The organism is Streptomyces sp. NPDC021080, from assembly GCF_044333225.1.
Classification (GTDB): domain Bacteria; phylum Actinomycetota; class Actinomycetes; order Streptomycetales; family Streptomycetaceae; genus Streptomyces.
Map to the genome: position 1 here is coordinate 1 of NZ_JBIRQM010000006.1, position 57,156 is coordinate 57,156.

Consider the following 57,156-nt stretch of genomic DNA (forward strand, 5'->3'; position numbering starts at 1 on the left):
CGCATGATCGAGATCCGCAAACAGAACAAGGCCTTCGGACTCGGCTCCTACACCGAACTCCCCTCCTCCAACCCCGCCGTCCTCGCCTTCCTGCGCGAAGCACCCACGACCGAGGGCGAAGGGGACGACGACCTCGTGCTGTGCGTGCACAACTTCTCCCGCTTCGCCCAGCCCACCGAACTCGACCTGCGCGAGTTCAACGGCAGGCACCCGGTCGAACTCATCGGCGGCGTCCGGTTCCCGGCCATCGGCGAACTGCCGTACCTGCTGACCCTGGCCGGCCACGGCTTCTACTGGTTCCGCCTGCGCAGGGACGCCGCCTGACGCGCCGCCCGGGACATCGTCCGGAACCCGACCGGGTTCCGGACGCGGTCACGTTTCGACAACGCGGCCTCCACACTTCGTTCACATGCTTCCCAGAACGATCACACCCACCTAGTCTGATCTTGGCCACCTCCACGGAGGCCACTCCCTGGGGGGGAGTTCACGGCATGTGCGCAGCACGGGAACGGATGGGATCGCCCAGGCCAGGCACCGTTTCATGACGGATCCCCTTCTCGGCGGACCGGCGCCCCGCACCGGCGGGCGGCCTCGCGGCCGGCCGGCCACCGACCCGACGTCGTGCACGTCCTGTGAAGACCGTGGCGACGGGACGAACCCGGGAACCCGCTCTGTATCCCGGGTGACGGCCCGCCCTGTCGCCGCCCTCGGTCCGACCCGCACTCGGACACGGAAATCCCGCGGACTCCGCGGCTCTTCCCCCTGGCCGGCGCGGGGGATTCGCAAGCCCCGAGCGAACATCCCCCGCGCCTCTCCCCGGTGGCCCGGCGGCGCGGCGGCGCGGCGGCGCGGGCGGCGCGGCGGCGCGGGCGGCGCGGCGGCGCGGGCGGCGCGGGCGGGAGTGAACGTCGCAAGGGTGTCCAGGTCTGGTATCACACACCGGAATTGGACACCCTTGTGCCGGGTCCGCAGGAAATCTCCCGGACCCGCTCGACCGAAAAGGCCCCCGGGCGGGGCGGTTTCCACGGCTTCGCCCGGGGCACGCATGCAGGAACACCCCGACTCCGGGGAAAGGACGCGACCCATGTCGGAAGCCGTCACACGCACCGCACCCCCAGGTCCCGGCCTTCTGGCGTCCCTGGACCCGCTCCTGCGCACCTGGCTGCCGCGGCAGCGCTGGTTCGCCGGCAAGGGACGGCCCGTCACCGGGCTCTCGCTGGTCACTGCCACCGAGTTACTGCCGGCGAACGGCCCGCTCGGCCTCTACCACCTGCTGGCGCGCGCCCACCAGCCGCCCGCCCCGGGCGCCCCGGCCGTCCCCGGCGACTGCTACCAGTTGCTGATCGGCGTGCGCGAGGCGCTGCCGCCGCGGCTGGCGCCGGCGCTGATCGGGCATCTGACCGAGGGGCCGCTCGCCGGACGCACGGTGTACGAGGCCCTCCACGACCCCCAGCCCGCCGATGTGCTCCTGGAGGCCCTGCGCTCCCGGGCCCGCATCGGCGGGCTGCGTTTCGAGCGGGACGCCGGGCAGGAGATACGGCCCGGGCTCGTGCCGCGGATGATGACCGCCGAGCAGTCCAATTCGTCGGTGGTCTACGGCGACACCTTCATCCTGAAGTTACTGCGGCGGATCGTGCCCGGCATCAATCCCGACCTCGAACTGCCGCTGGCCCTGGCCCGCGAGGGCTGCGCGCGGGTGCCGGCGCCCACCGCCTGGCTGCGCGCCGAACTGTCCGGGCAGTCGTACGTCCTGGGCGTGCTCCAGCCGTTCGTGCAGGGCGCCTCGGACGGCTGGGAGCTGGCGCTGCGCGAGCTCGCCAAGGGCGAGGACTTCGCCGCCGAGGCACGGGAGCTGGGGCGCGCCACCGCCGAGGTGCACGCGGCACTCGCCCGCGCGCTGCCCGTGGTGTCCCTCGGCCACGACCGGCTGCGGCCCCTGGCCGACGCCATGGCCGAACGGCTGGAGGCCGCGGCGCGGGCGGTGCCGGTGCTCCGGCCCCACGCGCCCGGTCTGCGGACCGCGTTCGAGGCGCTGGCCGATCTGTCCGCCGAGGGCCACACGTGGACGGCCCAGCGCATCCACGGCGATCTGCACCTCGGCCAGTGTCTGCGCTCCCCGGACGGGCGGTGGTCGCTCATCGACTTCGAGGGCGAACCCTCGAAACCGCTCGCCGAGCGCCGTCTGCCCCAGCCCCCGGCACGCGACATCGCGGGCATGCTCCGCTCCTTCGACTACGCGGCCCACTCCCTGCCCCGGGTGCCCGGCACCACCGGGACACCGCCGGCGACCGACTGGGCCGACGTCTGCCGGGCCGCCTACTGCACCGGATACGCCGAGGCCAGCGGTCTCGATCCGCGCACGGATCCCGTACTGCTGCGCGCCTTCGAGACCGACAAGGCGGTGTACGAGGTCGTGTACGAGGCCCGGCACCGCCCGGACTGGCTGCCGGTTCCGATGGCGGCGGTGCGGCGGCTGGCCGCGTCGCCCTGATCCCCCTGTGCCCTGCCCCCAGCTCACCCGCCCGAGGAGGCCCTGCCCGTGACGCCCCGCCCCCGGTCCGACAACACTCCGAAGAAGAACAGAGCGAAGAAACCGGCCGCCGAGGACACGAAACCCGCCGGGCGGCCGACGGCCGGGAAACCGGCCGGAAGCAGCCCCGTGCCGTCCGCGGGCGGTTCCGTGTCCGCCGGGGTCGGTCCGGCGGACCGGCAGCGGCTGCTCGACGGTACGCATCACGATCCGCACGGAGTGCTGGGGGCCCATCCGATGCCGGACGGCGTCGCCTTCCGGGTCTTCCGCCCGTACGCGCTCGGGGTCACCGTCGTGACGGACGGCCTGCGCGCGGAACTGGGCGACGACGGGGACGGCTTCTTCTCGGGGCTGCTGCCGCTGCGCGCGGTCCCGGACGCGTACCGGCTGCTCGTGGCCTACGAGGGGACGGTGCTGGAGACCGAGGACGCGTACCGGTTCCTGCCCGCGCTGGGCGAGCTGGACCTGCACCTGATCGGCGAGGGCCGGCACGAGGAGCTGTGGCAGGCGCTCGGCGCCGAGCCGATGGAGCATCAGGGCGTCGCCGGCACGCGTTTCACCGTGTGGGCCCCGAACGCGCGCGGCGTCCGGGTGGCCGGCGGCTTCAACTTCTGGGACGGCACGGGGCATCCGATGCGGTCGCTGGGCTCCTCCGGGGTGTGGGAGCTGTTCGTTCCGGCCGTCGGCGAGGGCGAGTTGTACAAGTTCGACATCGCCCGCCCCGACGGTTCCCGCACGCTGCGCGCGGACCCGATGGCCCGCCGTACGGAGGCACCGCCCGCCACGTCGTCGATCGTCCACGCCTCCCACCACGAGTGGCGCGACACGGAGTGGATGGCGAAGAGGGCCGGCCGGCCGGCCCACGAGGCGCCGTTCTCGGTGTACGAGATACATCTGCCTTCCTGGCGACCGGGCCTGACCTACCGTCAGCTCGCCGACCAGCTCCCCGCCTACGTCACCGACCTCGGCTTCACCCATGTCGAGCTGATGCCCGTCGCCGAGCACCCCTTCGGCGGCTCCTGGGGCTACCAGGTCACCGGGTTCTACGCGCCCACCGCACGCCTGGGCACCCCCGACGACTTCAAGCACCTCGTCGACGCCCTGCACCGCGCCGGCATCGGCGTTCTCATGGACTGGGTCCCCGCCCACTTCCCGCGCGACGACTGGGCCCTCGCCGAGTTCGACGGCCGCCCCCTGTACGAGCACGCCGACCCGCTCCGCGCCGCCCATCCCGACTGGGGCACCCTGGAGTTCGACTACGGCCGCCGCGAGGTCCGCAACTTCCTCGTCGCCAACGCCACCTACTGGTGCGAGGAGTTCCACATCGACGGCCTGCGCGTCGACGCCGTCGCCTCCATGCTCTACCTCGACTACTCCCGTGAACCCGGCCAGTGGACGCCCAACGAGCACGGCGGCCGCGAGAACCTGGACGCGGTCGCCTTCCTCCAGGAGATGAACGCCACCGTCTACCGCCGCAACCCCGGTGTCGTCACGATCGCCGAGGAGTCCACCGCCTGGGACGGCGTCACCCGGGCCACCCACCACACCGGCCCCGGCGGCTTCGGCGGCCTGGGGTTCGGGCTGAAGTGGAACATGGGCTGGATGCACGACTCGCTGGAGTACATGCGGCACGAGCCGGTCCACCGCAAGTACCACCACGACGAGATGACCTTCTCGATGGTGTACGCCTACAGCGAGAACTACGTCCTGCCGATCTCCCACGACGAGGTCGTGCACGGCAAACGCTCGCTCGTCTCCAAGATGCCCGGCGACTGGTGGCAGCAGCGCGCGAACCTCCGCGCCTACCTCGCCTTCATGTGGGCCCATCCCGGCAAGCAACTCCTCTTCATGGGACAGGAGTTCGCCCAGGGTGCCGAGTGGTCCGAGGCCCACGGCCCCGACTGGTGGCTCCTCGACCCCTCCTACGGCGCCGAGGCCGACCACCGCGGGGTCCGCGACCTGGTCCGCGACCTCAACACCGTCTACCGGCACGAGCCCGCGCTGTGGGAACGCGACACCGCCCCGTCCGGCTTCTCCTGGATCACCGGTGACGCCGCCGACGACAACGTCTTCGCGTTCCTGCGCCACGCCGCCGACGGCACCCCCCTGCTCGCCGTCTCCCACTTCTCCCCCGCCGTCCGCCACGGCTACCGCCTCGGCGTCCCCGAGGACATCCCCGCCTGGCGCGAGGTCCTCAACACCGACGACCTGCGCTACGGCGGCAGCGACGTCACCAACCCCGACCCCGTCAAACCGGAACCCACCGGCCGGCACGGCCGCGCGGCCGGCATCCAGCTGACCCTGCCGCCGCTGGCGACGGTGTGGCTGCGGCCGGCCTAGCCGGGCAGCGCCTGCCCGGTCCCCGGCGGCACCACCGCCGGGGACCGGGCAGGGCCGTCACCGCAGGCCGGTGCCCCGCAGCGACGCGGGCAGTTCGCCGGTGTACAGGACGCCCAGCGCCTGGGTGGCCCGGGTCAGTGCCACGTACAGGTCGCTCGTCCCGTACGCCGAAGGCTCGACCACCAGCACCGAGTCGAATTCCAGCCCCTTGGCCTGCCGGGGGTCGAGGAGCACCACCGTGCGGGTGAGGTCGGGCTCCGCGCCCGCCGTCACCCCGTCCAGCCGGCCGGCGAGCGCCGCGTGCAGGGACTTCGGCGCGATCACCGCGAGCCGCCCCTCGGCGGGGGTCAGTTCCGCGACGGCCTCGGCGACCGCGCCGGGCAGGTCGGCCCCGGCCTCCCGGGCCCAGGGCCGTACCCCGGTGGACCGGACGGAGCGCGGCGGCTCGAACCCGGGGCGCTCGGCCCGCACCACACCGGCGGCCACGTCCATGATCTCGGACGGGGTGCGGTAGTTGACGCCGAGCCGGGTGTGCTCCCAGCGGTCCTGCACGTACGGGGCGAGGATCTCCTCCCACGAGCCGACCCCCGCCGCCTCCGCGGTCTGCGCGGGATCGCCGACGAGCGTCATCGACCGGGTGGGGCTGCGGCGCATCAGCAGCCGCCAGGCCATCGGCGACAGCTCCTGCGCCTCGTCCACGATGATGTGGCCGAAGGCCCAGGTCCGGTCGGCGGCGGCGCGCTCGGCGGCGCTGCGGTGGTCGTCCTCCTCGTGCCGCTCGGCCATCCGCTCGGCGTCGATGATGTCGTGCGCGGACAGGATCTCGGAGTCCTCCTCGTCCTTGTCCTCGAACTCGTAGGTCCGCGAGGCGTAGGAGACGTCCAGCACGCCCTGCGCGTAGGCGATCTGCGTACGGCGTTCCCGGTCGGCCAGTGCCCGTGTGAGACGGTCGTCCTCGCCGAGGAGTTCGGCGGCCTCGTCGAGAAGGGGCACGTCCGCGGCGGTCCAGTCGGCAGGGCCGGTCGACGGGCGGTGGATCGCCGCCGCGTCCTCGTCCGGGACATGGCCGTACGGGTCGGCCAGGAAGTCGGCGACCAGCCGCCGCGGGGTCAGTCTCGGCCACAACCGGTCGACGGCCGACCAGACTTCGGGGTTCTCGGCGAGTTCGTCGCGGATCTGGGTGATGTCGCCCGGGTCGAGGAGGTTGGAGCCGTCGAAGGGATCCGTGCCGATGCGTTCGGCGAGCATGTCGGTGAGCGTGTTGAGGATGTGGCCCTCGAAGTGCTCACGGGCCGCGTTGTGGGGCAGACCGGCCGCGCGGGTGCGGTCCCTGGCGACCTGGACGAGGCCCGCGTCGAGCATGAGGACGTCCCGGTCGTGCTCGATGGCGATCACCGGGTCGGGCAGGGCCTGCCGTTCCCGGACGACCCCGGCGAGGACGTCGGCCATGTCGGCGCGGCCCTTCACGGCGGCGGCCCCGGGTGTGTCGACGGCCGTCGCGTGGACGCCGGGGAAGAGTTCGCCGACGGTCGAGAGCAGCACGCCGGTCTCCCCGAGCGAGGGCAGCACCTCGCCGATGTAGCCGAGGAAGGCCGGATTGGGGCCGACGATCAGGACGGCGCGCTTGGCAAGCAGTTCCCTGTGTTCGTAGAGCAGGTACGCGGCGCGGTGCAGGGCCACGGCCGTCTTGCCCGTGCCGGGGCCGCCCTCGACGACCATGACGCCCCGGTGCGGCGCGCGGATGATCCGGTCCTGCTCGGCCTGGATGGTCTGCACGATGTCGCTCATCCGGCCGGTGCGGGCCGAGTTGAGCGCGGCGAGCAGCACGGCGTCGCCGGTCGGGTCCTCGTGGCCGGTGCGTTCGCGGTCGCCGAGGTCGAGGATCTCGTCGTGCAGGTCGGTGACGTGCCGGCCCGCGGTGCCGATGTGCCGGCGGCGGCGCAGGCCCATCGGGGTGTGCCCGGTGGCCAGGTAGAAGGGGCGGGCGACCGGGGCCCGCCAGTCGATCAGGACCGGGGTGCGTTCGATGTCGTCGGCGCGGATGCCGATGCGGCCGATGTGGTGGCTGACGCCGGCGGCGGGCCCGCCCTCCACGGGGGACAGATCGATGCGGCCGAAGCAGAGCGAACCGTCCACGGCGTTGAGCGCGGCCAGCAGACCCGAGCGTTCGGCGACCAGGACGTCCCGTTCGAGCCGCGCCTGCATGGGTGTGTTGCCCTGGGCGAGGGCGTCCCCGACGGAGGTCTCGGCGGCACCGCGCAGGGCGTCCACGCGCGCGTACAGCCCGTCGATGAATTCCTGCTCACTTCGCAGTTCATCGTCGGGGAATTCTGTGTGCGTTCCCTTGTTTGACAATTCTGCTCCCACCCAGATATACTGCGGCTACTGAACTTCTTCACGTCTTCATTCCTCGAAGTCGTGAATCATCGAATATACGCAGAGAAATCCCCCGGGCGCAATTGCCCAGGGGATTTTTTGTGTACCGGCTCATGCGCCGGTGCCCGTGCCGGTTCGCCGGGAGGCCCGCCTGCCGGGGGGAATCAGAGCACGTCGTCCAGCTCCTGCAGCAACCGCCGCTTGGCCCGGGCGCCCACCATCGACTTCACGGGCTCGCCGTCGCGGAAGACCATGAACGTCGGCATCGAGAGCACGCCGTAGGCCAGCGTCGTCTCGGGATTGGTGTCGACGTCCAGCTGGACGACCTTGAACCGGTCGGCCTCCTCGAAGGCCAGCTCGCCGAGCACCGGCCCCATCTGCCGGCACGGCGGACACCAGTCGGCCGTGAACTCCACCAGCACGGGCAGATCCGAGCCGATCACCTCCGCCCCGAAGTCCGCGTCCGTCACCTCGGCCACGCCTGCCGCCCTGATCATCGCGTCCGCCCTCCCAGTTCGCACACGGGTTCCGGACCACCCGGAACCTCGGCGTCGGCGGCCAGCGCGTCCCGCGCCCGCTCCGCCCGCGCCAGTTGCTCGCCGACCTGTGCGCGCACCGACCGCAGCTCGCCGATCAGCGCGTCGAGCTCGCCGAGCTTGCGCCGGTAGACGTCCAGGGACGCCGGGCACGCGTCGCCCTCGGGGTGCCCGGCCCGCAGACACTCGACGAAGGGCCGCGTCTCCTCCAGGTCGAACCCGAAGTCCTGCAGCGTCCTGATCTGCCGCAGCAGCCGCAGATCGTCCTCGTCGTACGTCCGGTACCCGTTCTCGCCCCGCCGCGCGGACAGCAGCCCCCGCGACTCGTAGTAGCGCAGGGTCCGCGTGGTCGTCCCGGCCCGTGCGGCCAGCTCGCCGATTCGCATGACCCCGACGGTAGTCCTTGACGCCGACGTCAAGGCAAGCGTGCTCGGGCCCGTCGGACGGGTCAGCGTGAGGCGCGCGGGAGCAGCGGCTTGCGGTCCACCGGGGACGACAGCACGATCGAGGTCGTCGTCCGCCCGAGCGCGGAGGTCTGTTCCAGGACGTCCTCCAGGTGGATCGTGTCCTCGACGGCGACCTTGAGGATCCAGCAGTCCTCGCCGACGACGTGGTGGACCTCGGTGACCTCGGGGCGGGCGAGCAGTTCCAGGGTCCGCGGGTGCTTGAGCGTGTAGCCGCCGTGCGGATTGACGCGGATGAAGGCCTGGATGCCGTAGCCGAGACGGGACGCCGACACCTGGGCGCCGTACCCGGTGATCGCGCCCGTCGCCTCCAGTCGGCGCACCCGCTCCGCGACCGCGGCGGGACTCAGCCGGACGCGGCGGCCCAGCTCGCTGAGCTTGATGCGGCCCTCGCTCTGGAGCAGTTCCAGGATCTGCCGGTCGAGCGCGTCGAAGCCCACCGGCGTTTCGCCGGAGACGGCGCGCGGATGCCGTGTTTCTTTCGGTGCTACAGCCGGATCTCCCATGTCTCCCCCTTCGGAACCGACCTCTGCGACGGGAGAATTATGACCACAGGCCGACGCACCGTGAACGACCGGAGAACGGTGGCCGGCACGGGGAGCGGGACGCATGGGTGCATGGGGCACGGGTGCGGGGAAAAGGGGAGGGCGACATGCGGGAGATCTGCGTCATCGGCGGAAACCGGTATTTCGGAAAACGTCTCATAGCCCGGCTGATCGCGGCGGGAGACCGGGTCACCGTCGTCAACCGCGGCTCGTCCGCGCCGCCCGCCGGGACGGTCCATCTGATCGCCGACCGCGACGACGAGAAGTCCCTGGAGGAGGCGCTGGGCTCACGGGTCTTCGATGTCGTCGTCGACCAGGTCTGCTACACCCCGCGGCAGGCGGAGATCGCCCGCCGGGTCTTCGCGGGGCGCACCCGCCGGTACGTGATGACGTCCACCGTCGAGGTGTACGAGTACGAGGACTCGGCGGACCCGGTCGGCGAGGACGCCGTGGATCCGCGCACGGTCGCCGTGGACACCGAACTCCCCTGGGACGACCAGGAGTTCCTCGAGGCGCACTACGGCGAGGGCAAACGGCAGGCCGAGGCGGTGTTCGCGGCCGCCCCCGCCTTCCCGTACGTGGCCGTGCGCGTCGCCCATGTGCTGGGCGGGGACGACGACTTCACCGGTCGGCTGGAGCACTACGCCGACCGGATCCGCACCGGGAAACCGGTCGCCGTGCCCGCCGTGAACCACCCGGCGACCTACATCCACGTCGAGGAGATCGCCGGCTTCCTGTTCTGGACGGTGGGCGAGGACTTCACCGGCCCGGTCAACGCGGCCTCCCACGGGCCCCTGACCACACGGGAGTTGTGCGAGGCGATCGGCGCGCACCTCCCGGACGGCCGGACGGTCCTGGAGCCCGTCGAGGTGGGCGAGGTCTCCCCCTTCTCCTTCCGCCGTTCCTACGGCATGGACAACTCCCGGGCGACACGGCTCGGTTTCCGCTTCGGTGACGCGCGGACCTGGCTGCCGCGTGCCGTGGCCGAGACGCTCGGAAAGGACCGCTGACATGCGCCACCGCACTCTGGGCGGACTCCGGGTGAGCGCCGTGGGGCTCGGCGTGATGCCGCTGTCGATCGAGGGAGCGCCGGACGAGGCGCGGGCCCTGGCCACGGTGCACGCGGCCCTCGACGCGGGTGTCACGCTCCTCGACACGGCGGACTCCTATCACCTGCCCGGCGCCGGACCCGGCCACAACGAACGGCTCGTGGCCCGCGCCCTGGCGACGTACGGCGGCGACACCGCGGACGTCCTGGTGGCCACGAAGGGCGGGCGGGGCAGACCGGCCGACGGCACCTGGACGGTGAACGGCTCCCCGCGCCATCTGAAGGCGGCGGCCGAGGCCTCCCTGAAGCGGCTGGGCCTGGAGGCGATCGGCCTCTACCAGCTGCACAAGCCCGATCCCGCCGTCCCGTTCGAGGACTCGGTGGGCGCGCTGCGCGACCTGCTCGACGCGGGCACGATCCGGCTGGCCGGCGTCTCCAACACCACCGCCGACCAGATCCGCCGGGCCCACGCGATCCTCGGCGACCGGCTGGTCTCCGTCCAGAACCGGTACTCTCCCGCGGTACGCGACAGCGGCCCCGAACTGCTTCTGTGCGCCGAGCTGGGACTCGCCTTCCTGCCCTGGAGCCCGCTGGGCGGCATCTCCCGCAGTTCCCTGGACGGTCCGTCCGACGGCGGGAGAGACGCTCCGCAGGACCGGTTCGGGGCCTTCCACGCGGTGGCCCGGGAACACGGGGTGAGCCCGCAACAGGTGGCTCTCGCCTGGCTGTCGGCCCTCTCCCCCACGGTGATCCCGATCCCGGGCGCCAGCCGCCCGGGGACCGCCCGGGACTCCGCGGGCGCCGCGGACCTGGTCCTGGGCGCGGAGGACCTGGCCCGCCTGGACGCGGCCGGCCGGGTCAGACCATGACCCCGGCGGACTCCTCCACCTCCAGGAGCGAGGCGCTCCGCCGCTCCGCCTCGAACGCCCTGCGTCCGCCGCGCAGGCCGAACAGCCGTTTCGCGAGGGCGATGTAGAGGACGGCGAGGACGTTCAGGACCAGCGTCGCGATCTTCAGCCAGCTGATGTGCTCGGTGAGTTCGTAGATCTCCAGCGGGAGGAACGCGGCGGTGGCGACGACCGTGAGGTACTCCGCCCAGCGCTTGGCGTACCAGAGCCCGACCGCCTCGACGATCTCGATCAGCGCGTACGCCAGCAGCAGGCCCGCGACCAGCAGCAGCGTGGAGTGCTTGTAGCCGAAGGTCTTCTGGATGGTGCCGACCACGGGCGAGTGGTCCAGGTCGTAGTGGAAGTGCCGGAAGACCGGTCTGAGGACGTCGAGGTACTCGTCGAAGAGCCTGCGCACCGCGTCCTGGCTGTTGCTGAACTTCCACACGGCGGCGGCGACCAGCACGATGAACACCCCGCGCACGGCCCGCTCGATCGCGAGGAAGCGCAGGATGAACAGGTCACGGAGCACCTTGCCGCGCGGGACCAGGGGCGCCTCGGCGGCGGGGCCCGAGCCGTGCGGGGCGCCGAGCGCGAAGTCGCCGCAGCGCAGGCAGCGCCAGATCTCACCGAGCGCGGTCTCGGCGCGCAGCCGCACCCGCAGGCGCGGGTCGTCCGGCGCGTAGGTGACGTGCCCCTTGCGCGCACAGGTACGCCGGTCCCAGTCGATCTTCATGCTCGGTGTCCTCCGCAGAACGTTCCGTGCCGTGCCGGACGGTCCGGCACGGCACGGTAGTGCATGTTCTACGAGACGGCGGCCCGGGGGGTCACGGTTCCGCCCTCGGACTCCCCCTCGCTCCCCCCGCCGCTGCCGCCCTCGTTCTCGACCGGCTGCTCGACCTGGCTCTCGCTCTGGTTCTCGCTCTGGCTCTCGGCCCGGCTCTCGGCCTCGGCGCCGGTCGCACCCTCGACCTCGACCTCGTCCTCGACCGGGACTTCGGCATCGGTCGCCTCCTCGGCGCCGGTCCCAGCCTCCCCCTCCGTACGTGCCTTGCGCGGCAGCAGCACCGCGACCAGCACCGTGCCGACACCCAGGATCACCGCTCCGACGAGGCTGGTGTGGGCCACCGCGTCCGAGAAGGACGAGCCGACCGCGTCCGCCATCTGCCGCGCCCCGTCGGCGAGTTGACCGGCCTGGGCCTTCAACTGGGCCGCCTGTTCGGCGTTCGCCGACTGCGCGGCCTGCTCGCCGAGCTGCCGGGCCTTGTCGCCGATGCCCTGGGCGACGGCGTACCCGGCGCCCACCGAGTCCTGCGCGGTGGCCAGGGCGCCCGCCGGGAGCTTGCTGCCCGCGGTCGCGTCGGCGAGGTGCGAGGAGTACGAACTCGCCAGCACCGAACCGAGGATGGCGATGCCGAGCGAACCGCCGAGTTCGAGCGAGGTGTCGTTGACCGCGCCGCCGACGCCCAGTTCGGCCTCGGGGAACGCGCCCATGATGGCGTCCGTGCAGGGCGAGAGCGCCAGTCCGATGGCGAGGCCGAGCATGACGAGGGGCAGCACGAGGTCGCCGTACGCCGAGGAGGCGTCCACCCGGGTGAGCAGCGCCAGCGCCGCCGTGCCGCCGACCATGCCCGCGGTGACCGTGAACTTCATGCCGATGCGCGGAGTGAGGTAGCCGGTGAGCGCCGAGCCCACGAAGACGGCGCCGGCGAGCGGCAGCATCCGTACGCCGGTGTCCAGCGCGTCGTAGCCGAGGACGAACTGGAGGTGCTGGGTGAGGTAGTAGAAGGCGCCGAAGACGGCCAGGAAGAAGAGGGCGACGGCGAGGTTCGAGCCGGCGAAGCGACGGTGGGCGAAGCGCCGTACGTCGATGACCGGGCGCGGGTGGCGCAGCTCCCACAGCACGAACAGGACCAGTCCGGCCCCGGCGACCACGGCCGCGGTCACGGCCTTCACGCCCCACCCGAAGTGCGGCCCTTCGATGATCATGTAGACGAGGGAGCCGATCCAGACGACCGAGAGCAGCCCGCCGACGTAGTCGATGCGGTTGTGGTGCGCGGCCCTGGACGGCGGCACCAGGACCAGCGCGCCGACGACGGCGAGCGCGGCGATCGGCACGTTGATCAGGAACGTGGACGACCAGCCGTGGTGCTCCAGCAGGGCACCCGCGACGAGCGGACCTGCGGCGATGGCGAGTCCGGCGGTGGCGGTCCACAGGACGATCGCCTTGGCCCGTTCGGCGCGCGGGAAGGTCGCGGCGAGCAGGGACAGGGTGGCCGGCATGATCAGCGCGGCGCCGACGCCCATGACGGCACGGGCCGCGATGACTCCGGTGGCACTGCCGACGAGCGAGCCGGCGACCGCGCCGCCGCCGAAGACGACGAGCCCGAGGACGAGGGCGCCGCGGCGGCTGTACTTGTCCCCGATGGCGCCGAGCAGCAGCATCAGGGCGGCGTACGGGACGGTGTAGCCGTCGATGACCCACTGCAGGTCGGCGCTGGACAGGCCGAGGTCCCGGGTCATGTCGGGAGCCGCGACCGTGAGGGCGGTGTTCGCCATCACGATGATCAGCAGACTCAGGCAGAGGACCAGCAGCGCCCACCACCGCCTGGCGTAGGGCCGGTCCATCTGCTCGACCGGTTCGTTCATGACGAGGCGCATGGCCACGGTCGCCCTTCCTTCGTCGACGGGCGCGGAGATCGTCCGCACCAGAACTTGCACAGTGGAGTGCAACTGCACAACAGTGTGCAAGATACGAGATTGCACAGCGCTGTGCAAATGAAGGAGGTCGAGAGCCGTGATCACAGGACAGGCCACCGCCCGGCGGCGGGCGGGCAGAATGGCAGCCATGACCACGGGTAACCCGAGCCGCGCCGATGTGAACCGCCGCCGCATCCTGGACGTCGCACTCGCCGAACTGCTGCGTGACCCCGACGCGTCCATGGACCAGATCGCGCGGGCGGCGGGGGTCGTACGGCGTACGGTCTACGGGCACTTCCCCAGCCGCGAGGCGCTGGTCGGCACCCTGACCGACGAGGCCGTGGCGGCGGTCGCGGCGGCGCACGCGGCGGGCCGCGAAGGGGTCGCGGACCCGGCCGAGTCGCTGGCCCGCTCGACCCTGGCCGTCTGGGAGATCGCCGACCGCTACCGGCTGCTGGTCGCCCTCGCCCAGCGCAGCGTCACCATGCAGGGCATCCGCGAACGTCTGACGCCGGTCCGCGAGGCCTGCGCGGAGATTCTCCGACGCGGCCTGGACCAGGGCGTGTTCGCCTCGCCGCTGCCTCCGTACGCGCTGGCGTACGTGCACGAGCAGACCCTGTTCGCCCTCATGGAGGCGGTGAACGACGGGCTCCTGGCGGCGGAGGAGGCGGGCGGCTCCGCCACGGTCACCATGCTGACCGCGGCGGGCGTACCCGCCTCACGCGCCACCGAACTCGTGGCGAAGCTGAGCGGCTGAGGCCCCGGAGGAGTCAGGTGCCCCGGGGCCCCAGCCGTGACCGGGCGGCCGGGCCCGTGGGGGGATGCCCGGCCGCCCGGCGTCCCGGGGCCCCTCGGGCGGGGAGTGCCGGACGGGCCCCGGGAGCTACTGCGCCGTGGCCGGCTCCTTCTCGCCGCCCTGCTCCGGCACGTCCGCGTGGGTGTCGGGGGAGGCGTCGGCGTCGGCCGCCAGGGTCTTCTCGTCGAAGGGGATCTCTCCGGCGAGGACCCGGGACACCCGCTCCCTGTCGATCTCCTTCGTCCAGGTGCCGATCAGGACCGTGGCCACGGCGTTGCCGGCGAAGTTCGTCAGCGCGCGCGCCTCGCTCATGAAGCGGTCGATGCCGACGATGAGGCCGACGCCGTCGACCAGGGCGGGCTTGTGCGACTGGAGGCCTCCGGCCAGCGTGGCCAGGCCCGCCCCGCTGACCCCGGCCGCGCCCTTGGACGCGACGAGGAGGAAGAGCAGGAGCGGGATCTGCTCCCCGACCGCCATCGGCGTGCCCATCGCGTCGGCGATGTAGAGCGAGGCCATGGTCATGTAGATCATCGTGCCGTCGAGGTTGAACGAGTAGCCGGTCGGGACGGTGATGCCGACCACCGACTTGCCGACGCCCAGGTGCTCCATCTTCGCGATCAGCCGCGGCAGGGCGGACTCGGAGGACGAGGTGGACAGGATCAGCAGGAACTCCCGGCCCAGGTACCTCAGGAACGTGAGGATGTTCAGGCCCGTCACCACGCGCAGCAGCGCCCCGAGCACGACGAAGACGAAGAGGAAGCAGGTGACGTAGAAGCCGAGCATCAGCACGGCGAGGCTCTTGAGCGCGTCCAGGCCCGCGGAACCGGTGACGGCGGCGATGGCGCCGAAGGCGCCGAGCGGGGCCGCCCACATCACCATGGCGAGGATCCGGAACACGAGCCGCTGGATGTGCTCCACCCCGCGCAGGACCGGCTGCCCCGCCGCTCCCATGGCCTGGAGGGCGAACCCGGTCAGGAGCGCCACGAGGAGGGTCTGCAGGACCTGGCCCTCGGTGAACGCCGAGACCATCGTGGTCGGGATGATCGAGAGCACGAAGTCGACCGGCGGCAGTGCCTCCGCCGACACCTGGCCCTGGCCGGCCTGCTTGACCGCGTCGGTCATCGCCAGGCTGCTGCCCGGCTCCAGGATGTTGCCGACGACCAGACCGATGGCGAGCGCGACCAGCGACATGACCAGGAAGTAGCCGAGCGCGATGCCGCCGACGGCACCGACCTTGGCCGCCTTGCGGACTGAACCGATGCCGAGCACGATCGTGCAGAAGATGATCGGGGAGATCATCATCTTGATCAGGTTCACGAAGCCCGTACCGACGGGCTTGAGCTCGACGGCGAAGCCGGGAGCGATCAGACCCACCGCGATCCCGAGGATCACGGCGCCGATCACGGCGATGTAGAGATAGTGCGTGCGGTCCCGCCCGGCGGCGGGTGCGGCAGGTGCGGTCCGCTGTGCGCTGGCCACGGCTGCCCTCCTTGACGACGTCATCGGCATCATCCGGCGTGCGGCTCACGACCGGCGGAACCCGGCGTGCGGCTCACGTCCGGGGAAACCCGGCGTGCGGCTCACGTCCGGGAGGTCCGGGAGGCGTGGGCTCCCGGAGGGGATGAGGGGACTATCTCCCGGCATGTGAGGGCGGTCACGGTTGCGTTCATTGAGTTCACACACCCCGGACATCCGCGTCGTCACCCCCCGGGAAATCCACCTCGCCACACACCCCGGAGCACCTCCTCGGTCGCGCACTCCGGCAGCACCCGCTTCGTCACGCCCACCCGGGGCGCCCACGCCGGGGCGAGGCGTGGCCATCGGGTCGGCGGCCAGGACGCACGGGCTGGGGCGCCCGCGCCGGGGGAAGGCACACTGAACGGCATGCGTCTCCCCCGTGTCCCGCGCCCCCGCAGCCTGGCCGGCCAGCTCTTCGGCATGCAGGCCGTACTCATCGCGGTCGTCGTCGCGGGCTACGCGCTGTTCACCTACGTCGGCGACCGCAGCCAGGCCGAGGAGGCCGCGGGCCGCCAGGCGATGGCGGTCGCCCGCTCGGTCGCGGACGCCCCCTCCGTCCACGCGGCCATCGGCACGGCGAACCCCACCGAGGACCTCCAGCCGTACTCCCTGCGCGTCCAGCGGGACACCGACGTCGACTTCGTGACGATCATGAATCCGCGGGGCATCCGCTGGACGCACCCCAAGGAGAAGCTGATAGGCAAGCACTTCCTCGGGCACATCGGACCGGCGCTGGCGGGCACGTCCTTCACCGAGACGTACACGGGCAGTCTCGGCGCCTCCGTGCGCGCCGTCACCCCGATCGAGGACGGCGGGCGGACCATCGGCCTGGTCAGCGCGGGCATCAAGGTCGAGGCGATCACGGAGCGCGTCCAGGACCAGGTGACGGCCCTGATCGGGGTCGCGGCGGGCGCGCTGCTGCTGGGCGCGGTCGGCACGTACGTCGTCAACGCCCGGCTGCGCCGCTCCACCCACGGCATGAACGCGGCCGAGCTGAGCCGGATGCACGACTACCACCAGGCCGCACTGCACGCCGTGCGCGAGGGGCTGCTGATGCTGGACGGGCAGTTCCGGGTGGCGCTGATGAACGACGGCGGGCGGGAGCTGCTCGGCGTCACGGGCGACGTGGTCGGCCGTTCGCCGGCCGAACTCGGGCTGCCCGCGCCGCTGACGGGCGCGCTGCTGTCGGCCGGGCCCCGCGTGGACGAGGTCCATCTGACGGACGCGCGCGTGCTGGTCGTGAACACCTCCCCGGTGTCCGGCGGCGAGCGCCGCGGCACGGTGGTCACCCTGCGCGACGTGACCGAACTCCAGTCGCTGACGGGCGAACTGGACTCGGAGCGCGGCTTCACCCAGGCGCTGCGCTCGCAGGCGCACGAGGCGGCGAACCGGCTGCACACGGTGGTCTCCCTCATCGAACTGGGCCGCGCGGAGGAGGCCGTCGACTTCGCCACCGCCGAACTGGAGCTGGCGCAGGCCCTCACCGACGAGGTGATCTCCGCGGTCAGTGAACCGGTCCTCGCCGCGCTGCTGCTGGGCAAGGCGGCGCAGGCCAACGAGCGCGGGGTGGAGCTCGTGGTCTCCGAGGACAGCGGCATCGACGACGGACTGCTCCCGGCCTCGCTCACCCCGCGCGACCTGGTCACCGTGCTCGGCAACCTGATCGACAACGCGATGGACGCGGCGCAGGGCACGGTGGGCGCCCGGGTCACGGTGACGGCGTTCACACAGGGAGCGGCCCTGGTGCTGCGGGTCGCCGACACCGGCTCCGGGGTGGACCCCGCCCACGCCGAGCAGGTCTTCCGGTCCGGCTGGTCCACGAAACCGGCGGGCCCCGGCGGCCGTGGACTCGGCCTGGCCCTCGCCCGGCAGACGGTGAACCGGCACGCGGGCACGCTGGAGGTGCGCGAAGGGCCCGCCGGCGGAGCGGAGTTCGAAGCGCGCCTGCCGCTCCCCGCCCCGCCCGCCGACGCGGATCCGGCCGGGGACGGCACCCCTGCCGCCCCGGACACCGGGGCCGCCCCGGGCTCGGCCCCGGGCACCGGCCCGGTCCCGGGCACGCGGTCCGCCCTGCAGTCCGAGTCCGTTCTGCAGGGAGGCGGCGCATGACCGATCCGATCCGTGTGCTCGTCGTCGAGGACGATCCCGTGGCCGCCGACGCGCACGTCATGTACGTCGGCCGGGTACCCGGCTTCACCGCGGTGGGCAAGGCCCACACGGGTGCGCAGGCGCGCCGCGCGCTGGACCGTACGCCCGTCGACCTGCTGCTGCTCGACCTGCACCTGCCGGACACGCACGGCCTCCTGCTCGCGCGCTCACTGCGCGCCGCCGGCTATCACGCCGATGTCATAGCGGTGACCTCGGCACGGGATCTGGCGGTCGTGCGGGAGGGGGTGGCGCTCGGGGTCGTCCAGTACGTGCTCAAGCCGTTCACCTTCGCCACCCTGCGCGACCGGCTGATCCGGTACGCGGAGTTCCGCGCGGCGGCCGGTGAGGCGAGCGGACAGGACGAGGTGGACCGAGCGCTCGCCGCCCTGCGCGCGCCCGCTCCGGCCTCGCTGCCCAAGGGCCTGAGCGCGCCGACCCTGGAACGCGTGACCGTCGCCCTCAGGGACCATGCCGACGGGCTGACGGCGGCCAAGGTCGCCGAGGCCGTCGGCATCTCCCGGATCACGGCCCGGCGCTATCTGGAACACCTGGTGGAGGCGGGCCGGGCGGGACGCGCTCCTCAGTACGGCACGGTCGGGCGGCCGGAGCTGCAGTACCGCTGGGTGAAGGGCTGACCGGCCCGGCCCCCGGGGCGACACACCCGGTCCGCCGTCCGGTCGACTCCGTTGCGGCTCAGGCCGCTCGTGCCCCTCGGCGGGCCGCCGGAGAGCGAACACCCGCCGTGTCGGGGCACGTTCCGGACCACGACCGAAACCGTATGTTCCTACAATCTGTAATTGTGGCCGAACAGACCGTAGTCACCACCGCCCCCGGCCCATACTTTGTGCGCGTGCACCGACCGCAAGCCCAACAGCCCAACCCGCCCTTCAACGCCCCCGCCGCCCGAAGACTGCGGGCAGCGCTCGGAATGGGGCCCGAACACGTCGCGTACGGCCTGAGAGCCTCGTACGGGCTGCCGTACGCCACACCCGATCTGGTCATCGCCTGGGAACGCGGCATCACCGCGCCGAGCAGCCCCGAACTCACCGCTCTCGCAGGCGTGTTGTGGTGCTCCACGAATGAACTCATAGGCGCTCCGCGCACGTTGCGCGAACACCGCGTCGCCCGCGATCTCGCCCCGGAGGACGTGGCGCACGCTGTCGGGATCGACCTCCTCGCCTACGAGCGGATGGAGGAGTCCGGCAACTGGCGCGGCAACGAACGGCAGTCGACCGCGCTCGGCAAGGTGCTCGACCTCTCGCTGCCCGACTTCATCACCGTGACGGGCCGCGACGGCCGGCTCGCCGACCTGCTGCGCAGTGCCGTGACGACACGCTGGCAGGCCTACGTGCGCCCGGTCTGCAAGACGGTGCCGCTGGAACGCGGCCTGCTGGAGGTCGTCCTGGAGGAGCTGCACGGCGACTACCAGGGGCAGATGGCCGCCACGCTGAACTGGGGCGGCGGTCCGGCCGCCACCGGCTCGGGCGAGTCCGGCCGGGACTTCCTCGACCGGGTCGTCGAGCATTTCTGGACGGCCGTCCGCGCGAACACCTACTGAGGTCCCGGGGGCCGCGCGGGACGCCGGCCCCGGGCAGGGGCTGCTGCCGCTGCTGCCGGAACCATGGTCCGACGCCCGGACGGGCGTCGGACCTCCTCCGGCCTCCGGGGCCGGAACTTCGGCTTCCGGGACTCCGGTCCCGCGGGTCCGGGACTCCGGAGCGCCGGGAGCGGGACTAGAACACCGACTCCGCCTCGTCCATGCGGTCCTTCGGCACGGTCTTCAGTTCGGTGGTCGCGTCCGCGAGCGGCACCATCTCGATGTCCGTGCCGCGCAGGGCGGTCATCTTGCCGAAGTCGCCGCGGTGCGCGGCCTCGACGGCGTGCCAGCCGAAGCGGGTGGCCAGCACGCGGTCGTACGCGGTCGGCGAGCCGCCGCGCTGGACGTGGCCGAGGATGACCGGCTTGGCCTCCTTGCCGAGACGGCGCTCCAGCTCGTAGGCGAGGGCCGTACCGATGCCCTGGAAGCGCTCGTGGCCGAACTGGTCGATCTCGCCGTGGCCGTAGTCCATGGTGCCCTCGGCGGGGTGGGCGCCCTCGGCGACGCAGACGACGGCGAACCGCTTGCCGCGCGCGAAGCGCTCCTCGACCATCGCGACCAGGTCGGACGGGTCGAAGGGCCGCTCGGGCAGGCAGATGCCGTGGGCGCCGGCCGCCATGCCGGACTCCAGGGCGATCCAGCCCGCGTGCCGGCCCATGACCTCGACGACCATCACACGCTGGTGCGACTCGGCCGTCGTCTTCAGCCGGTCCATGGCCTCCGTGGCGACGCCGACGGCGGTGTCGAAGCCGAAGGTGCGGTCCGTCGCGGAGATGTCGTTGTCGATGGTCTTCGGCACGCCGACCACCGGCAGACCCGCGTCCGACAGCATCCGGGCGGCCGTGAGGGTGCCCTCGCCGCCGATCGGGATGAGCGCGTCGATACCGAACTCGCGGGCCATGTCCTGGGCGTTGTCGCAGGCCTCGCGGAGCCGGTCGCGCTGCAGCCGGGAGGAGCCGAGGATGGTGCCGCCGCGGGCGAGGATGCCGCTGACGGCGTTGAGGTCGAGGGTGCGGTAGTGGCCGTCGAGGAGCCCGGCGTAGCCGTCCTCGAAGCCGATGACCTCGTCCCCGAAGTTGGTGACCGCTCGGTGCACGACCGACCGGATCACTGCGTTCAGGCCAGGACAGTCGCCGCCTGCCGTGAGAACTCCGATGCGCATCGTGCTGTGTCTCCTGCTCCCTGCCGGTTCGTGTGAGCCGCTTCGATTGTTTCACGGCCCGGGGTGCCCCGCCGATTCCGTCCGGCGCGCACCCCCGACCCGGACGCTGACCGGCGCGTTTCCCCTGCCGGGCGGCTACGGGCCGCCCCACCGGGGATCGCGGGACAGCCTGTAGCCAGCGCCGGAGGTATTGTCAAGAGGGTTCTGCTCACGTTGGTGGGCCCTTTTTCCGAGCCCAGAAATCAGCCTGGCGACGAAACGGATGGAGAGCACGCGTGACGCGCAGCGTGTACGTGACCGGGATCGACCGAGGCGACGGCCGTCAGGTCGTCGAACTGGGGGTCATGGAACTCCTGACCCGCCAGGTCGACCGGGTGGGGGTGTTCCGCCCGCTCGTGCACGACGGTCCCGACCGGCTCTTCGAGCTGCTGCGGGCCCGCTACCGGCTCACGCAGGACCCGGCGACCGTGTACGGCATGGACTACCACGAGGCGTCCGCGCTCCAGGCCGAGCAGGGCACCGACGAGCTGGTGTCCACCCTCGTCGACCGGTTCCACCTGGTCGCCCGCGAGTACGACGTCGTCCTCGTCCTCGGCACCGACTTCGCCGGCACCCAGGTCCCCGACGAACTGGCGCTCAACGCCCGGCTGGCGAACGAGTTCGCCGCCTCCGTGCTCCCGGTCGTCGGCGGCCGGGGCCAGAGCGCCGAGTCGGTGCGCGCCGAGACCCGCAACGCCTACCGGGCGTACGACGGGCTGGGGTGCGACGTCCTGGCCATGGTGGTGAACCGGGTGGCCCCGGAGGACCGGGCCGAGATCGCGGAGCGGCTCGACTCCCGGCTGCCGGTGCCCTGTTACGCCCTTCCCGACGAGCCCGCGCTCTCGGCTCCCACGGTCGCGCAGATCACCCACGCGCTCGGCGGCAAGGTGCTCCTCGGCGACGACGCGGGGCTCGCCCGTGACGCGCTGGACTTCGTCTTCGGCGGCGCGATGCTGCCGAACTTCCTGGCGGCGCTGACCCCGGGATGTCTCGTGGTCACCCCCGGGGACCGGGCCGACCTGGTGATCGGCTCGCTCGCCGCGCACAGCGCCGGCACCCCGCCGATAGCCGGCATCCTGCTCACCCTGGACGAGAGGCCGAGCGACGAGATCCTCACGCTCGCGGCCCGCCTCGCGCCCGGCACCCCGGTCGTCTCGGTGGCCGGGAACTCCTTCCCCACCGCGGAGGCGCTCTTCGCCCTGGAGGGCAAGCTGAACGCGGCCACGCCCCGCAAGGCCGAGACCGCGCTCGGCCTGTTCGAGCGCCATGTGGACACCGTCGACCTGCTGAAGCGGGTCTCCGCGCCCAGCAGCGACCGGCTCACCCCGATGATGTTCGAGCACCAGCTGCTGGAGCAGGCCCGCTCCGACAGGCGCCGCGTCGTGCTGCCCGAGGGCACCGAGGAGCGCGTCCTGCACGCCGCCGAGGTGCTGCTGCGCCGGGGGGTCTGCGATCTGACCCTGCTCGGCCCGGTCGACCAGATCCGCAAGAAGGCCGCCGACCTCGGCATCGACATCAGCTCCACCCAGATCATCGACCCGCAGACGTCACCGCTGCGGGACTCCTTCGCCGAGAAGTACGCCGAACTGCGCGCCCACAAGGGCGTCACGGTCGAGCTGGCCTACGACGTCGTCGCGGACGTCAACTACTTCGGCACGCTGATGGTGGAGGAGGGCCTGGCCGACGGGATGGTGTCGGGGGCCGTGCACTCGACGGCGGCCACGATCCGGCCCGCGTTCGAGATCATCAAGACCCGGCCGGAGTCGAGGATCGTCTCGTCCGTCTTCTTCATGTGCCTGGCCGACAAGGTCCTGGTCTACGGCGACTGCGCGGTGAACCCCGACCCGAACGCCGAGCAGCTCTGCGACATCGCCATCTCCTCGGCCGCCACCGCACAGCAGTTCGGCGTCGAACCGCGGATCGCGATGCTGTCGTACTCCACGGGAACCTCGGGTTCGGGCGCCGACGTCGACAAGGTGCGCGAGGCGACCGAGCTGGTGCGCGCGCGCCGCGGCGACCTGCGGATCGAGGGGCCGATCCAGTACGACGCCGCCGTCGAGCCGTCGGTCGCGGCGACCAAGCTGCCGGAATCGAAGGTCGCCGGACAGGCGTCCGTGCTGATCTTCCCCGACCTGAACACCGGCAACAACACCTACAAGGCCGTGCAGCGTTCGGCCGGCGCGATCGCCGTCGGCCCGGTGCTCCAGGGTCTGCGCAAGCCCGTCAACGACCTGTCCCGCGGCGCGCTCGTCCAGGACATCGTCAACACGGTCGCCATCACGGCGATCCAGTCCCAGACCCCCGACCGGAAGGCTGGCCGTCCGTGAGCGACCGTCCGTCCCCCTCGGCCCCCGCGCCCGAGGAGCCCGCCGCCCCGCCGGCCGTGCGGGTCCTCGTCCTCAACTCCGGCTCGTCGTCGGTGAAGTACCAGTTGCTCGACATGCGCGACGGCACCCGGCTCGCCGTCGGCCTGGTGGAGCGCATCGGCGAGGGGACCTCGCTGCTGCGGCACACCACGCGGACGACGGGCGAGACCCGCGAGCGGGCCGACACGTTCGCCGACCACGATGCCGCGCTGAAGGCGATGGCCGAGGAACTGGCCGTCGACGGACTCGGTCTCGACTCCCCCGAACTGGCCGCCATCGGCCACCGGGTGGTGCACGGCGGGCGGACGTTCACGCAGCCGACGGTCATCGACGCGGAGGTCCTCGCGGAGATCGAGCGGCTGATCCCGGTCGCCCCCCTGCACAACCCGGCGAACCTCACCGGCATCCGCACCGCGATGGCGCTGCGCCCCGACCTCCCCCAGGTCGCGATCTTCGACACCGCGTTCCACACGACGATGCCGGAGGCGGCCGCGCGCTACGCGATCGACGTGGCGACGGCGGACGAGCACCGCATCCGCCGGTACGGCTTCCACGGCACCTCGCACGCCTACGTCTCCCGGACGACCGCCGAACTCCTCGGCAAGGCGCCCGAGGAGGTCAACGTCATCGTGCTGCACCTGGGCAACGGGGCCTCGGCGTCCGCGGTCAGGGGCGGGCGGTGCGTGGACACCTCGATGGGGCTCACCCCGCTGGAGGGGCTGGTGATGGGAACGCGCTCCGGCGACGTGGACCCGGCCGTCATCTTCCATTTGGAGCGCGTTGGCAACATGTCCACGGACGAGATCGACACTCTTCTCAACAAGAAGAGCGGGCTGATCGGTCTGTGCGGCGACAACGACATGCGGGAGATCCGCCGTCGCGTCGACGAGGGGGACGAACAGGCCCGGCTCGCCTTCGACATCTACATCCACCGGCTGAAGAAATACATCGGCGCCTACTACGCGGTCCTGGGCCGGGTGGACGCCGTCGCCTTCACCGCCGGGGTGGGCGAGAACGCCGCCCCGGTGCGCGAGGCCGCGATCAGGGGCCTGGAGGAACTGGGGCTCGCGGTCGACGGCGAACTGAACGCCGTGCGCGGCGGTGAGCCCCGGCTCATCTCGCCGCCGTACGCGCGCGTCGCGGTCGCCGTCGTGCCGACGGACGAGGAACTGGAGATTGCCACACAGACGTACGCGCTGGTCGGAAAAGGCGGCGCCTGAGCGGGGCGGAGAGCCACGCCTGAGCACCCGCCCGCCCATTTGTATCTTCCGCCAGACGGAATATTCCGTTGCGAAACAAACCGATAGGATCGCCCCATGCGCCGTTCGAAAATCGTCTGTACTCTCGGCCCCGCGGTCGACTCCCACGAAAAGCTGGTCGCGCTGATCCAGGCCGGCATGAACGTGGCCCGTTTCAATTTCAGCCACGGCTCGCACTCCGAGCACCAGGGCCGGTACGACCGTGTCCGGGCCGCCTCGGCCGAGACCGGCATCGCCATCGGTGTCCTGGCCGACCTGCAGGGCCCCAAGATCCGCCTGGAGACCTTCGCCGAAGGCCCCGTCGAGCTGGAGCGTGGCGACGAGTTCGTCATCACGGCCGAGGACGTGCCGGGCGACAAGCACATCTGCGGCACGACCTACAAGGGTCTGCCCGGTGACGTCTCCAAGGGCGACCAGATCCTCATCAACGACGGCAACGTCGAGCTGCGGGTCGTCGAGGTCGACGGCCCGCGGGTCAAGACGGTCGTCATCGAGGGCGGCGTGATCTCCGACCACAAGGGCATCAACCTGCCCGGCGCGGCCGTGAACGTGCCCGCGCTGTCGGAGAAGGACGTCGAGGACCTGCGCTTCGCGCTGCGGATGGGCTGCGACATGGTCGCCCTGTCCTTCGTGCGCGACGCCAACGACGTGAACGACGTCCACAAGGTGATGGACGAGGAGGGCCGCCGCGTCCCCGTCATCGCCAAGGTGGAGAAGCCGCAGGCGGTCGACAACATGGAGGGCGTCGTCGCGGCGTTCGACGCCGTCATGGTGGCCCGTGGCGACCTGGCCGTCGAGTACCCGCTGGAGCGGGTCCCGATGGTGCAGAAGCGCCTCGTGGAGCTGTGCCGCCGCAACGCCAAGCCGGTGATCGTGGCGACCCAGATGATGGAGTCGATGATCACCAACTCCCGTCCGACGCGCGCCGAGGCCTCCGACGTGGCCAACGCGATCCTGGACGGCGCGGACGCGGTCATGCTGTCGGCCGAGTCCAGCGTGGGCGCGTACCCGGTCGAGACCGTGAAGACGATGTCGAAGATCGTCGCCGCGGCCGAGGAGGAGCTGCTCTCCAAGGGCCTGCAGCCGCTGGTCCCGGGCAAGAAGCCGCGCACGCAGGGTGGTTCGGTCGCCCGCGCCGCCTGCGAGATCGCCGACTTCCTCGGCGGCAAGGGCCTGGTGGCGTTCACCAAGTCCGGTGACACCGCCCGCCGCCTCTCGCGCTACCGCGCCGCCCAGCCGATCCTGGCCTTCACCACGGACGAGGGCACCCGCAACCAGCTCACGCTGAGCTGGGGCGTCGAGTCGCACGTCGTGCCGTTCGTGAACAGCACCGACGAGATGGTCGAACTCGTCGACCACGAGCTGCAGAAGCTCAAGCGGTTCAACGAGGGCGACGTCGTCGTGATGACCGCCGGTTCGCCTCCCGGCGTCCCCGGCACCACCAACATGGTCCGGGTGCACCACCTGGGCGAGGGCGACCGCGTCTGACCGACGCCCGCCGAACGACGCCGAGGGCGCCCCCTGTTCGCAGGGGGCGCCCTCGGCGTCTGTGCGGCTCCCGGACGGGCTCTGGACGACTCAGCCGGTCGTGTACTGGTGGAGTCCGGGAACGTGCAGCGTTCCGCCGAACTGGCCGGCCTGAACGACCTTCACCTTGGTGAAGTAGATCAGCGGGATGTTCAGCGGCGGAGGGTTGTCCGGGTCGAACGTGACCGGGATGAGCCCGAGCAGGTTCCCGGAGATGCTCTCCGTGTACATGATCGTCTTGCCGTCACGGATGGTGGACGTCGAACCCGCCGCGGCCTGCACGTGGTAGGTCTTGCCGGACTGCTTGTCCTCCACCGTCTGGTGCAGGTCCCCGATGTCGGTGCCGTCGGATATGACGTACTTCAGGACCTTCTTGACCTTGCCGTCGGCGGTCTTCACCTTGACTATGCCCTGGTAGTCGGCGCCCTTGAGGAGCAGCGAACTGGCGTTGAGGTACCAGGGGTCGGACGGCAGGGCGACCGCGTTGTCCACGCCGCCCTCGTCGTCGGTGGCGGCCGGGCAGTCCGCGGCGTCCGTAGTGGCGCTCGCCGAGGGGCTGGGCGACTCGGTGACCGTGGCGGCCGTGTCCTCGGCGGTGTCGGTGGCGTCCGAGGCCGCCTTCGACGCCGTGTCGGTGACCTTGTCGGTGGTGTCCTCGACCGTCTTGGTGACCTTGTCGGCCGTGTCCTTGACGGTGTCGGTGGCGCCCTTGCCGTCCGACGTGTCCGAGCCGGTGGTCGCGCTCGCGCTCGGCGAGGCGGACGGCTCCGGGGTGGAGCTCGCCGTCTCGTCGGGCGTGAGAATGTCCTTGATCGCGTCGCCGACACCCAGCGGGTCGAGCGGGTTCTTGCTGCTCTCGGACGCCGAGGGGGTCGGCGTGGCCGCGCTGCTGTCCGCCGCCTTCTCCTGCGTGCTCGCGGAGGGCGACGGGGTCGCGGTGGGCTCGGCCTTGTCGTCGGAACCTGAATCCGACGAAGAGGTCGTGTCCTTGGCGGTGGTGTCCGCCGACGCGGAGGGGCTCGGCGTGGCCTCGTCGGAGGAGGACGCGCTCGGGCTCGGCGTGGCGGAGGGCGACGCCGTGTCCGACGCGTCCTCGCCGGTGACGGCCTCGACGCACGCCTGGTACTCCTCGGCCGTGAGGCTCTTGGAGGTGGAGTGGTCGTCGGCCTGCGCGAGCGTCGGGGTGAAGCCCATGCCCATGAGGACCGCCGTCGGCATCGCCGCTATGGCTATCGCCTTGCCGGCGGGCATCTGGAACCTGGTGAGCAGCGGCTTCCTCGGGGCCGCGTGGCGCGGCCCGGTTCTCACACGGGACTCCTCCACATCAGTCCCATGGGTCACCTCGTCAGCCGGCACTGTGCCTCCCGTTCGCCCCGTTGTTCGGGCTCGTTCCTGACAGATCGTTCGGGTCGTCCGCACCGTCCGCCGCCTCGGGCTCGACAAGCTCCGCGGGCTCGGCCGCCGAAGCGTCCGGCGCGGCCTGCTTGCCGAAGGAACTCGACGCGGTGTAGCCCTCCTCGGGCTCGCCGGGCACCCAGGAGACCGCCATGGCGCCTCCGAGCAGGGCGAACAGGAAGCCGATCAGGAAACCGCCCAGGTTGGCCACCGGGATGGACACCAGGGCGAGGAGGATCGCGGCGACACCCGCGAACGTCCGCACGTGCTTCTGGAACCAGAGGCTGATCCCGAGCACGACGAGGAGTACGCCGATGATCAGGGAACCGGCACCGGCGGTGGTGGACATCGCCAGCGTCAGGTGACCGAGGTGCAGGTGCGCGTACGGGAAGTAGGCGATGGGGAAGCCGCCGAACACGATGTACAGACCGGCCCAGAACGGGCGATCGCCCCTCCAGCTACGGAAGTTCCGCCGGAACACCTGGAGGTAGTGCTCATCGTTCTGGCCGGGCGCGGCAGGAGTCTCGGCGCTCATGGAAACAGCTCCCTGGAACGGCATTGCTGTGAGAAGTACGCGTTGGCGCTCCGCGTACGACGGGCGGAGCGGGCGGGGCGGGCGAAGCGGCCTGAGCCTCCTCGCCCACCCCTGGGGTGCTCAGTAGCACTCGTGGGTGCCCGCGGACACCGACATCTTCAGACCGCTGAGCTTGAACGTGCCGGCGGTGGTCGCCCACGCCGTCTGCTTCACGTCGGTCAGCGTGGCCGACTCGGCCTGCTGGGCGAACCCGTAGGGGTTGGCCGCCTCGCCGCCGCCCTTCATGCCCGGACCCTTGGTGGCGTCCTTGGCGGCAACACCGATGTCGATGTTCTTGAACGTCGCGTCGGCGCCGAGGTCCTCGACATCGATGTAGAGGTTGTCGGCGTGAACCGGCGTACCGCCGCCGCCGGCCTTCAGCACGAGGCTGACGGAACCGAGCAGCGGGATGTTCGGAGTGACGACGGACTGGCACATGCCGGTGATGTCGGCACTCTTGAACGCCGACACCGCGACGGGGTGCAGCGCCGACTTGCCGTCAAGGCCGGTGCCCTGGTCGAGGGCGCCGTACTGCGAGAAGCCCTGACCGTCAAGCTTGTCCGCGGACACCTTGAAGGACTGGCCGGAGACACTGAACGATGCGGCGAGAGCACCCTGCGCGAGGGCGACACCTATCGCTGCCGTGGCTGCCACGCTGGGCACCATGACGACGGCGAACCGCTTCCATCTGGTCCCGCCACGCACCTGGGACATATTTTTTCCTCCTTCTCGGACGTACATCTCCTGACCCTGACTGCCACATTGCGGCGGCTCAGCCGGGCAGGGATGGGAGAAGTGCTACGTCCTCGGGAAGGAGAGCGCCCGTACCCGTTGGTGCTACTGCACCCGAATCACCGGCGATCACCCCCGAGCGACAACCACTGGTCGCGCCTGACACACATCACGCACAACCTGCTGGACAGGCTCCGCCGGACGGCGAAGACCCCCCTGCCCAAGAGCCGATCGCACTGCTGTCGGCCCTACTCGGTGGGGACCCAGAAAGTCCGCGGGCCCGATTGGCTGTCGGGGTGCGGGAATGGACCGAGCGTCGCCGATCGTGGTGCATTCTCGCCGCGCGCACAAGGGGGTTCGTTACTGGCTAGTAACGGCGGGATAACCGAAGAACGGCCCGTCGGTATCGGGCGGCGACGCAGGGTGGCACCACGGGGGGTGACACACCGGTCAAATCCCGGACGGAACCAGACAGTTCAACGCCCTCGACTTACTACCAGTAACAGCGGCCGCGTTTACCAAGTTTTGGTAAAGCGCGGCCACGCCCGTCCCTCTCGGCCAATCTTTCACCCGGGCATCACAGGCCCTGGCGTTTACGGACTGGTCAGAACAGCGCCCTGGCGAGCGCCCGGCGCGCCGCGACCACACGCGGGTCGTCGGCACCGACCACCTCGAAGAGCTCCAGCAGCCGCACGCGTACGGCGTCCCGGTCGTCGCCCGCCGTGCGCCGCACCGTGTCGATGAGCCGCCCGAAGGCGTCCTCCACATGGCCGCCGACGAGGTCCAGGTCGGCCCCCGCGATCTGCGCCGCCACGTCACCGGGCTTCTCCGCGGCGTCGCGGCGCACCTTCTGCGGGTCCAGACCCTGCACTCGCTGGAGCAACTCGGCCTGCGCCAGGCCCAGTTTGGCCTCCATGTTGCCCGGGTCGTCGGCCAGCACGTTCTTGTACGCCTGGACGGCACCGCCGAAGTCGCCCGCGTCCAGCGCCTGTACGGCGGCCTCCAGCAGCGCGTCGTACGGTCCGGCCGGCGCCTCCTGCGGAGCCGGGGACCCGCCCGGGGCGGCGTCCGCGTCGACCGTCAGGCCGGTCAGCCCGAAGCGCTGTTCGGCGACCTGGACGAGCTGGTCGAGGGTCCCGCGGATCTGCGCCTCGGCGGCGGCCCCCTGGAAGAGCGGCAGGGCCTGTCCGGCCACCACCGCGAAAACGGCCGGGATCCCCTGGACCCCGAACTGCTGCATCAGCATCTGGTTGGCGTCGACGTCGATCTTGGCGAGGACGAAGCGCCCGTTGTACTCGACGGCCAGCCGCTCCAGGAGCGGGCTCAGCTGCTTGCAGGGCTCGCACCACTCGGCCCAGAAGTCGATGACGACGGGCACCTCGGTGGAGCGCTGCAGGACATCCTGCTCGAATCCGGCCTCGTCGACGTCGATGACGAGACTCGCGGGAGTCACGGCCCCGCCTCCGCCCTGCCTGGCCGCTTCGGCGCGCGCCTGCTCCGCCTTCGCCTTGGCCTCCTGGGCCGCCTTCACCGCGGCGAGGTCGACGACTCCGCTCATGGACATGTTCCGTGGCTGCATGAGTACATCCTCCCCCTTCCTCGCGCACGTGTGAAAAGCGTCGTGAAAGCCAGGCTGTGTCAGGCCTGTTCGGCGCCGGGTCCCCACCTGGCGCCCGTGCGGTTGTCGCCGCGGTCGAGCTTTCGCTACGAGTCGTAGCGTAACTGTACGGAGACCTGCCCGTGCACCGTCTCCCGGTGATCTCCCTCACGGCTTCACACAACCGCCGGATATCGGCCGATGATGCGGCCGGATATGGTCAACGACATGCAATGTCGCTCCCAGGCCGCCCGTACGGGCCGCCCCCGCAGCGCCGCCGCGGACGCCGCGATCCTGGAGGCGACGCGCACGGCCCTGGTCGAACTGGGCTGGTCCAAACTGACGTTGGGGTACGTGGCGACCCTCGCCGGAGTCGCCAAGACGACCCTCTACCGTCGCTGGGCGGGCAAGAACGAACTGGTCGTCGACGCGGTGGCCGAGCTGTTCGACGAGCTGGAGCTCCCCGACCGGGGCAGTCTGGCCGCCGACATCGAGGGCGTGGTGCTGCAGTTCGCGGCGATCCTGGACCGTCCGGAGGCCAAGACGGCGCTGATGGCCGTGGTCGCGGAGTCCACCCGTGACGAACCGCTGCGCGAGCGCATCCGCACGTCCATCGTCGACCGGCAGAAGCGCCTGGTGATGGAGGGCCGGGCCCGGGCCCAGACGCGCGGCGAACTCCCCCCGGAGCCGGACCCGGCCGCCGCCGACCGCACCGCCGCCCTGATCTTCGACGTGGTCGCCGGAGCGGTCGTCCACCGCACCCTGGTCAGCGCGGAGCCCGCGGACGAGGAGTGGGTGCGCTCGTTCACCCGGGTCCTGCTGGTCGGCCTGACCGGCGCGGCAGCAGACGGCGCGACACCCCCGGAGACGGCCGGGGGCCTCTGACGGTCGCGTGTTCGGTCCGGTGGGTGGGTCGGGGCCGTGCCGGTGCATCAGCCCGTCGCCGTCGGGTGAGGAGTGGCCGTCGGTGGCGACGGGCATCGATGTACCGGCACGGCCCCTCACGCCGGATCCCGACTGCGGGTGTGCGGTGGTACCGGCCCGCATTCCGGCCCCGGCCGGTCCACTTCTCAGCTCCGGCCGGTCCATTTCTCAGCTCCGGCCGGCGAAAGTTCAGCCCCTCCGGCGCTTGAGGAGCGGGGTCCGGGGCGGAGCCCCGGGGACGGGAAGGGCAGGGGCGGAGGGGGCGAAAGAAGGCCCGCTCGGCGCGGGCGGGCCCTCGCCGGTGCCGCGGGGGCCCGGAGCCCCGGGCTCGGCCCGGAACGCCGGGCAACGGGGCAGCCGGGGACGCGCCGACCGCCCCGGGGGCTCAGAAGCCCGCCGGCTCCGTGTAGATGCCCCACTCGTCGCGCAGGACTCCGCAGATCTCGCCCAGCGTCGCCTCGGCGCGCACCGCCTCCAGCATGGGGGCGATCATGTTCGAGCCGTCGCGCGCGGCGGCGAGCATGGCGTCCAGCGCGCCGCGCACCGCGGCCTCGTCACGCTCCCCCTTGCGCGAGGCCAGCACCCGCACCTGCTCGCGCTCCACCTCGTGGCTGACCCGGAGGATCTCCAGGTCGCCGGTCACGGAGCCGTGGTGGACGTTGACGCCGACGACGCGCTTGTCGCCCTTCTCGACCGACCGCTGGTACTGGAACGCCGACTCGGCGATCTCGCCGGTGAACCAGCCGTCCTCGATCCCGCGCAGGATGCCGGAGGTGATGGGACCGATGGGGTGCTTCCCGTCCGGGTGCGCCCGCAGTCCGCGCTCCTTGATCTGCTCGAAGATCTTCTCCGCGTCGGCCTCGATCCGGTCGGTGAGCTGCTCGACGTACCAGGAACCGCCCAGCGGGTCGGCGACGTTGGCGACGCCGGTCTCCTCCATGAGCACCTGCTGGGTCCGCAGGGCGATCTCCGCGGCCTGCTCGGAGGGCAGCGCGAGCGTCTCGTCCAGCGCGTTGGTGTGCAGCGAGTTCGTGCCGCCGAGGACCGCCGCGAGCGCCTCGACGGCGGTGCGCACGACGTTGTTGTACGGCTGCTGGGCCGTCAGCGAGACGCCGGCGGTCTGCGTGTGGAAGCGCAGCCACTGCGCCTTCTCGGAGGTGGCGCCGTACACGTCGCGCATCCAGCGGGCCCAGATCCGGCGGGCCGCGCGGAACTTGGCGATCTCCTCGAAGAAGTCGACGTGCGCGTCGAAGAAGAAGGAGAGGCCGGGGGCGAAGACGTTCACGTCGAGGCCGCGGGACAGCCCCAGCTCCACGTAGCCGAAGCCGTCCGCCAGCGTGTAGGCGAGCTCCTGCGCGGCCGTGGAGCCGGCCTCGCGGATGTGGTAGCCGGAGACGGACAGCGGCTTGTACGCGGGGATCTTCTCGGCGCAGTGCTCCATCAGGTCGCCGATGAGGCGCAGGTGCGGCTCGGGCTGGAAGAGCCACTCCTTCTGGGCGATGTACTCCTTGAAGATGTCGGTCTGGAGCGTGCCGTTCAGCACGGCGGGGTCGATGCCCTGGCGCTCGGCGGCGACCAGGTACATGCAGAAGACCGGCACCGCGGGACCGCTGATCGTCATCGACGTGGTGACGTCACCGAGCGGGATGTCCTGGAACAGGACCTCCATGTCGGCGGCCGAGTCGATCGCGACACCGCAGTGCCCGACCTCGCCGAGCGAACGGGGGTCGTCCGAGTCCCGGCCCATCAGCGTCGGCATGTCGAAGGCCACCGAGAGGCCCCCGCCGCCGTTGGCGAGGATCATCTTGTAGCGCTCGTTGGTCTGCTCGGCGTTGCCGAACCCGGCGAACTGCCGGATGGTCCACGTACGGCCCCGATAGCCGGTCGCGTACAGCCCGCGCGTGAAGGGGTACTCCCCGGGCCAGCCGATCTGCTCGAAGCCCTCGTAGTTGTCCCCGGGGCGGGGGCCGTACACCGGCTCCACCGGATCACCGGAGAGCGTGGTGAAGTCGGCGTCGCGCTTGCGCGAAGCGTCGTAACGGGCCTGCCAGCGTCGGCGGCCTTCCTCGATGGCGTGAGCGTCCATACCCTCGAATTTACTAGGACGTCCTAGTAAATGTCGATGGCAAACCGCCGTACGGTCCCGTACGGCGGTTTCGATCAGGCTTCGGCGACCGCGGGAGCGGCCTCCGTGACCTTGGACTCCAGCTCGTGGCTGATGCGGCGCTCCACGAAGAAAGCGGCTGTGGGGATCGTGCCCGCCAGCAGCACCCAGAGCTGCTTGCCGACCGGCCACTTCGCCTTGGAACCCAGGTCGAAGGCGAAGATCAGGTAGACGACGTACAGCCAGCCGTGCGCGATCGCGACGACGCGGGTGAAGTCCGCCGCCCCGTCGAGGCCCATGCCGTACTTGGCGATCATGCTGAGGCACAGCAGCACCAGCAGCACGCCGGTGACGTAGGCCATGACGCGGTAGCGGGTCAACACGCTCTTCTTCATGGCACGAGGGTAACCACCCTTTTCGGCCGATCTTCACGCACCCCCGCGCCACGCCCGCCCCGGGCTCCCGGCGCACCGCCCGGCGCCGTCACCCGGCGGCCGGCCCGGCGCCGGTCACTCCTCGTCGAAGTCGTGCGCGGCGACCCGCAGCGGCCGCAGCATCGCGAAGATCTCGGCGCACTCCTCGGCGTCGTAGACCCCGAGCCCGAAGTCCATCGCCATCAGGTCGCGGGTCGCCGCGTCGCAGACCTCGCGGCCCTTCTCCGTGATGGAGGCGAGGGTGCCCCGGCCGTCGTTCGGGTTCGGCCGCTTGTCGACGAGCCCGGACCGCACCAGACGGTCCACCGTGTTCGTGACGGACGTCGGGTGCACCATGAGCCGCTCGCCGATCTTGGACATCGGCAGCTCGCCCGCCTTGGAGAAGGTGAGGAGCACCAGTGCCTCGTAGCGCGCGAAGGTCAGTCCGTACGGCTTGACGACCGCGTCCACCTCGGCGAGCAGGATCTGGTGCGCGCGCATGATCGAGGTGATCGCGGACATGGACGGCACGGAACCCCAGCGCTGGCGCCAGTGTTCGTCGGCGCGGGCGATGGGATCGAAGGCAAGACTGAGCGGCTTCGGCACGCCAACGACCTTACCGGCCGGTCACATCGTGGTCAGCCCCGTCTCGCTTTTCGGTACCGCCCCCTGCGGGACCGGGGGCCGGGGGTGGGTCGGGGACGGGTGCGAGGACGGGTGCGAGGGTGGGTCGGGGATGGGTCGGGGATGGGGCCGAGACGGGTGCGAGGCGGGTCCGAGACGGGTGCGGGGCGGGCGCGGGACGGGTGCGGGGCGGGCACGGGACCGGTCCGGCACGGGCGCGGGACAGGCACGGGACCGGTCCGGCACGGATGCGGGGCGGGCACGGGACCGGTCCGGCACGGATGCGGGGCGGGCACGGGACCGGTCCGGCACGGATGCGGGGCGGGTCCGGGGCAGGTGCGGGGCGGGTCCGGGGTAAGTGCGGGGCAGGTCCGGCACGGATGCGGGGCAGGTCCGGGGCAGGTGCGGGGCAGGTCCGGCACGGATGCGGGACCGGTCCGGCACGGGTGGGGTCGGATGCGGGACCCTCGGGTGGCGGTTCCGGGTGCCTTCCGGGACCGCCCGTCGCCGACCCGCGCACCTTCACCGGTGCCCGCACTCCCTACCGGCCCCGTACCCCCTTTACCGGTCCCCGTGCCCCTCCGCGGCCTCGGCGCCGCGTTCGGCGCGCCGTGCCGCCGCCGCCAGGGCCACACAGGCCGCGGTTCCGACGACACCCGCGCCCACGACCGTCGCCCGCACCCCGGCGAACTCCGCCACCGCACCGGACAGGGCCATCCCCACGCCCTGGACGGTCATCAGCCCGGCCGAGTTCAACGTCATGGCCCACCCCAGCAGTTCGTCCGGGACCGCCCGTACGAACCACTGGTCCAGGCCGAGGGTGTACGCCGATCCGGCGCCCGCGAGCACCAGCAGGACCAGCGACCAGACCAGACCCGGCCGCAGCGCGTACGCGGCGTAGGGCAGCAGCGTGACGCAGACCAGCGGGAGCGTGAGCCGGTTCCGGGTCGCCGGCCGCAGTCGCGCCCCCGCCAGCAGCTCCCCCGCGATCGTGCCGACGGGCAGCGCGCACATCAGCAGGCCGAGCCCGGCCGTACCGGCCCCGAGCCCCTCGGCGTACGGCGCCGCCAGCGCCTCCGGCGCGACCGTGAACATCGGCGGCACCCAGAACAGCAGGAGCAGGACGAGGACCCGCCGGTCGGCCAGCACCTGACGGGCACCGCGCAGGGAGTCGCGCACGAGCGCCTGCCCCTCGCTCGCCCGCGCGGGCCGCCGCCGGGTGCCGAAGCGCAGCAGCGCGGCGGAGAGCAGGAAGGTGCACACCGTGACGAGGAGCGCGTGGCGCGGGGAGACGACGGTGAGCAGCAGGCCGCCGGCCCCGAACCCGGCCAGCAGCGCACTCTGGGACAGGATCCGCAGCAGGGAGCGGCCGAGCACGAACAGTTCCCCGTCGCCGAGGACGTCCGCGAGGGTCGCCGTCCGCGTCCCCTGGAAGACCGGGGCGACCAGGGCGAGCGCCGCCCGCATCGTGAGCAGCACCGCGACCGGCGCGCCCGGCAGCACCATCACGGCCACGCACCCCGCGCACACCAGGTCGCACACCACCAGGACCCGGCGGGCCGGGAAGCGGTCCGCCACGCCCGCGAGCAGGGTCCCGCCGATCAGATAGGGCAGGAAGCCGAGCGCGAACGTCAGGGCGCTCAGCAGCGGGGAGCCCGTCAGACCGTAGACGAGGACGGACAGCGCGATCTCACTGACGACGAGTCCGAGCAGCGAGAAGGCGTGCGCCACGAAGACGGCCCGGAACTCGGGCACGGCGAACACGGGACCGTACCCGGTCCGGGCGGAGACGGCCTCCGCGGCACTCCCCCCGGCGGGCTCGGCCGTGTTCCCCGCGGCGGGCGGCGCGGTGTTCCCCGCGGCGGCCCCGGCCGTGTTCCCCACGGCAGACCCCGTGCTGTCCCCCCTGGCGGGCGGCACGGTGTCTGCTGCGGCGGGCGGTGCTGGTGCGGGCACCGTCGTCGTGCCCTTCGTCTCTGCTTCCGGCATGGGCGTCAGCGTGCCCGGGTCCGCTCCGGACCCGTAGAGTTTCGGCGTCAGCCGAATCTTCTGGGGTCACCTCATGCCGTCACTGCTGCACTTCGGGGAGGACGACCTCCTCAACTGCCGGTTCGCGGTGTCGCCGCTGTGGGAGACGCAGGAGGCGGTCCGCACGCTCGACCGGCCCGCGCGGCACGGCTATCACGCACCCTGGCTGCGCCGTATGCGCGCGGCGGCCGCCGGACTCGACCTCACTCCGCTGTGGCTGCTGATGCCGCAGCGCGGCTACTCCCCCGACTGGCTCGGACCGCCCCCGCTGGGCCCGGCGGCGAGTTTCGGCGAGGAGATCGCCGCCGTCCGCGCGGCCGACCCGGACGTGGCCCGCGAGGAGAGCGCGCGTTCCCTCGCCGACACCCCCGGCGCCCTCGCCTCGCCGCGCGGCCGGGCGATGCTCGCCGACCCGGCCCGCATGGTGCGCGAGCTGACGGACCTGCTGGAACAGGCCTGGCACACCCTCGTCGAACCGGACTGGCCGCGCCTGCGCGCCCTGCTCGACGCCGACGTCGCCTTCCACTCCCGGCGGCTCGCCGAGGTGGGCCTCGGCGGGCTCCTGCCGGAGATCGACCGGCGTTTCGGCTGGCGCTCCCACACGCTGACCGTCGAGGTCGCGGGCCGGCACGAACGGCACCTGGCCGGGCAGGGCCTGGTCCTCATGCCGAGCGTGTTCTCGTGGCCGGACGTGATCAGCGGCTTCGAACCCCCGTGGCAGGCAACCCTCGTCTACCCCGCGCGCGGCATCGGCGGCCTGTGGACCGAGGCCGCGGACCGTACTCCCGAGACACTCGTACGGCTCCTCGGGCGCGGCCGGGCCGCCGTGCTCACCGCGCTCGACGAGCCCGCCGGCACGACCTCGCTCGCGCACCGGCTGCGCCTGGCCCCGTCGTCGGTCTCCGCGCATCTCACCGCCCTGCGCGACGCGGGCCTGCTCGTCTCGCGCCGGTACGGGCACCAGGTGCTGTACGAGCGGACGCCGCTCGGGATCGCGCTGGCGTCGGGCGGCGCCTGACCGAGGACGACCTGGACGACCTGGACGGCCGGGAAGACAGGGAAGACCGGGGCGGCCTGGACGGCCGGAAGACCGGGGCGGCCGGGGGCTTCGGAAACGCCGGGTGCCCCACCGCGCCACGCCGCTTCCCTTCCGGAATGTTCTTGTGTGCCACGATTGGTGACTGTTCGTCGCCTTCGTGCAAGGGAGCAGCATGCCCCGGCTGATCCACGCCCTCGCGGCACTCGCGGCGCTCGGGCTCATGGCGGGCTGCGCCTCCGGACCCGAGGCCGGCCGGGCCCCGGCCGCCGGTGGCGCCTCGCAGCGGACGGGCGCCGCCACCCGCTCCCCGTTCTGGGTCGACCCGGCGGGCCCGGCGGCCCGGCAGGCCGAGGTGTGGCGCCGGCAGGGCCGCACCGCGGACGCCACGCTGCTGCGGCGGATCGCGGACGAGCCCGTCGCGCTGTGGCCGGCCGGCGAGGACCCCGGCCCGGCGGTCCGCTCGGCGACCGCGTCCGCGACCCGGGAGGGGCGGACGGCGCTGTTCGTGGCGTACGACATTCCGCACCGGGACTGCGGCCAGCACTCGGCGGGCGGAGCGGCGGACGCGGACGCCTACCGGCGGTGGATCGGCCGGTTCGCCGACTCCATCGGTGACGGCCGGGCCCTGGTGGTCCTGGAACCGGACGCGGTCGCCCACATCGTGGACGGCTGCACGCCCGGCGAGTACCACGACGAACGCGAGCGACTGCTGCGCGAGGCGGTCGTCCGGCTGAAGCGCCAGCCACGCACCACGGTGTACCTGGACGCCGGGAACCCCTCCTGGATCCCCGACTCCGGGAAGCTGGTCGAGCCCCTGGAACGGGCGGGCATCGCGGACGCCGACGGCTTCTCGCTCAACGTCTCCAACTTCCAGACGGACACGGCCAGCAGGCGGTACGGCGTCCGCTTGTCCGGCAGGCTCGGCGGCAAGCACTTCGTCGTCGACACCAGCCGCAACGGCAACGGCCCGCTGGAGGGGGTCTGGTGCAACCCGCCGGGCCGGGCGCTGGGCACCCCGCCGACCACGGCCACCGGCGAACCCGCCCTCGACGCCTACCTGTGGATCAAGCGGCCCGGGGAGTCGGACGGAGAATGCGGGGGCGGTCCGGCGGCCGGCCGGTGGTGGCCGGAGTACGCCCTGGAGCTGACCCGCGGCTCCGCCCCCTGACGTCCGCCGCGAGCCGGACGGCGACCCGCACCCCACGAGCGCCGTCGGCCGCCCGTCATCCGCGGGCCGTCATCCGCGGCCCGCCGTCCGCCGTCCCGGTCACCTGACGTGGATCCACTTCGCCTCGGACGGCGTGCCCTGCGCGTCCGTCACGAAGAGCATGTACCAGCCGGGCGGCACCAGCGCCGGGTCCCTCGGGACGTCGACGGTGACCGAGTCCGCCGTCTTCGCCAGCCCCAGCTCGATCGACCGCTGCTCGACGTCCGTGGTGTGGGTGACGGCGCTCGGCCGCATCAGCCGGGCCCTCGCGACCCGTTCCGGATGGCCGGTGGCGAACGTCGCCCGGTGGTTCACGTCGAGCTCCTCGGGACCGGCGCCCAGCACCGGACGCCGCGCGCCGTTGCGGTGCAGCGCGGGCGGGGTGAACACCTCCATCCGCTGTTCGAAGTGCCCCAGCTTGGTGTTCTTCCGGTCGTCGAAGAGCGGGTCCGAGCCGAAGGTGGCGACGCGTCCGTCGGGCAGGAGCAGCGCCTCGGAGTGGTAGTTGCGGCCCACGCGGGGGGACGCGGCCTCGTGGAAGGTGTTGGTCCGGGGATCGTAGAACTGCGCCTTGAGGATGTTGCTGGCGCCGCGTCCGCGGTAGTCCTTGGAGCCGTTGGTGGTGAAGACGGTGTCGTCCGGCATGATCACGCTGTTCAGATAGCGCGTGCCCTGGGGCAGGTCGGGGCCGTCCTCGAAGGCCGGGCTGTCCTTCTTGAGGTCGACGATCGCGGTACGGGCCGTGGACTTCCCGGACTCGCCGACGCCTCCGCCGCCGAGGATCATCACCTTCTGGTCCTGGGCGGGCGGGAGCAGGACCGAGGCGGAGGTCTCCGTCCGGTCGGCGTCCCGCAGGCCGGGCACCTTCTGGAAGGTGTTGGTCCGCGGGTCCCACAGGCCCGGCTCACGGCCCTGGTCGGCGGGCCCGTACCCGGCGTTGGAGGCCGGGTAGAAGAGTTTGCCGCCCTTGGTGAGGAAGAGGGCCGGGTAGGTGGGGAAGTAGCGGTGGGGGCCGGGGCTCCACTTCTTCGTCACCGGGTCGTAGATCTCGGTGTCGCCGGGGTCGATGACCCCGACGTCGTCGAGGCCGGAGACCGCGAGGACCCGTCCGTCGTCCAGTCCCACGAGGGTCGGGTACCAGCGGGCCTTGTCCATCGGGTCGACGGGGATGTACCGCTCGGCCCTCGGGTCGAACTCGTAGGCGGCCCTGATGCCCTGGAAGTCCTGCTTCTCCAGGGTGATCTTCTCCGAGAGGCCGTACGTGTTGCGGGCGTCCTCGCCGCGCAGGCCGACGATCTCGTACTGGGCCTGCCGGTCGGTGACCGATCCCGGGCCCTTCTCCTCGGCCTCCACGAAGACACGGGCCTCCCCGGCGGTGACCTCGGTCCGCCAGGGCTGCATGACGCCGTTGCGGTCGTAGGTGACGACCTGGTTCCGCTTCGCCCTGGGGACCGTCACGTCGACCCTGCTGACGTAGTCGACGCCGGCGGGCGAGCGGAAGACGGTGCCCTTCTTGAGGACGACGTCGTGGTCGGGGTTCTCGTTCTTCACGCGCATGCCCCCGCCGGCCCGGACGACCTCGCCGTCCAGCTTCTCGTAGCGGGCGGTGCCGCCGGCCACGAGCATCCTGCCGTCGGGGAGCTGGGCGTGCCCGGAGCAGAAGAAGTCGTCCGGGGTGGGGATCTTCTTGAAGGTGTCCGTCCTCGGGTCCCACAGGACCGTGTCGAAGGACCCCTGGTCGAACTTCCTCTGCTCGTTGCCCGACCCGGCGACGATGAGCACCTTCCCGGTGTGCAGCAGGGCCGCGTGGATCGCGTTGGTGCGGTACTCCGCGGGGATGTCGACCCGGCTCCAGGAGCCGTACTCCGCCTGGTACGCGGGCCGGGAGATCTTGTACTCGTGGTACGCCTCACCGGCGAAGCCGAGCGCGGCCGGGGCGTTGAGTCCCGCGAGGACGGCGATGCCCGCGATGCCGAGCAGCGTCTTCCTCGTCTTCTTCGAGGGCCGGTACGCCTTCTGCGGGGGCCGGTGCGCCATGGCCTAGGTGCCTCCTGTCGTGGAGCCGGTGACCGTGACGGGGGTGGCGGCGGCCACCGATTCCCGGCGGTCGGGAAGACGGACGGACGCGGCGGACGCGGGCGCCGCGAGCCGGGCCCGGCGCTCCCCTTCGCGCGTGCGGATCCAGACCACGACCGGGGCGAGGGAGATGCCCATGGTCAGCAGCGCCCAGGTCCGCATGGCCGCGTGGGTGTGGCCGAGGACGACCGAGGCGCCGAGCGAGACGGCGAGGAACGCGGCCCAGCCGAGGTGGACGCGGAAGGTCCCGAGCCGGTCGGGGCTCGCGTCGCGGCCCTTCGGGGTGACGACGAAGCGGCTGGGGCGGCGGAGAACCGCCCCGCCCAGCGCCTTCAGGTAGACGGGCGCCGACAGGGCCGACATCGCCATGCCGGCCAGGCCGCCGGATCCCTCGGGCTCGTGCGGCGAGACGTTGTGCCGCCGGTTCCACAGGTACAGACAGATCTGCAGGGCGGCGGCGTCGCTGTAGAGCATCAGCCACACGGACGCGGTGACCTGCGTCCCGGACGCCCCGAACCACAGGAACAGGAAGCAGCTCAGGATGCCCAGAAGCCAGTTGACGGCCGTCATCGGGTAGTAGAGGAGCATCAGCGTGTACGACAGCAGCCGGCCGGCCGGCATGGTGAACAGCGCCTTCCCGTACTGCCGGAACAAGGTCTCGTAGGAGCCGCGCGACCAGCGTGTCTGCTGGGTGAAGAAGTCGGTCCAGGAGGAGGGCCCCTCGCCGACGGCGAGGACGTCCGGGGTGTAGACGGACCGCCAGTGCCGGCCCGTGCGGGGGTTGCGGTGCCGGTGCAGTTCGAACCCGGTGGCCATGTCCTCGGTGATGGAGTCGTACAGCCCGCCGATCTGCTTGAGGGCCGCGATCCGCACGACGTTGTTGGTGCCGACGAACATCGGGGAGCCGTACCGGTTGCCGGCGCGCTGGATCAGGGCGTGGAAGAGGAACTGCTGCGACTCCGCGGCCTTGGTGACGGGGTTCTCGTAGTTCCCGTACACCTGGGGTCCGACGACGAACGCGACGTCGGGGTCACGGAAGTAGCCCATCATCCGCTCGAGGAATCCGGGCAGCGGGACGTGGTCGGTGTCGACGGAGGCGAAGAAGTCGTACGCGTGCCCGCAGAGGTCGAGCCACGCGTTGTAGTTGCCGTGCTTGGTACGGGCCCGGTGGCTTCCCCCGGGACGGTTCCACTCGGGCACCCCGAACCGGGTGAAGTGCCGGACCCCGAGCTCGGCGCAGAGGGCTCTGGCCCGGTCGTCGTCGCCCTCGTCGAGGAGCCAGACGTCGAGGGGGCCGGTGTGGGTGAGCGCGACCGCGCCCTCCAGGGTGGCGCGGACCGTGGCGAGGGGTTCCTTTCCCGGGACGTAGGTGGTGAGGAAGGCGACCCGGGTCCCGTGCGCGGGAACGACGGGAACGGGGTCGCGCGCGACCATCGTCGCGTGGGCGATGCTCATGACGTTGACGACCATGAAGAGTTCGATCAGGCCGATGGCGACGAGCATCGTGGTGTCGAGGGCGGTCCGCCACGGCTGGCCGCCCTCGCGTTCCACCCAGTGGGTGGGCCACACGAGGTAGGCGAGGAGCGCGCCGGTGAGGACCGGGGCGAGGGTCATCAGCAGGACGGCGCTCGTTCGGTGCGGCTCTCGCGACAGGAGCTTGGTGTACTGCACCCGGTAGCCGGTGCCGGACGGCTCGGTCAGGGGTCCGGCGAGTCGGCTGTAGGTGTCGTAGTCGTAGCCCGCGGGCCGCACATCGCCCTCCCGTGGTGAACGAGCCGGTGATCGTCCTGGCTGTCACCCCCACACAAGTGGAGTTTTGACGACGTGTCGAACGGGGCGCGTCCGGTCGGGTGCGGGGGCGTGCGGCCGGGTGGTCTTTCGTCCCTGCCGTCTCCCGGGCACGAAAAACCCCGGTCCTGGGGACCGGGGTTCCGGGCAGGGGGCCTGCGCCCCGGGGTCGTGTCGATATGCCGACATACCGTCATGCGGCCGTACGGCCGTGCCGACATACCGTCATGCGGTGCGGTCACGCCGACAGGTGCCGCTCCACCGTCTCCACCTTGGAGGTGAGGCCGTCCGTCACGCCGGGACGGATGTCGGCCTTGAGGACGAGCGAGACGCGGGGCGCGCGCGCCTCGACGGCGGCGACGGCGCGCTTGACGACGGCCATCACCTCGTCCCACTCGCCCTCGACGGAGGTGAACATCGCGTCGGTGCGGTTGGGCAGGCCCGACTCGCGGACCACGCGGACGGCGTCGGCGACGTACTCCCCCACGTCCTCGCCGACACCGAGCGGCGTCACGGAGAAGGCGACGATCATGCCTTCACGGCCCCTTCCGCGAAGGCGCGGGAGGCGACGACCGCGTCCTCGGCCTCGCGCTTGAGCTTGCGCTCGGCGAAGAAGCCGCCGGTGGGCAGGACGGAGAGCACGAAGTACAGGACGCCGGTGCGGGCGTTCCACCGGGCGCGGTTCCAGGCGTCCAGCCAGAAGATCACGTACAGGACGAAGAGGACGCCGTGGACCGCGCCCATCACGGGCACGGCGTTGAAGTCCGTGGTCCGCTTCAGCACCGAGCAGACGAGCAGCAGCAGGAAGGAAACGGCTTCCGGGGCCGAGACCAGGCGGAGCCGGCGGAGTGCGGTGGCGGTCTTTATGTCCACGGGTCACCTTCGGTGGGTTCGCTGTCGGGGGGAACGCTTCCTTGTGAACGCAAGCACAAGCGTCCCGGCCATTGTGGCATCCGGCGGGCGTGATCCCGGGCCCGGGGGCGGGCGACACCCCTAGGGGGCGGATCAGGGACGGGATCCACCCACGGGCTCTGTCGGCCGTCCGGCCCTGCGGCTACCTTCACTGCGTGGCGATGTTTCGACTTCAGGGCAGCAAGGTGCTGGCCGTCGACATGACCGGGGACGCCGTGAAGGCGAAGAACGGCTCCATGGTCGCGTACGACGGCCAGATGGCCTTCAAGAAACTCAGCGGGGGCGGTGAGGGGATCCGGGGGATGGTGACCCGGCGCCTCACCGGCGAGCAGATGACGGTGATGGAGGTGAAGGGGCACGGCACCTGCTGGTTCGCCGACCGGGCCTCGGAGATCAACCTGGTGTCCCTGCGGGGGGACAAGCTGTACGTGGAGTCGAGCAACCTGCTCGCCACGGACACGGGCCTGCGCACGGGCACCACGTTCACGGGGCTGCGCGGCGCCTCGCAGGGCAACGGTCTGTTCACGACGACGGTCGAGGGCCACGGGCAGGCGGCGATCACGTCGGACGGGCCCGCGGTGGTGCTGAGGGTGAGTGCCCAGTACCCGCTGACGGTCGATCCGGGCGCGTACATCGCCCACCAGGGCAACGTACGGCAGTCGCTGCAGTCCGGTGTGACGTTCCGCACGCTCCTCGGCGAGGGCGGCGGCGAGGCGTTCCAGATGCGCTTCGAGGGCGACGGGCTGGTCTACGTCCAGCCCAGTGAGCGCAACACGATCGCGGGGGATGTGTGAGATGGCGTTCCGCGAGGTGAACTCGAAGATGATCGAGGCGACGGTGGTGCCGGGGCAGCGGCTGTTCAGTCAGCGCGGCGCGATGCTCGCCTACAAGGGCGAGGTGTCGTTCACGCCCAACGTCCAGGGCGGTCAGGGCGGGGTGATGTCGATGATCGGCCGCCGGCTGGCGAACGAGGCGACCCCGCTCATGACCGTGGAGGGCTCGGGCACGGTGTTCTTCGGGCACGGCGGCCACCATGTCCATGTGATCACCCTCACGGGTGACACGCTGTACGTCGAGGCGGACCGGCTGCTCGCCTTCGACGGGACGCTGCAGCAGGGCACGGTGTTCCTGGGCTCGCAGGGCGGTGTCATGGGGATGGTGCGGGGCCAGGTGACGGGCCAGGGGCTCTTCACGACCACGCTCAAGGGCCACGGAGCCGTGGCCGTCATGGCGCACGGCGGTGTCTTCGAGGTCCCGATCACCCCGCAGCGGACGGTGCACGTCGACCCGCAGGCGTACGTCGCCCATCACGGCGACGTACGCAACAAGCTGTCCACGGCGCTGGGCTGGCGCGACATGGTGGGACGCGGCTCGGGCGAGGCGTTCCAGCTGGAGCTGAGCGGCAGCGGTTCGGTGTACGTCCAGGCCTCGGAGGAGAAGCTGTGAGCGGGTACGGAGCCCCCGGCGGGCCGGTGATCCACGATCCGATGTCGCTGCCGGTCGACGACAACGTCAACAAGTACACCTTCTGTGTGGAACTCAAAGGGAGCGAGTGGTTCCTGCAGAAGGGCAAGATGATCGCCTACTACGGATCCATGGAGTTCAACGGCATCGGACACGGCCGACTCGACCGCCTCGTCCGCACGTCGTTCCATTCGCCACTGCACGCGAGCGACTGGGTCGTGGCACAGGGCTCGGGCAAGATGCTGCTCGCCGACCGGGCCTTCGACGTCAATTCGTACGACCTCGACGACGGCAACCTGACCATTCGCTCGGGCAATCTGCTCGCTTTTCAGCCAAGTCTCGCGCTCAAACAGTCGATCGTGCCGGGCTTTCTGACACTGATCGGAACCGGCAAGTTCGTGGCCGCGTCCAACGGTCCGGTGGTGTTCATGGAACCCCCGATCCGGGTGGACCCGCAGGCCCTCGTCGGCTGGGCCGACTGCCCCTCCCCCTGCCACCACTACGACCACGGGTACATGACGGGCGTGATGGGCGGTCTACGTGCGATGACGGGCCTCGGAGGGGCCTCCGGGGAGGAGCACCAGTTCGAGTTCGTGGGGGCGGGCACGGTACTGCTCCAGTCCACCGAGATCCTGATGGCCGAGCAGGCCACGGGGGCGGTCCCGCACCAGGCCGGGGTGCCCGGCGCGGGAGGGGTGCCCGGTCAACACGGGCAGCAGACCGGGGCACCGCGCCTTCCCGGACAGCTGGGAGACCTCCAGCGTCGCTTCGGGCTGTGAGCGGTAGTCTGCGGAGTGTGACATCGAACGCGCATCGAACGCGTGCGCACCGTCACACAACCCCTCACTAGTTCACATTTCAACATTTTAGGTAGACTTCATCTATGGAGACCGAGACGGCCACGCGCTGGCTGACCGATGCGGAGCAGTGCGCCTGGCGCACCCACCTGGAGGTCAACAGGCTGTTGACGTACCAGCTCGAAAGGGACCTTCAGCCGTTCGGGCTGACGATGAACGACTACGAGATCCTGGTGAACCTCTCCGAGTCGGAGGGCGTACGCATGCGGATGAGCGACCTGGCGTCCGCCACCCTCCAGTCCAAGAGCCGGCTCTCGCACCAGATCACGCGCATGGAGAACGCGGACCTGGTGCGACGGGAGAACTGCGAGTCCGACCGGCGAGGGCTGTACGCGGTCCTCACCGAACACGGCATGGAGACCATGAAGAAGGTTTCGCCGCATCACGTGGCCTCCGTGCGGCGGCACTTCATCGACCTGGTGTCGCCCGAGGCGCTCGAGGACCTGCACAAGTCGCTGCGCCCGATCGCCGAACACCTGCTGGGACAGCGCGGCAAGCCGTAGGACCGGAGCCCCCGCGTCCGCGGCACGATCCCGACAGCAGCCCTCAGCCGGGCAGTTGCGCACCGTCCGCCACCCCGGACCGGGCGCCGCCGGCCGCACCGTACCCCGCGTCCGCATCCGGACGCGGGGTACGTGCGCTTCGTACGCAGACCAGGGCCGCGGTGATCGCCAGCGCCCCCGAGACCGCGAAGCACAGCCCCAGCGGAAGCCGGCCCACCAGCAGGCCCGCACCGGCGGCGCCCCCGGAACTCCCGGCGTTCACCGCGGTGTTGACCCAGGCGCCGGCCTGGGTGCGAAAGCCCGGCGGGGCCGCCGCGTCGGCCATCAGGTAGGACGTCGTCAGGGCCGGGGCGACGAAGAAGCCCGCGCAGGCGACGGCCACGGCCAGGGTGCCGAGGCCGTCGGCGAGTCCCGCTCCGAGCAGGGCGAGGCCCAGGGCGCCGGCCAGCAGCGGCAGCCGTGTGCCGGGAGCCGTGCGCCAGTCGACCGCGCCGTTCAGCAGGCCGCCCAGCGCACTGCCCAGTGACAGCGCGGCGAGCACCCAGGCCACCACACCGGCGCCGTGATGGTGCTGCTCGGCGAACGCCATGACCAGGAGGTCGACCGCGCCGAGGGAGAGACCGACGCCCAGCGCGACGACGACGGGCCGGGCGAGGGCCCGGCCGCCCCGCCGGCGGCGCCCGCCGCGCGCCGCCTTCGCCGCGGCCGGACGGACACCCGCCACGACCGGGGACAGGACGAAGCCCAGGGTTCCCGACCACACGAGCAGGGCGCTGAGGACGACCGCCGCGGCAGGCGGCGCCGTCTGCACGACCGCGCCGACGAGCAGCGGCCCGGAGACGAAGAGGATCTCCTCCGCGACACCGTCGAGGCTGTAGGCGCGCTGCAACAGCCGTTCGTCCCGGACCACTTCGCCCCACACGGCGCGCATCGTGGGACCGAGCGGCGGTGTGCAGGCGCCCGCCGCGACCGCCAGCGCGCCGATGGCCGGGGCCGGCGCGCCGGGCCGCCAGGCCGTGACCGCGAAGGCGGTGAGCAGGGCCGCGTAGAGCGAGGCCATGGGGATCAGGGCACGGCGGGCGCCGTACCGGTCGATCAGCGCCGCCCGCGCGGGCGACAGGAACACGCTCATCGCGCCGAACAGCGCCATGACCGTGCCGGCCACGGCGTACGAGCCGGTGGCGCGGGTGGTGGTGAGCATCATGGCCAGGGACACGACGCCGTACGAGAGACGGCCGGTCATGGCCGCCGCGAAGGTGCGGCGGGCATGGGGAATGCGGAAGAGCGCGGCGTAGGACGGCCGCGAGGACGACGCAGGCATGGGTGGATTTCCTCAACTGCGAGGCGGGACGGGGGTCGCCTGAGTGCCGCGACGCCACAGCCACGGTGCTGCGCTCACGTCGCGGGCCGGGGCGGGCCCTATGCCAAGAGGAGGAACATGGCCTCAACGTAACAGCGGCCGCGGGGAGTCGGCCAGCCCTTTCCCCGGCCACCGGCACGGCACCGCGCCGCCCCGCCGCCGGGGCCGTCCCCCCGGCACGACGCGCCGAGCCGCCCTCCCGAGGGGCGCGCCGTCTCGGGGCACGCACCCGGCGACGCCGGACACAACGCACCGCGCCCCGGCGCGCCGGGGTGCGGCAGCGGGGTGGGAGCGGGCCGGTCGGCCCCGAGAGGTGCGGCCCGGGACGGGCCGCGCACCCGGGCGGTACGGGACGCAACGCACCGCGCCCCGGCGCCGGGATGCGGCGGCGGGGCGGGGTGTGTCGGAAGCGGGCCGGCGGTTCCCGAAGGGATGCCGGCCGGGGCGGGGGCCGTTCGGGGGACGCGTCCGGGTGGGTCAGGTTTCCTTCAGGCCCTCGATCAGGGAGTCCGCGGCCGCGTAGGGGTCCAGTTCGCCCGCGACGATGCGCTCCGCGAGGGCGCTCAGCCGGCGGTCGCCGTGCAGGTCGCCGATACGGCGGCGCAGCGCGGTGACGGCGATCGTCTCGACCTCCTGGGACGCCCGGGCACGCCGGCGCTCGGCCAGGACGCCGTGCTCCTCCATCCACGCCCGGTGCTTCTCCAGGGCCTCGACGACCTCGTCGATGCCCTCGCCGCGCGCGGCGACGGTCTTGACGATCGGCGGGCGCCAGTCCCCCGGGCCTCGGGACTCGCCGAGGCTGAGCATGTGATTGAGCTCGCGCGCGGTGGCGTCGGCGCCGTCGCGGTCGGCCTTGTTGACGACGTACACGTCGCCGATCTCCAGGATTCCGGCCTTGGCGGCCTGGATGCCGTCGCCCATGCCGGGGGCGAGGAGGACGACGGAGGTGTCGGCCTGGGAGGCGATCTCCACCTCCGACTGACCGACGCCCACCGTCTCGACCAGGATCACGTCGCAGCCCGCCGCGTCCAGGACGCGGATGGCCTGGGGCGCCGACCAGGCGAGGCCGCCCAGGTGACCGCGCGTCGCCATCGAGCGGATGTAGACGCCCGGGTCGGAGGCGTGGTCGGACATCCGGACGCGGTCGCCGAGCAGCGCGCCCCCGGAGAACGGCGAGGACGGGTCGACGGCGAGGACGCCGACCCGCTTGCCCTGCCGCCGGTAGGCCGTCACCAGCGCCGACGTCGACGTCGACTTGCCGACGCCGGGCGACCCGGTGAGCCCCACCACGTACGCGTTGCCGGCCAGCGGGGCCAGCGCGGCCATGACCTCACGGAGCTGCGGTGCCGCTCCCTCCACGAGGGAGATCAGCCGGGCCACCGCCCGCGGCCGCCCTTCCCTGGCCTGGGTCACCAGCGAGGAGACGTCCTGCATCACAGCTCCGTTCACGAGAGGTCGGTCGGTCGAACGCGGGTCAGGCCTTGGCCACCCGCACGATCAGGGCGTCGCCCTGACCGCCGCCGCCGCACAGGGCGGCCGCGCCGACGCCGCCGCCGCGCCGCTTCAGTTCGAGGGCCAGGTGCAGCACCAGACGGGCGCCGGACATGCCGATCGGGTGGCCGAGGGCGATGGCGCCGCCGTTGACGTTCACCTTTTCCGTGGACACCCCGAGGTCCTTCATTGACTGGACCGCGACCGCCGCGAAGGCCTCGTTGATCTCGATCAGGTCGAGGTCCCCGACCTCCAGGCCCTCCTTCTTCAGGGCGTGCAGGATCGCGTTCGAGGGCTGCGACTGCAGGGAGTTGTCCGGGCCCGCCACGTTGCCGTGGGCACCGATCTCCGCGATCCACTCCAGACCGAGCTCCAGCGCCTTGGCCTTGCTCATCACGACCACGGCGGCGGCGCCGTCCGAGATCTGCGAGGCGCTGCCGGCGGTGATGGTGCCGTCCTTGGCGAAGGCGGGACGCAGCTTGCCGAGCGACTCGGCGGTCGTCTCGGCGCGGATGCCCTCGTCCTTGCTGAAGACGACCGGCTCGCCCTTGCGCTGCGGGATCTCGATCGGTGTGATCTCCGCCTCGAAGAGGCCGTTCTTCTGGGCGGCGGCCGCGCGCTGGTGGGAGAGCGCGGCGATCTCGTCCTGCACCGGACGCTGGATGCCGAGACGGGTGTTGTGCTTCTCCGTCGACTCGCCCATGGCGATGTTCTCGAAGGCGTCCGTCAGACCGTCGTGGGCCATGGCGTCGAGCATCTCGATCGCGCCGTACTTGAAGCCCTCGCGGGACTTCGGGAGCAGGTGCGGGGCGTTCGTCATGGACTCCTGGCCGCCGGCGACGACGATGTCGAACTCGCCGGCGCGGATCAGCTGGTCCGCCAGCGCGATGGCGTCGAGGCCGGAGAGACACACCTTGTTGATGGTCAGGGCCGGGACGTTCATCGGGATGCCCGCCTTGACGGCGGCCTGGCGTGCCGGGATCTGCCCCGCCCCGGCCTGGAGCACCTGGCCCATGATCACGTACTGCACCTGGTCGCCGCCGATGCCCGCACGGTCGAGGGCGGCCTTGATCGCGAAGCCGCCGAGGTCGGCCCCGGAGAAGGACTTCAGCGAGCCCAGCAGTCGTCCCATGGGCGTTCGGGCGCCCGCGACGATCACCGAGGTGTTGCTGTTCGTTCCAGACATGAGGTGCGATCCCCTTACCGGCTTGCACAGCCGAGGAGTGAACGAGGGTTTACTGAGAATGTACTGAGCGGTAGGCCACCCGTCATCCGGCCCGCAGTGTGATCGCGCGCACGTTGCGTAACCACGCCGGGAGCGCTGCACTGACTCCATGCTGACGCGAATCGACCACATCGGGATCGCCTGTTTCGACCTCGACAGGACTGTCGAGTTCTACCGTGCGACGTACGGCTTCGAGGTCTTCCACTCCGAGGTCAACGAGGAGCAGGGTGTCCGGGAGGCCATGCTCAAGATCAACGAGACGTCCGACGGCGGCGCCTCCTACCTCCAGCTGCTGGAACCCACCCGCGAGGACTCCGCCGTGGGCAAGTGGCTGGCCAAGAACGGCGAGGGCGTGCATCACATCGCCTTCGGCACCGCGGACGTCGACGGTGACGCCGCCGACATCCGCTCCAAGGGTGTCCGGGTGCTCTACGACGAGCCCAGGACCGGGTCCATGGGGTCCCGGATCACGTTCCTGCACCCCAAGGATTGCCACGGTGTACTGACAGAACTGGTCACTTCGGCGGCGGTTGAGTCACCTGAGCACTGACCTCCGTATATCTGGGCCGGTAGGGTTGGGGTCGGCCGTCGCCTTTCGCGGGGGACGGCCGTGGTCCTGGCGCCTTCCGGCGAGTGGGACCAAGGGCCGGGGTCCAGGTTTCGGGGGGCGAGCGTCGGGGCAGCAGCCCGTGCTCCGCCGTTGATCTGACACCATTCCCCGGGGGCCCCGTTCGGCCGAAGAACGGTGCTCGTTCGGAATTACATGACCAGGGGACGGATGGGACCGCGCAGTGCGGGGCTACGAACGCCAGGAGCGAGAGCCGGCGGCTGACGTCGACCACCTCTCTCGGTTCGAGGCCGAGATGGAACGGCTGAAGACCGAGCGGGAGAAGGCCGTCCAGCACGCCGAGGACCGCGGCTATCAGGTCGAGGTGCTGCGTGCCAAGCTGCACGAGGCACGCCGCAGTCTGGCGACCCGTCCTGCCTACGACGGGGCCGACATCGGCTACCAGGCCGAGCAGATGCTCCGTAATGCCCAGATGCAGGCCGACCAGCTGCGCGTCGACGCCGAGCGCGAGATCAGCCAGGCCCGGGCGCAGACCCAGCGTCTCCTCCAGGAGCACGCCGAGCACTCCGCGCGGCTCCAGGCCGAGCTGCACCAGGAGGCCGTCACCCGGCGTCAGCAGCTCGACCAGGAGCTGGCGGAGCGCCGCCAGACCGTCGAGTCGCACGTCAACGAGAACGTGGCGTGGGCGGAGCAGCTGCGCGCCCGCTCCGAGTCCCAGGCCCGCCGCCTGGTGGACGACTCGCGTGCCGAGGGCGAGCAGGCGCTCGCCGCGGCCCGCACGGAGGCCGAGCGGATCGTCGCCGAGGCGCGCCAGCGGCTCACCAACGACGCCGAGGCGGCCCGTGCGGAGGCCGAGGCGCTGCTGCGCCGTGCCCGCACGGACGCCGAACGCCTGCTGAACGCCGCCTCGACGCAGGCGCAGGAGGCCACCGACCACGCCGAGCAGCTGCGCAGCTCCACGGCGAGCGAGTCGGACAACGCCCGCCGCCAGGCCTCCGAGCTGAGCCGGGCCGCCGAGCAGCGGATGAGCGCCGCCGAGACGGCGCTGCGCGAGGCGCAGACCGAGGCGGACAAGGTCCTCAACGAGGCCAAGGAAGCCGCGGCGAAGACGATCGCGAGCGCCGAGTCGGTCAACGAACAGCGCACGCGGACGGCGAAGGAGCAGGTCGCCCGGCTGGTCAGCGAGGCCAACCAGGAGGCCGAGACCACCAAGACCGAGGCCGAGCAGCTCGTCGCGGACGCCCGCAGCAAGGCCGAGACGATCGTCGCGGAAGCCGAGGAGAGCGCCCGTAGCCTCACGGCCGAGGAGACCGCCTCCCAGCTCGCCAAGGCGGCCCGTACCGCCGAGGACGTGCTGAACAAGGCGTCCGAGGAGGCCAAGCGGACCACGAAGGCGGCGTCCGAGGAGGCCGAGCGGATCCGCACCGAGGCGGAGACCGAGGCCGACCGGCTGCGTGCCGAGGCGCACGACATCGCCGAGCAGCTCAAGGGCACGGCGAAGGACGACACCAAGGAGTACCGCGCCAAGACGGTCGAGCTCCAGGAGGAGGCGCGGCGGCTGCGCGGCGACGCGGAGCAGCTGCGTTCGGACGCGGTCGCCGAGGGCGAGCGCATCCGTGCCGAGGCCCGGCGCGAGGCCGTCCAGCAGATCGAGGAAGGCGCGAAGACCGCCGAGGAACTGCTCGGCAAGGCGAAGGCGGACGCGGACGAGCTGCGCCAGGCCGCCACGGCGGACAGCGAGAAGGTCCGCACCGAGGCCATCGAGCGCGCCACGGTGCTGCGCCGGCAGGCTGAGGAGACGCTGGAGCGGACCCGCGCGGAGGCCGACCGGAACCGCGCGGACGCCACCGAGCAGGCCGAGACGATCGTGGCCGACGCGGAGCGGGCCGCCGAACGGCAGCGCGAGGAGACCGAGCGGGCCATAGAGGCCCGTCAGGCCGAGGCCGCCGAGGGGCTGGCCCGGCTGCACACGGAGGCCGAGGAGCGTCTGGCCTCCGCCGAGCAGGCGCTGACCGACGCGCGCGCGGAGGCCGAGCGGATCCGCCGCGAGGCTTCCGAGGAGATCGACCGGCTGCGTTCGGAGTCCGCCGAGCGGATCCGTACGCTCCAGGAGCAGGCCGCGACGGAGGCCGACCGGCTGCGCGACGAGGCCGCGGCGGACGCTTCGGCGTCCCGCGCCGAGGGCGAGGCCATCGCGGTCCGGCTGCGTTCGGACGCCGTGGCGGAGGCCGAGCGGCTGAAGTCCGAGGCCCAGGACAGCGCCGACCGGGTGCGCGGCGAGGCGCAGGCCGCGGCCGAGCGCCTGGCGGCCGAGGGCGCCGAGACGCTGGCCGCCGCGCAGGAGGAGGCCGCCCGGCGCCGCCGCGAGGCCGAGGAGACCCTCGGTTCGGCGCGCCAGGAGGCCGACCAGGAGCGCGAGCGGGCCCGCGAGCAGAGCGAGGAGCTTCTCGCCTCCGCGCGCAAGCGGGTCGAGGAGGCCCAGACCGAGGCCGTACGGCTGGTCGAGGAGGCCGACCGGCGCGCGACCGAGATGGTCTCGAGCGCCGAGCAGACCGCGCAGCAGGTGCGGGACTCGGTGGCGGGGCTGCACGAGAGCGCCCAGGAGGAGATCACCGGTCTGCGCTCGGCCGCCGAGCACGCGGCGGACCGTACGCGCACCGAGGCGCAGGAGGAGGCGGACCGGGTCCGCGCCGACGCGTACGCGGAGCGGGAGCGGGCCGGCGAGGACGCGGCGCGGCTGCGGCGCGAGGCGAACGAGGAGCGGGAGGCCGCGAGCGCGCTCGCGGAGCGCACGGTCGCGGACGCGATCGCGGAGGCGGAGCGGATGCGCTCGGACGCCTCCGATCACGCCCAGCGGGTGCGCACCGAGGTGTCGGACGCGATCGCGAACGCCGACCAGGACGCCGCGCGCACCCGTGCGGACGCCCGGGAGGACGCGAACCGGATGCGCTCGGACGCGGCCGCGCAGGTGGACACGCTCATCACCGAGGCGACGGCGGAGGCCGACCGGCTCGCGATGGAGACCTCGGCCGAGGCCGAGCGGGTCCGTGCCGAGGCCGTGGCCAAGGCCGAGAAGCTCATCTCGGACGCGAGCGGTGACGCGGAGCGGCTGCGGGCCGAGGCCGCCGGGGCGGTCGGTTCCGCGCAGCAGCACTCCGAGCGGATCCGCACCGAGGCCGAGCGCTTCAAGGCGCGGGCGACGGAGGAGGCCGAGCGGCGTACGGCGGCGGCGCGCGAGGAGTCCGAGCGGCTGCTGGACGAGGCACGCCAGGAGGCGAACAAGAAGCGCTCCGAGGCGGCCGAGCAGGTCGACACGCTCATCTCCGAGACGGCGTCCGAGGCGGACAAGCTGCTCTCGGACGCGCAGCAGAGCGCGCAGAAGACGACGGCGGACGCCGAGTCGCAGGCCGACACGATGGTCGGCGTGGCGCGGGGCGAGGCCGAGCGGCTCGTCTCGGAGGCGACCGTCGAGGGCAACACGCTCGTGGAGCGGTCCCGCGCGGACGCGGACGAGCTGCTGATCGGTGCGCGCCGGGACGCCACGGCGATCCGGGAACGGGCCGAGGAGCTGCGCGACCGTGTCACGTCGGAGATCGAGGACCTGCACGAGCGGGCGCGCCGCGAGTCGTCCGAGGCGATGAAGAACGCGGGCGACCGGTGCGACGCGCTCATCAAGGCCGCGGAGGAGCAGCTCGCCAAGGCCGAGGCGAAGGCCAAGGACCTGGTGGCGGAGGCGAACTCCGAGGCGAGCAAGGTCCGTATCGCCGCCGTCCGCAAGGCCGAGGGGCTGCTCAAGGAGGCCGAGCAGAAGAAGGCGTCGCTGGTCGGCGAGGCGGAGAAGATCCGGTCCGAGGCGATCCAGGAGGCGAAGGCCGCCGTCGAGGAGGGCAAGCGCGACCTGGAGGTCCTGGTCCGCCGGCGCGAGGACATCAACACGGAGATCTCCCGTGTCCAGGACGTCCTCGAGGCGTTGGAGTCCTTCGAGGCCCCGGCGGGCGCGAAGGACGGCGGAGTGAAGGCGGGGGCGGCCGCGGGGGCGGCCCGTTCGGGCGGCAAGGCGTCGGAGAGCTAGGGCCGGTCGGTGGCCGGCTGCGGCCGGAAGCACGCATTACGTGTTTTGTGGGAGGTTTGTCACAGGTTCTGGCAAGCCTTCCCATAGCCTGCCACCCAAAAGGAGTGTCATTCTCCAGATCAAACACGTATCCGCTCGATGACACACCGCATTGCCCCCTAGGATTCCCCCTATCACCTCACCGGTCTCATTCGACAGGATCCCCATGAGCGACACTTCCCCCTACGGCTTCGAGCTTGTGCGGCGTGGATACGACCGCGCGCAGGTGGACGAACGCATCTCGAAGCTCGTCTCCGACCGCGACAGCGCTCTGGCCCGTATCACCGCACTCGAAAAGCGCATCGAGGAACTCCATCTCGAAACGCAGAACGCCCAGGCCCAGGTGAGCGACGCCGAGCCGTCGTACGCCGGTCTCGGCGCCCGCGTCGAGAAGATCCTCCGCCTCGCCGAGGAGGAGGCCAAGGACCTGCGCGAGGAGGCCCGTCGCGCGTCCGAGCAGCACCGCGAGCTCGCCGAGTCGGCGGCCCAGCAGGTGCGCAACGACGCCGAGTCGTTCGCCGCGGACCGCAAGGCCAAGGCGGAGGACGAGGGCGTCCGGATCGTCGAGAAGGCCAAGAGCGAGGCCTCGCAGCTGCGCTCCGAGGCGCAGAAGGACGCGGCGTCCAAGCGCGAGGAGGCGGACGCCCTCTTCGAGGAGACCCGTGCCAAGGCCGCCCAGGCCGCCGCCGATTTCGAGACGAACCTCGCCAAGCGCCGCGAGCAGTCCGAGCGCGACCTGGCCTCGCGCCAGGCCAAGGCCGAGAAGCGCCTCGCGGAGATCGAGCACCGCGCGGAGCAGCTCCGCCTGGAGGCCGAGAAGCTGCGCACGGACGCCGAGCGCCGCGCCCGCCAGACGGTGGAGACGGCTCAGCGCCAGGCCGAGGACATCGTGGCCGACGCGAACGCCAAGGCCGACCGCATCCGCTCGGAGTCCGAGCGTGAGCTGGCCGCCCTCACCAACCGCCGCGACTCGATCAACGCGCAGCTCACGAACGTCCGCGAGATGCTCGCGACGCTCACGGGCGCCGCGGTGGCCGCCGCCACCGGTCCGGCCGAGGACGAGCCGATCTCCCGCGGGGTTCCGGCGCAGCAGTCCCGGTAACCGCACGGCACGACGACGAGGCCCGCTCCCTCCCCCGAGGGTGCGGGCCTCGTCGTCGGGTGGCAGGCTCCCGGGGGCCGTCCTAGCGTGGCCGCATGATCGAGCTCGAGGGGCTGACGAAGCGGTACGGCGAGAAGGTGGCGGTCAACAACCTCACCTTCACCGTCAGACCGGGCATCGTCACCGGCTTCCTCGGTCCCAACGGCGCGGGGAAGTCCACGACGATGCGGATGATGCTCGGGCTCGACCGTCCCACCGCGGGCGACGTACGGATCGACGGACAGCACTACGACCGGCTGAAGGACCCCCTGAAGTACATCGGCGCCCTGCTGGACGCCCAGGCCATGCACGGTGGCCGCAGCGCCTTCAACCATCTGCTGTGCCTCGCCCAGAGCAACGGCATCCCGCGGGCGCGGGTGCACGAGGTGCTGGACACCGTGGGCCTCACGGCGGTCGCGCGCAAGAAGGCGAAGGGGTTCTCGCTGGGCATGGGCCAGCGGCTCGGCATCGCGGGGGCGCTGCTGGGCGATCCGCGGATCCTGATGTTCGACGAGCCGGTCAACGGCCTCGACCCCGAGGGCATCCACTGGATCCGCAATCTGATGAAGTCCCTCGCCTCCCAGGGCCGCACGGTCTTCGTCTCCTCCCACCTCATGAGCGAGATGGCGCTGACCGCCGACCACCTCGTCGTCATCGGCCAGGGCAGGCTGCTCGCCGACACCTCGATGGCCGACTTCATCCGGCAGAACTCGCGCAGTTACGTCCGGGTCCGTTCCCCGCAGCGCGAGCGGCTGCTCGACGCGCTGAAGGGCGCGAGCATCACCGTCGTCCAGACGGGCAGCGGGGCGCTGGAGGTGGACGACGGACAGCCGGAGCACATCGGGGAGCTGGCCGCGCGGCACCAGATCGTGCTGCACGAGCTGAGCCCCCAGCAGGCCTCCCTGGAGGAGGCGTTCATGCGGCTGACCGCGGAGTCGGTGGAGTACCACGCGCACACCGAGGCCCCGGAAGGGGACCTCGCGCCGGTCCCGCCGGATACGGCCCCCGCCCCGCGGTGGGGCGGCGACTGGAAGAAGGGCTGAGCATGGCGGCCATCCAGGTCCTCAGGTCGGAGTGGACCAAGATCCGGTCTGTGTCGTCCACGGTGTGGACCCTGAGTCTCGCGGCGGTCGTCACGATCGCGCTGGGCCTGCTCATCTCGCTCGTCTCCAAGAACGAGTGGGA

47 protein-coding genes (1 of these 47 only partly in view) are annotated in these 57,156 nt (G+C 71.9%); 24 read left to right on the forward strand and 23 right to left on the reverse strand.

Going from position 1 to position 57,156, the window contains the following annotated elements:
• From ACH4S8_RS15800 to glgB, 3 genes are all read left to right on the forward strand, one after another.
• Window positions 1–324, forward strand: a 324-nt coding sequence (locus tag ACH4S8_RS15800) for an alpha-glucosidase C-terminal domain-containing protein (protein ID WP_398394139.1), incomplete at its 5' end; no start/stop codon positions are given.
• 760 nt (window positions 325–1,084) lie between these two features.
• Window positions 1,085–2,491, forward strand: a complete 1,407-nt coding sequence (locus tag ACH4S8_RS15805) for a phosphotransferase (RefSeq protein ID WP_398394141.1) — start codon at window positions 1,085–1,087, stop codon at window positions 2,489–2,491.
• Between the two features lie 48 nt (window positions 2,492–2,539).
• A complete protein-coding gene (glgB, locus tag ACH4S8_RS15810) occupies window positions 2,540–4,870 on the forward strand; it encodes a 1,4-alpha-glucan branching enzyme (protein WP_398394143.1) in 2,331 nt (776 codons plus the stop codon).
• 57 nt (window positions 4,871–4,927) lie between these two features.
• Here the strand turns inward: glgB and ACH4S8_RS15815 are convergent, their stop codons facing one another.
• From ACH4S8_RS15815 to ACH4S8_RS15830, 4 genes are all read right to left on the reverse strand, one after another.
• A complete protein-coding gene (locus ACH4S8_RS15815) occupies window positions 4,928–7,225 on the reverse strand; it encodes a HelD family protein (protein WP_398394145.1) in 2,298 nt (765 codons plus the stop codon).
• 185 nt (window positions 7,226–7,410) lie between these two features.
• A complete protein-coding gene (locus ACH4S8_RS15820; protein ID WP_398394147.1) occupies window positions 7,411–7,743 on the reverse strand; it encodes a thioredoxin family protein in 333 nt (110 codons plus the stop codon).
• Window positions 7,740–8,168, reverse strand: coding sequence for a MerR family transcriptional regulator (locus tag ACH4S8_RS15825; protein ID WP_398394149.1), 429 nt, complete (start codon window positions 8,166–8,168; stop codon window positions 7,740–7,742). The genes ACH4S8_RS15820 and ACH4S8_RS15825 overlap by 4 nt, the downstream gene beginning before the upstream one ends.
• 62 nt (window positions 8,169–8,230) lie before the next feature.
• Entirely contained in the window at window positions 8,231–8,752 is a 522-nt protein-coding gene (locus ACH4S8_RS15830; protein WP_398394151.1) for an Lrp/AsnC family transcriptional regulator, read from the reverse strand.
• A 146-nt stretch (window positions 8,753–8,898) separates the two neighbouring features.
• On the opposite strand from ACH4S8_RS15830, the gene ACH4S8_RS15835 reads away from it, so the two are divergent.
• Both ACH4S8_RS15835 and ACH4S8_RS15840 read left to right on the forward strand, forming a co-directional pair.
• Entirely contained in the window at window positions 8,899–9,801 is a 903-nt protein-coding gene (locus tag ACH4S8_RS15835) for an NAD-dependent epimerase/dehydratase family protein (protein ID WP_398394153.1), read from the forward strand.
• A gap of 1 nt (window position 9,802) precedes the next feature.
• Entirely contained in the window at window positions 9,803–10,708 is a 906-nt protein-coding gene (locus tag ACH4S8_RS15840) for an aldo/keto reductase (protein WP_398394155.1), read from the forward strand.
• Here ACH4S8_RS15840 and ACH4S8_RS15845 read toward each other — a convergent pair.
• On the reverse strand, window positions 10,698–11,462 hold the full coding sequence (locus ACH4S8_RS15845; RefSeq protein ID WP_398394157.1) for a DUF2127 domain-containing protein: 765 nt from the start codon (window positions 11,460–11,462) through the stop codon (window positions 10,698–10,700). The two genes, ACH4S8_RS15840 and ACH4S8_RS15845, sit on opposite strands and share 11 nt — an antisense overlap.
• A 68-nt stretch (window positions 11,463–11,530) precedes the next feature.
• Window positions 11,531–13,387, reverse strand: coding sequence for an MFS transporter (locus tag ACH4S8_RS15850; protein WP_398395017.1), 1,857 nt, complete (start codon window positions 13,385–13,387; stop codon window positions 11,531–11,533).
• 178 nt (window positions 13,388–13,565) lie between these two features.
• Between ACH4S8_RS15850 and ACH4S8_RS15855 the strand changes: the two genes are divergently transcribed.
• Window positions 13,566–14,183 carry a TetR/AcrR family transcriptional regulator gene (locus ACH4S8_RS15855; RefSeq protein WP_398395020.1) on the forward strand — a complete coding sequence of 206 codons (618 nt, stop codon included), beginning with the start codon at window positions 13,566–13,568 and terminating at the stop codon, window positions 14,181–14,183.
• Window positions 14,184–14,309: 126 nt separating this feature from the next.
• Here ACH4S8_RS15855 and ACH4S8_RS15860 read toward each other — a convergent pair whose 3' ends face one another.
• Window positions 14,310–15,725, reverse strand: a complete 1,416-nt coding sequence (locus ACH4S8_RS15860; RefSeq protein WP_398394160.1) for a cation:dicarboxylate symporter family transporter — start codon at window positions 15,723–15,725, stop codon at window positions 14,310–14,312.
• Between the two features lie 381 nt (window positions 15,726–16,106).
• On the opposite strand from ACH4S8_RS15860, the gene ACH4S8_RS15865 reads away from it, so the two are divergent.
• The 3 genes from ACH4S8_RS15865 (at window position 16,107) to ACH4S8_RS15875 (ending at window position 19,446) form a co-directional block, all read left to right on the forward strand.
• The gene (locus ACH4S8_RS15865) at window positions 16,107–17,849 is read left to right on the forward strand and encodes an ATP-binding protein (protein WP_398394162.1); all 1,743 of its coding nucleotides are present in this window, start codon (window positions 16,107–16,109) and stop codon (window positions 17,847–17,849) included.
• Window positions 17,846–18,523, forward strand: coding sequence for a response regulator (locus tag ACH4S8_RS15870; RefSeq protein WP_398394164.1), 678 nt, complete (start codon window positions 17,846–17,848; stop codon window positions 18,521–18,523). Before ACH4S8_RS15865 ends, ACH4S8_RS15870 begins: the two co-directional genes overlap by 4 nt.
• Window positions 18,524–18,816: 293 nt before the next feature.
• Entirely contained in the window at window positions 18,817–19,446 is a 630-nt protein-coding gene (locus ACH4S8_RS15875) for an XRE family transcriptional regulator (protein ID WP_398395022.1), read from the forward strand.
• Window positions 19,447–19,621: 175 nt separating this feature from the next.
• On the opposite strand, the gene ACH4S8_RS15880 is transcribed toward ACH4S8_RS15875, so the two are convergent.
• On the reverse strand, window positions 19,622–20,647 hold the full coding sequence (locus tag ACH4S8_RS15880) for an ATP-dependent 6-phosphofructokinase (RefSeq protein ID WP_398394166.1): 1,026 nt from the start codon (window positions 20,645–20,647) through the stop codon (window positions 19,622–19,624).
• A gap of 275 nt (window positions 20,648–20,922) precedes the next feature.
• Between ACH4S8_RS15880 and pta the strand changes: the two genes are divergently transcribed.
• From pta to pyk, 3 genes are all read left to right on the forward strand, one after another.
• Window positions 20,923–23,013, forward strand: a complete 2,091-nt coding sequence (gene pta / locus ACH4S8_RS15885; protein WP_398394168.1) for a phosphate acetyltransferase — start codon at window positions 20,923–20,925, stop codon at window positions 23,011–23,013.
• 56 nt (window positions 23,014–23,069) lie between these two features.
• On the forward strand, window positions 23,070–24,272 hold the full coding sequence (locus ACH4S8_RS15890; protein ID WP_398395024.1) for an acetate kinase: 1,203 nt from the start codon (window positions 23,070–23,072) through the stop codon (window positions 24,270–24,272).
• A gap of 96 nt (window positions 24,273–24,368) precedes the next feature.
• Window positions 24,369–25,799, forward strand: a complete 1,431-nt coding sequence (gene pyk, locus ACH4S8_RS15895; RefSeq protein WP_398394170.1) for a pyruvate kinase — start codon at window positions 24,369–24,371, stop codon at window positions 25,797–25,799.
• A gap of 90 nt (window positions 25,800–25,889) precedes the next feature.
• On the opposite strand, the gene ACH4S8_RS15900 is transcribed toward pyk, so the two are convergent.
• The 4 genes from ACH4S8_RS15900 to ACH4S8_RS15915 all read right to left on the reverse strand — a co-directional run bounded on the left by ACH4S8_RS15900 (window position 25,890) and on the right by ACH4S8_RS15915 (window position 30,118).
• Window positions 25,890–27,194 carry a hypothetical protein gene (locus ACH4S8_RS15900; RefSeq protein ID WP_398394172.1) on the reverse strand — a complete coding sequence of 435 codons (1,305 nt, stop codon included), beginning with the start codon at window positions 27,192–27,194 and terminating at the stop codon, window positions 25,890–25,892.
• Window positions 27,184–27,768 (reverse strand): DUF6114 domain-containing protein, encoded by a 585-nt coding sequence (locus ACH4S8_RS15905; protein WP_398394174.1) that lies wholly within the window; start codon window positions 27,766–27,768, stop codon window positions 27,184–27,186. The genes ACH4S8_RS15900 and ACH4S8_RS15905 overlap by 11 nt, the downstream gene beginning before the upstream one ends.
• A gap of 120 nt (window positions 27,769–27,888) precedes the next feature.
• Window positions 27,889–28,521 (reverse strand): DUF6230 family protein, encoded by a 633-nt coding sequence (locus tag ACH4S8_RS15910; RefSeq protein ID WP_398394176.1) that lies wholly within the window; start codon window positions 28,519–28,521, stop codon window positions 27,889–27,891.
• Between the two features lie 622 nt (window positions 28,522–29,143).
• Window positions 29,144–30,118, reverse strand: a complete 975-nt coding sequence (locus ACH4S8_RS15915) for a tetratricopeptide repeat protein (protein WP_398394178.1) — start codon at window positions 30,116–30,118, stop codon at window positions 29,144–29,146.
• Window positions 30,119–30,364: 246 nt separating this feature from the next.
• Between ACH4S8_RS15915 and ACH4S8_RS15920 the strand changes: the two genes are divergently transcribed.
• A complete protein-coding gene (locus ACH4S8_RS15920) occupies window positions 30,365–31,021 on the forward strand; it encodes a TetR/AcrR family transcriptional regulator (RefSeq protein ID WP_398394180.1) in 657 nt (218 codons plus the stop codon).
• Between the two features lie 424 nt (window positions 31,022–31,445).
• Here the strand turns inward: ACH4S8_RS15920 and ACH4S8_RS15925 are convergent, their stop codons facing one another.
• The 4 genes from ACH4S8_RS15925 to ACH4S8_RS15940 all read right to left on the reverse strand — a co-directional run bounded on the left by ACH4S8_RS15925 (window position 31,446) and on the right by ACH4S8_RS15940 (window position 36,190).
• Window positions 31,446–33,146: a methylmalonyl-CoA mutase gene (locus ACH4S8_RS15925; RefSeq protein ID WP_398394182.1), complete on the reverse strand. Its 1,701-nt coding sequence runs from the start codon at window positions 33,144–33,146 to the stop codon at window positions 31,446–31,448.
• A gap of 74 nt (window positions 33,147–33,220) precedes the next feature.
• Complete coding sequence (locus ACH4S8_RS15930; protein WP_398394184.1) at window positions 33,221–33,559, reverse strand: DUF3817 domain-containing protein; 339 nt, start codon at window positions 33,557–33,559, stop codon at window positions 33,221–33,223.
• 114 nt (window positions 33,560–33,673) lie between these two features.
• Window positions 33,674–34,183, reverse strand: a complete 510-nt coding sequence (locus tag ACH4S8_RS15935; RefSeq protein ID WP_398394186.1) for a MarR family winged helix-turn-helix transcriptional regulator — start codon at window positions 34,181–34,183, stop codon at window positions 33,674–33,676.
• A 579-nt stretch (window positions 34,184–34,762) separates the two neighbouring features.
• Window positions 34,763–36,190, reverse strand: a complete 1,428-nt coding sequence (locus ACH4S8_RS15940; protein WP_398394188.1) for an MFS transporter — start codon at window positions 36,188–36,190, stop codon at window positions 34,763–34,765.
• A 73-nt stretch (window positions 36,191–36,263) separates the two neighbouring features.
• Here ACH4S8_RS15940 and ACH4S8_RS15945 point away from each other — a divergent pair, with 73 nt between their 5' ends.
• Window positions 36,264–37,247, forward strand: a complete 984-nt coding sequence (locus ACH4S8_RS15945; RefSeq protein WP_398394191.1) for a DUF5937 family protein — start codon at window positions 36,264–36,266, stop codon at window positions 37,245–37,247.
• Between the two features lie 193 nt (window positions 37,248–37,440).
• On the forward strand, window positions 37,441–38,436 hold the full coding sequence (locus ACH4S8_RS15950; protein WP_398394193.1) for a glycoside hydrolase family 6 protein: 996 nt from the start codon (window positions 37,441–37,443) through the stop codon (window positions 38,434–38,436).
• Between the two features lie 99 nt (window positions 38,437–38,535).
• Here ACH4S8_RS15950 and ACH4S8_RS15955 read toward each other — a convergent pair whose 3' ends face one another.
• The 4 genes from ACH4S8_RS15955 to ACH4S8_RS15970 form a co-directional block, all read right to left on the reverse strand.
• Entirely contained in the window at window positions 38,536–40,512 is a 1,977-nt protein-coding gene (locus ACH4S8_RS15955) for a galactose oxidase-like domain-containing protein (protein ID WP_398394195.1), read from the reverse strand.
• Between the two features lie 3 nt (window positions 40,513–40,515).
• Window positions 40,516–42,303: a glycosyltransferase family 2 protein gene (locus ACH4S8_RS15960; RefSeq protein ID WP_398394197.1), complete on the reverse strand. Its 1,788-nt coding sequence runs from the start codon at window positions 42,301–42,303 to the stop codon at window positions 40,516–40,518.
• Window positions 42,304–42,577: 274 nt separating this feature from the next.
• Window positions 42,578–42,871: an MTH1187 family thiamine-binding protein gene (locus ACH4S8_RS15965; protein WP_382787309.1), complete on the reverse strand. Its 294-nt coding sequence runs from the start codon at window positions 42,869–42,871 to the stop codon at window positions 42,578–42,580.
• Window positions 42,868–43,212 (reverse strand): DUF3817 domain-containing protein, encoded by a 345-nt coding sequence (locus ACH4S8_RS15970; protein ID WP_398394200.1) that lies wholly within the window; start codon window positions 43,210–43,212, stop codon window positions 42,868–42,870. Before ACH4S8_RS15970 ends, ACH4S8_RS15965 begins: the two co-directional genes overlap by 4 nt.
• A gap of 200 nt (window positions 43,213–43,412) precedes the next feature.
• On the opposite strand from ACH4S8_RS15970, the gene ACH4S8_RS15975 reads away from it, so the two are divergent.
• The 4 genes from ACH4S8_RS15975 (at window position 43,413) to ACH4S8_RS15990 (ending at window position 46,075) form a co-directional block, all read left to right on the forward strand.
• A complete protein-coding gene (locus ACH4S8_RS15975; protein WP_398395026.1) occupies window positions 43,413–44,045 on the forward strand; it encodes an AIM24 family protein in 633 nt (210 codons plus the stop codon).
• Between the two features lies 1 nt (window position 44,046).
• The gene (locus ACH4S8_RS15980) at window positions 44,047–44,697 is read left to right on the forward strand and encodes an AIM24 family protein (protein WP_398395028.1); all 651 of its coding nucleotides are present in this window, start codon (window positions 44,047–44,049) and stop codon (window positions 44,695–44,697) included.
• On the forward strand, window positions 44,694–45,494 hold the full coding sequence (locus ACH4S8_RS15985; RefSeq protein WP_398394202.1) for an AIM24 family protein: 801 nt from the start codon (window positions 44,694–44,696) through the stop codon (window positions 45,492–45,494). The genes ACH4S8_RS15980 and ACH4S8_RS15985 overlap by 4 nt, the downstream gene beginning before the upstream one ends.
• Before the next feature lie 104 nt (window positions 45,495–45,598).
• Window positions 45,599–46,075 (forward strand): MarR family transcriptional regulator, encoded by a 477-nt coding sequence (locus ACH4S8_RS15990; protein WP_365879541.1) that lies wholly within the window; start codon window positions 45,599–45,601, stop codon window positions 46,073–46,075.
• 43 nt (window positions 46,076–46,118) lie between these two features.
• Here the strand turns inward: ACH4S8_RS15990 and ACH4S8_RS15995 are convergent, their stop codons facing one another.
• From ACH4S8_RS15995 to ACH4S8_RS16005, 3 genes are all read right to left on the reverse strand, one after another.
• Complete coding sequence (locus ACH4S8_RS15995; protein ID WP_398394204.1) at window positions 46,119–47,396, reverse strand: MFS transporter; 1,278 nt, start codon at window positions 47,394–47,396, stop codon at window positions 46,119–46,121.
• A 516-nt stretch (window positions 47,397–47,912) separates the two neighbouring features.
• Window positions 47,913–48,869: a methylmalonyl Co-A mutase-associated GTPase MeaB gene (gene meaB / locus ACH4S8_RS16000; protein WP_398395030.1), complete on the reverse strand. Its 957-nt coding sequence runs from the start codon at window positions 48,867–48,869 to the stop codon at window positions 47,913–47,915.
• Between the two features lie 40 nt (window positions 48,870–48,909).
• Window positions 48,910–50,112: an acetyl-CoA C-acetyltransferase gene (locus ACH4S8_RS16005; RefSeq protein WP_398394206.1), complete on the reverse strand. Its 1,203-nt coding sequence runs from the start codon at window positions 50,110–50,112 to the stop codon at window positions 48,910–48,912.
• A gap of 148 nt (window positions 50,113–50,260) precedes the next feature.
• On the opposite strand from ACH4S8_RS16005, the gene mce reads away from it, so the two are divergent.
• From mce to ACH4S8_RS16030, 5 genes are all read left to right on the forward strand, one after another.
• Window positions 50,261–50,701, forward strand: a complete 441-nt coding sequence (gene mce / locus ACH4S8_RS16010; RefSeq protein WP_398394209.1) for a methylmalonyl-CoA epimerase — start codon at window positions 50,261–50,263, stop codon at window positions 50,699–50,701.
• Window positions 50,702–50,942: 241 nt separating this feature from the next.
• Window positions 50,943–54,791, forward strand: coding sequence for a polarized growth protein Scy (scy, locus tag ACH4S8_RS16015; RefSeq protein ID WP_398394211.1), 3,849 nt, complete (start codon window positions 50,943–50,945; stop codon window positions 54,789–54,791).
• Between the two features lie 205 nt (window positions 54,792–54,996).
• Complete coding sequence (locus tag ACH4S8_RS16020; protein WP_398394213.1) at window positions 54,997–55,932, forward strand: cellulose-binding protein; 936 nt, start codon at window positions 54,997–54,999, stop codon at window positions 55,930–55,932.
• 95 nt (window positions 55,933–56,027) lie between these two features.
• Entirely contained in the window at window positions 56,028–57,014 is a 987-nt protein-coding gene (locus ACH4S8_RS16025; protein ID WP_398394215.1) for an ABC transporter ATP-binding protein, read from the forward strand.
• Window positions 57,015–57,016: 2 nt separating this feature from the next.
• On the forward strand, window positions 57,017–57,156 hold the 5' end (the start) of the coding sequence (locus ACH4S8_RS16030) for an ABC transporter permease (protein WP_398394217.1). Its footprint extends 628 nt past the window's final position; only the first 140 of its 768 coding nucleotides appear in the window; the start codon lies at window positions 57,017–57,019; its stop codon lies beyond the right edge, outside the window.

Bases quoted from the DNA above. Each gene is read 5' to 3' on its own strand.
- ACH4S8_RS15840 (WP_398394155.1), top strand. From the start codon at position 9,803: ATGCGCCACCGCACTCTGGGCGGACTCCGGGTGAGCGCCGTGGGGCTC.
- ACH4S8_RS15860 (WP_398394160.1), bottom strand. From the start codon at position 15,725: ATGACGTCGTCAAGGAGGGCAGCCGTGGCCAGCGCACAGCGGACCGCA.
- ACH4S8_RS15865 (WP_398394162.1), top strand. From the start codon at position 16,107: ATGCGTCTCCCCCGTGTCCCGCGCCCCCGCAGCCTGGCCGGCCAGCTC.
- ACH4S8_RS15990 (WP_365879541.1), top strand. From the start codon at position 45,599: ATGGAGACCGAGACGGCCACGCGCTGGCTGACCGATGCGGAGCAGTGC.
- meaB (WP_398395030.1), bottom strand. From the start codon at position 48,869: ATGCAGGACGTCTCCTCGCTGGTGACCCAGGCCAGGGAAGGGCGGCCG.
- ACH4S8_RS15955 (WP_398394195.1), bottom strand. From the start codon at position 40,512: ATGGCGCACCGGCCCCCGCAGAAGGCGTACCGGCCCTCGAAGAAGACG.
- ACH4S8_RS15910 (WP_398394176.1), bottom strand. From the start codon at position 28,521: ATGTCCCAGGTGCGTGGCGGGACCAGATGGAAGCGGTTCGCCGTCGTC.
- ACH4S8_RS15830 (WP_398394151.1), bottom strand. From the start codon at position 8,752: ATGGGAGATCCGGCTGTAGCACCGAAAGAAACACGGCATCCGCGCGCC.
- ACH4S8_RS15930 (WP_398394184.1), bottom strand. From the start codon at position 33,559: ATGAAGAAGAGCGTGTTGACCCGCTACCGCGTCATGGCCTACGTCACC.
- ACH4S8_RS16020 (WP_398394213.1), top strand. From the start codon at position 54,997: ATGAGCGACACTTCCCCCTACGGCTTCGAGCTTGTGCGGCGTGGATAC.
- ACH4S8_RS15870 (WP_398394164.1), top strand. From the start codon at position 17,846: ATGACCGATCCGATCCGTGTGCTCGTCGTCGAGGACGATCCCGTGGCC.
- ACH4S8_RS15820 (WP_398394147.1), bottom strand. From the start codon at position 7,743: ATGATCAGGGCGGCAGGCGTGGCCGAGGTGACGGACGCGGACTTCGGG.
- ACH4S8_RS15850 (WP_398395017.1), bottom strand. From the start codon at position 13,387: ATGCGCCTCGTCATGAACGAACCGGTCGAGCAGATGGACCGGCCCTAC.
- ACH4S8_RS15880 (WP_398394166.1), bottom strand. From the start codon at position 20,647: ATGCGCATCGGAGTTCTCACGGCAGGCGGCGACTGTCCTGGCCTGAAC.
- ACH4S8_RS15945 (WP_398394191.1), top strand. From the start codon at position 36,264: ATGCCGTCACTGCTGCACTTCGGGGAGGACGACCTCCTCAACTGCCGG.
- ACH4S8_RS15975 (WP_398395026.1), top strand. From the start codon at position 43,413: ATGTTTCGACTTCAGGGCAGCAAGGTGCTGGCCGTCGACATGACCGGG.
- ACH4S8_RS15940 (WP_398394188.1), bottom strand. From the start codon at position 36,190: ATGCCGGAAGCAGAGACGAAGGGCACGACGACGGTGCCCGCACCAGCA.
- ACH4S8_RS15875 (WP_398395022.1), top strand. From the start codon at position 18,817: ATGGGGCCCGAACACGTCGCGTACGGCCTGAGAGCCTCGTACGGGCTG.
- ACH4S8_RS15925 (WP_398394182.1), bottom strand. From the start codon at position 33,146: ATGGACGCTCACGCCATCGAGGAAGGCCGCCGACGCTGGCAGGCCCGT.
- ACH4S8_RS15905 (WP_398394174.1), bottom strand. From the start codon at position 27,768: ATGAGCGCCGAGACTCCTGCCGCGCCCGGCCAGAACGATGAGCACTAC.
- ACH4S8_RS15950 (WP_398394193.1), top strand. From the start codon at position 37,441: ATGCCCCGGCTGATCCACGCCCTCGCGGCACTCGCGGCGCTCGGGCTC.
- ACH4S8_RS15965 (WP_382787309.1), bottom strand. From the start codon at position 42,871: ATGATCGTCGCCTTCTCCGTGACGCCGCTCGGTGTCGGCGAGGACGTG.
- ACH4S8_RS16005 (WP_398394206.1), bottom strand. From the start codon at position 50,112: ATGTCTGGAACGAACAGCAACACCTCGGTGATCGTCGCGGGCGCCCGA.
- ACH4S8_RS15835 (WP_398394153.1), top strand. From the start codon at position 8,899: ATGCGGGAGATCTGCGTCATCGGCGGAAACCGGTATTTCGGAAAACGT.
- ACH4S8_RS15995 (WP_398394204.1), bottom strand. From the start codon at position 47,396: ATGCCTGCGTCGTCCTCGCGGCCGTCCTACGCCGCGCTCTTCCGCATT.
- ACH4S8_RS15915 (WP_398394178.1), bottom strand. From the start codon at position 30,118: ATGCAGCCACGGAACATGTCCATGAGCGGAGTCGTCGACCTCGCCGCG.
- ACH4S8_RS15845 (WP_398394157.1), bottom strand. From the start codon at position 11,462: ATGAAGATCGACTGGGACCGGCGTACCTGTGCGCGCAAGGGGCACGTC.
- ACH4S8_RS16025 (WP_398394215.1), top strand. From the start codon at position 56,028: ATGATCGAGCTCGAGGGGCTGACGAAGCGGTACGGCGAGAAGGTGGCG.
- ACH4S8_RS15980 (WP_398395028.1), top strand. From the start codon at position 44,047: ATGGCGTTCCGCGAGGTGAACTCGAAGATGATCGAGGCGACGGTGGTG.
- ACH4S8_RS15855 (WP_398395020.1), top strand. From the start codon at position 13,566: ATGGCAGCCATGACCACGGGTAACCCGAGCCGCGCCGATGTGAACCGC.
- ACH4S8_RS15825 (WP_398394149.1), bottom strand. From the start codon at position 8,168: ATGCGAATCGGCGAGCTGGCCGCACGGGCCGGGACGACCACGCGGACC.
- ACH4S8_RS15920 (WP_398394180.1), top strand. From the start codon at position 30,365: ATGCAATGTCGCTCCCAGGCCGCCCGTACGGGCCGCCCCCGCAGCGCC.
- ACH4S8_RS15805 (WP_398394141.1), top strand. From the start codon at position 1,085: ATGTCGGAAGCCGTCACACGCACCGCACCCCCAGGTCCCGGCCTTCTG.
- mce (WP_398394209.1), top strand. From the start codon at position 50,261: ATGCTGACGCGAATCGACCACATCGGGATCGCCTGTTTCGACCTCGAC.
- pyk (WP_398394170.1), top strand. From the start codon at position 24,369: ATGCGCCGTTCGAAAATCGTCTGTACTCTCGGCCCCGCGGTCGACTCC.